The following is a 57,374-nucleotide window of genomic DNA, read 5'->3' as shown; positions in this document are numbered from 1 at the left end:
ATTCTCGAAACGGCGCAGCAACTGCGCCCGCTCCTGCAGCCGCTCCTGACACAGGCGGGCCAAGCCGGGATATCCCTTCAGCCCGAGGCCATTCGCGAACCGCACCACCGTCGCCTCGTTGACGCCGACCGCGCTCGCCAGATCGGACACGGTCATGAACGCCACCGCCTCCGGGTCGGACAGCACGCGCTCGGCCAGCTTCTTGTGCGAGGCCGACAGCGAATCCCATCTGGCGCGGATCTCGGTGACCAGATCGTCGAATGTCGCCGGACCCGTCGCCGACTCCGCACTCGCGCCCACCGCGCCTCCTCCACCACTTCGCCCACCACGGATTCTTTCCCAATCTATCCGACCGAGCCGAGCGGCCCCCCGGGGTCGGCCCCCGATCCGGGGCGCAGGAAATCGGTCCCGCTGGAGCGCACATCCCGTCCCCACCGCCCGGCTCGCACCGGATTTCGCGGCATTGTCGCGTTCGCCGTCTGATGCACACCACGAACACGACTTCATTGGTGATGCCAATCAAAGGTAGGTATAGTTGGCACCGCCAATGTTAGTGGCGCCAACGAAAGGGGCTCTCATGTCCACGAATACCCTGATCGCCGATCGGATCGAGATCGCCGATCTGTTCGCGCGCCTGGCGCGCCTGCTCGACGAGAAGCGATGGGAGGACGCGGCCACCGTCTTCGCCGACGATGTGGCGATCCACTCGCCCCGCAACGGCGACCTCCAGGGCATCGACAACCTGGTCGGCCTCATGCGACAAGCCGAGGTCGCGGAGGAGCACACCCAGCACGTGACCACCGACCTGTTGGTGGACGTCCACGGCGACCAGGCTGCCGCCTCGGCGAACTCGCTCGTGTACTTCTTCCGTGAAGGCCGAGCACCCCATCGAACGAGCGGCCTGCGCATGGCCTGCACCGTCGTACGGACGCAGGCGGGCTGGCGACTCAGGGAGTCGCGGACCACACTTGCCTGGATGCACGAGGAGTGATCTCTCCCCACCCCGCCGGCTCGGCCCGGCGGGCTCCGGATCGTTACCGCGTAACCGGATCAGGACGCGGTCAGCTCGGCGGCGAAGAGCTCGCGCACCCGCTGCCAGGAATCCTCGGCGGCTTGCTTGTCATACACCTCACGGCCGGGGAAGAAGAAGGCGTGCCGAGCCTCGGGATACACCACCACGTCGTGCCGGACACCCGCCGCCGACAACGCCGCACCGATCCGCTCCCGCTGATCGGCATCGATGATGTGATCCTGCCCGCCGAAGAACAGCGCCAGCCGAGCGGTGATACCAGGCGTCGCCGCCGACAGCGGATCCGGAACGCTCAACGCCATACCCGAGTCGGGCACCCATCCCGGGTAGTAGATGGCGGCGGCGCGCAGCGGCAGCCGGGTCGCCGCGAAATAGGTGACGTGGCCACCGAGGCTGAAGCCCAGCATGCCGACCCGGTCACCGGCCCCGGCATGCTCGCGGGCATGGTCGGCGGCGGCGCGCAGGTCCGCCTCGACACCGTCGCGGGTCAATCGGCCCAGCAGTTCGAACGCGCGGGCCCGGTTGGCATCGCTCTCCTCGAACCCGGCAGAGGTCTCGGGACCGCTGCGGTGGTACAGATTCGGCGCGATCGCCACATATCCCAGGGCGGCGACATCGCGCACGACGGCCCGGACCTCATCGGTCAACCCCCACAACTCGGCTCCGACCAGGACGAGCGGGTAGTCGCCCGCCCCCTCCGGCCGGGCGAGATAAGCCGCCATGGGTGTCGCGTCATCCTGGGGGATTTCGATCTGCTCGGCCGTGATCTCGTATGTCACGAGGCCACTCTAACCGCTTCGGATCTCCACCGCGCCAGAGGAAATCGCGCACCGGCTCTCCGGAATCACGGGCACTGCGCCAGGACGCCCAGCGGACCGCACCCGGGCGGCGGATCCGGCCCGACGTCCTCGGCTGCGCCGGGATCGTCGGCGACCGCCTATCCGATGTGTAGCGGCTCCCGCCCCGGACCGCGAGGGCCCCCGACCCGAGCGGCGAGGGTTCGCACCGCACACCGTCACAGGTGGCAAGTCGTCCGGTTGCGGCGAGGTCGCTGCTGCGCCTGTAATGAGCGCGAGCACCCGCTGAGGCGGGGTGATACCCAGGTGGACGGCGTGGCGGTCCGCCGACCGCGAGGAGTGCACGATGACAACCGGATACGTGTGGAACACCCTCTACGGGTGGGCCGACACCGGCAGCGGCAGTTTGTTCCCGTCCGACGTCACGGTCGGTCTCCAGCCGATCGGCCACCACCTCGCGCATCCCGACACCAAACGACGCTTCCACGAATTGGTCTCGGTGTCCGGACTGCTGGACGAGTTGCACTCGATCAAGGCGGAACCGGCCGACGAGGCCGACATCTTGCGGGTGCACACCACGCAACATCTGGAGCGCATCAAGACCGAGAGTCTGCAGCCGAAGGGCGGGGATGCCGGCGACGGCGTCTCGTCCTTCGGCAAGGGCGGATACGAGATCGCCGCGCTTTCGGCGGGCGGTGCGATCGCACTCGTGAAACATGTGCTGGCCGGGACGGTCGACCATGGTTACGCGCTGGTCAATCCGCCTGGGCACCACGCTACCCGCGCTACCGGCATGGGCTTCTGCGTCTTCAACAACATCTCCATCGCCGCCGCCTACGCGAAAGACGTACTCGGCGTGCGACGCGTCGCCGTCGTCGACTGGGACGTCCACCACGGCAACGGCACGCAGGACATCTGGTATGAGGATCCGTCGGTCCTGACCATCTCGATCCACCAGCATCTGTGTTTCCCACCGGATTCCGGCTACCGGGAGGAGCGCGGCACGAGCGACGGACACGGCTACGCGATCAACGTGCCGCTCCCGCCGGGTAGTGGAGACGCCGCGTATCTCCATGCGATCGACCGAGTCGTCGAACCCGCGCTGCACGCCTTCGCGCCCGAGCTGATCATCGTCGCGTCCGGCTTCGACGCGAGCATCCTCGATCCGCTGGCTCGGCAGATGGTCACCAGCGGCGGCTTCCGGAACCTGACCCGCCGGATGCTGGACATCGCCGCCGCGACCTCCGCGGGCCGGATCGCCTTCGTGCAAGAAGGCGGCTACAGCCCGCACTATGTTCCGTTCTGCGGGCTGGCGGTGCTCCGCGAACTGCTGGGCGAACCGTTCGTGGACGACCCGTACACACCGATCGTCACAACGCAAGGCGGCGACGTCCTCCTCGACCACGAGGCGGCCGCGATCGAAGCGGCCGCCGCCTTGGTCGCCGATCTCTGACCCCAGTCGCCGCACCGACTACCTCGAGCCGAGCATGGCGCAGCGGAAAGGAATCCGGACGGCGGGTCACCGCGGCAACCTCGTGCCCGGCATCGAGCGCCTGGCCGGTGAGCAGACGGCCGGTGGGACCATTGGCTCCGAACACCGTGATACGCATGGCAACTGTTCCTTCCCGAGCACGACACGCACTGACAATCGGTTCGGAGGGCCGTGCACAGCCGAGTGACGCCTATCGCCCGTGCCCGAAAGGGCTTCGGTCACGGCCACGGCGACGATCTCGACCGTCACGACCAACCGAGCGACCACAAGACGCCGGTGACGGCGCCCGCGAGGGCGACACCGGTTGGACCAGGTCCAGCGCCTGGCGCATCGGTCGGTCTCGGCTCGGAGTCACCTATGCCGAGGAGGCGAGGACGCCCGGGTTCACACCGTGCCGGCGTGCGCCAGGTGCGGCACCGAATTCGCAGGCCGAGCGGCGGCTCCGACGCCATACGCGCTCAACAACTCTGTCGCAGTACGGTCTTCGATCCGTGTGAAGCCGAAGGACAGCAACGCATCGCGGATCTCCTCCGCGGTGAAGAAGCTGAGCCACGGCTCACCGACCGCGGCGACGCGATCCGCGCGTGCCTGCCTGTCGTCGGCCGCGACGTCATGCGGCGCCGAGGAGGGCGGGTACAGATAGTCGAAGACCACCTCCGCGGCGGCGCCGTGACCGGCGATGTAGCGCAGTGTGTCATCGATCGATGCCCTGGTCAGGTACATGACAACACCCAGCCAGACGAACAACGCGTCGCTGCTGCGGTCCAGACCGGCCGCGGCCAATCCGGCGGCGAGCGTGGACTCCTCGAAGTCGATCGGGGCGAAAGTCAGCGATGGCGGGACGGCGATTTCGGCCTCGGCAAGCCTGCGCCGCTTCCATTGCTGGGTGTCGGGATGATCGACCTCGAAGAATCGCACGTTCTCGTGGGTATTGCGGTAAGCGCTGGTGTCCAGCCCCGCACCGAGGACGACTACTTGGTTCGTCCCCCGGGCCACCGCGGCCGCCACCACGTCATCGGCGAAGCGGCTGCGCGCCGCGATGAACAAGCGCCGTCGACGAGCCAGATCCTGGTCGATCCCTCGCTCGAATTCGCTGGCGCCTATGGCTGCTTCACCGACGATCCGCACAGCCAGCGGATCCGTGAACACCCGCGGCTCGTCGGCGATTTGATGGTGGGCCCTCGCTCGCGCTACGGCCATGGCGGTTCTACTCGGTTCCCCGACCTGCATTCCGCCACCCTACCGATCGGACCGGATCACCCACACACCAGACGGTGACCGTCGCCGTTTGACGCATCACCACCTGAATGAGAGCATTGCTCTCAAGAAAGAGCGGTTATCACTGGAGGTAGTTGTGCTCGGCGCGGTCAAAGCGGCCAATCTCGGCCTGATGTTCTTGTTGGAGTTGAGCGTGCTGGGGAGCGCCGGATATTGGGGTTTCACCGTGAATGCGCAGTGGCCGATCAAGATCGTGGCGGGCATCGGCGCACCCCTGCTGCTCGCGGTGCTGTGGGGACTGTTCGCCGCAGGCGGCGGAACCAATGCCACGTACCCTTTACACGGTTTCGCTCGAATGCTGTTCGAATTGGCCTGGTTCGGCACCGGCGCATTGGCGCTGTACGGCGCCGCGTCACTCACCCCGGCCGCGATCCTGTTCGCCTGCTACCTCGTCAACGGCGTGCTGCGCGTGGCATGGAACCAGGGGTGACGCGGCACCGACGCAGCTCCACGCCGAGAAGCCCGCCGAAGACCAGTTCCCCGCGGAGAACGGCGATTCGAATCCCGAGCGCGAGCCGGTCGTCCCATTCCGTGCTCCCGGTCGCGCGGCCCGCAGTCGGGCGCGCTGTCCACGATGGTTCACCGATCCCGGCCGCCGCTGGTGAGTAATGCCGCGCCGCAACTCTATTCGATGAGAGGATCCTCGACGACGGTGTCCAGGTGCGTCGACAGGTCGTCGACCAAGCGACCGAGCAGGCGAACGAGGTCGCGCTGATCGGACTCCGACCATCCGGACAGGGCCTGGTCGAACCATCCGTCGATGACTCGCAGATAACGGCCGATCAGCTTCTCCCCGGCCGGAGTGAGGGTAATCAATCGGGCGCGTTGGTCGTCCGGGTCCGGGACACGCTGCACCAAGCGGCGCCGTTCGAGACCGTTGAGCTGGCGCGTGACGTGCGGCCCGGCCACCTGCATCCGGGCCGCTATCTCCCCTACCCGCAACGGTCGCCCCGCGGATTCCAGGATCACGAGTATTGTGACCGCGGGCCGCTCCAGGGTGATTCCGGCTGCCGCCGTGGCTGTTTCGAACAACTGCCCACGACCCAGCGTGTTGCTCAGCTGCGTCATGCGCGGCAGCAGCCCCTTCAGCGCGTCGTTGTCGCCGCTCATTTCCCACCTTGTTCAGATACCTAAGTTAGGTATATAGTACTCGGCATCCCACCCCTCGACAGCGACGACGTGCGGTCGAAAAATAGATACCTAAGGTAGGTAGATGAAAATGCAGACATCAACGGACATCCTGATCGTCGGCGCGGGCCCGACCGGTCTGGCCCTCGCGATCGACCTGGCCCGCCGAGGCGTCGGTTACCGCATCGTCGACCGCGCCGCCGGACCCAGCACGGCGTCGCGCGCCAAGACGATCCAGCCCCGGGCCTTGGAGGTCGCCGACGACCTCGGCGTGATCGATCGAGTGTTGGAGCTGGGGCGGGTGCATGTGCCGACCCGGCACTACGACCGTGACCGCGTGATCTCCGAGGCCGTGGAGGCCGCGCTGGGCGTACGCGATCCAGGGGTGCCGTACCCGCCGGTGTGGTTGTCACAGCCGCTGTTCGAGCAGATCTTGCGCGATCGGCTCGCCGAACTCGGCGGCCGGGTCGAGTGGGGAGCCGAGGTGACGGCCGTCGCGCAGACAGCTGACGCCGTGGAGGTGACCGTGTCCACGACCACCGGTGATCGGCGAATGCGCGCCCTCTACGTCGTCGGTTGCGACGGTGGGCGCAGCGTGGTCCGGGAGCGGATCGGCGCCACACTCGCCGGGGTGTCCTATGGCGACCACCGCTGGTGGCTCGGCGATGTGCGGATCGAGGGCTTGGACAATCGCTGCCAGCACGTGTGGATGAGCCCCGAGCACGGGATCCTCTCGCTGTTCCCGCTGCCCAGCACCGATGTCTGGCAATTCCAGGCGTCCATTCCCGCCGATGACCCCGATCCTGCCGCGCCGACGCTCGACCTGTTCCGGCGCCTGTTCGCCGAGCATTCCGGACTGGGAGAGGTCCGCATCGAGGATGCCGGTTGGTTGTCGCTCTACCGGATCAATGTCTGCCTGGCCGACCGTTACCGGGTCGGGCGGGTCTTCCTCGCCGGGGATGCCGCGCATATCCACTCCCCCGCCGGTGGGCAGGGCATGAACACCGGCATCCAGGACGCCTACAACCTCGGCTGGAAACTCGCCGCCGTTCTCGACGGGGACGATGAAAGCCTGTTGGACACTTATGAACTCGAACGCCGCGCGGTCGCGCGGGCCGTCCTCGACGACAGCACCGACCGTATGCACGCACTCATGCGCTCCGCGGGCAACGGCGACGGAGCGTCGGCCGTCCGCAGGCTCACCGACGATTTCACCACCGGGCTCACCGTCGCCTACCCCGACAGTCCGCTCACCGGCCCCGGCCCGAGGACCGGCCGCGTTCGCGCCGGTGACCGCGCTCCCGACGCCGTCGGTATCGAGGCCTCGTCCGGTCGCGAAGTCCGGGTGTTCGATCTGCTGCGCGGTCCCCATTGGACCCTGCTCACCTTCGACCAGGGCAACGCTCCCGACCGGACCGACGCCCGCGGCACCGCAGCGACGCGAACGATCCGGATCACCACCGACACAGCCGCTACCGGGGCCGACACTCTGATCGATGGAGACGGCAGTGTCCACCGCAACTACGAGATCACCGGTGACACCGCGGTACTCATTCGTCCCGACGGCTACATCGCAGCCGTGTTCCGCGACGAACCCACGGTCGCGGGACGGCGGCACCGCTCGGCCGACATCGGAGAGGACGTGCGGCCGGGCGTGGAGAACCAGGACTCGACGCGATCGGCATATGGGGGATGACAGAGCAAACCCGTCCTGAGCGGCCCGCTCCCATCGCGGGTCGAGGCGGTTAGCCTGAGCGGGTGGGACCGATCGGGCTCGAGCATGACACCGGGTGGGATTTTCGCCGTTCGGCCGGTGACGCGCCGGTGGGCGGCACGGCGATGATCGGGTATCGCGCTCATGGGGCCGGCGGGTTGGACCTCCGGGTCACCGCGCTACCGGCGGTCACGGTGCTGATCGAGTTCGGGGAGAACGAACTGATCGTCGACAGCACGGCGGGCCGGCAGGCACTCAGCGGCTTCGTCTCCGGGTTTCCGCACGGGACGATGCGGGTGCGCACCGAGCGGGCCGAATGCATCGAGGCGCGCTTGTCGCCGCCGCAGTTCTATTCGTTGTCGACTATCGATCCGGTCGATCTGGGCCGCACGGTCGTCGGCTTGGACGATCTGTGGGGTCGCGGGGCGCTGTTGCTGCGTGAGCGGCTCGCCGGTGCCGCGACATGGGAGGAGCGTTTCGCGCTGACGAATTCGTTTCTGCGGCAGTGTGCCGACCCGACCCGGACCCCGGACCCGGAAGTCGTCGCCAGTTGGCGGCGCATCGTCGCGAGCCGAGGGCAGGTCTCGGTCGGCGAACTCGCCGGATCCTGCGGATGGAGCCGCAAACGGCTGTGGTCCAGGTTCGAAGCCCAGATCGGACTGACCCCGAAGCGGGCCGCGATGCTGGTCCGGTTCCGGCACGCGGTCGAAGGCCTGCTGACGGGCCTTCCTGCCGCCGACGTCGCGGCGACCTGCGGCTACACCGACCAGTCCCACCTCTGCCGGGACGTGTCGAGCTTCGCGGAGATCACGCCGGGTGCGCTGACGGCGGAGCCGCTCACCGCCATCTCGAAACACCGCTACCGAGTGTGGGGAACATTCTTCCGGTGAACGGCTTCAGCTCTCGCTACCCTGTCGCCACGCACCAGGGGCAGGGCTCCGAGAGCTGAAGACGCGCCCCGTCAAGCGACCAGCATCTCGCTCGACACCTGCCACAGCCGGGCCGCGGCATCGGGGTCGAGCGCGTACTCGGCGACTCCGTTGCGTGCGCTGAGAACGCCGATCTCGGCTTCGTTGCAGTCCTCGAAGTAACGCCCCCCGACACCGGCGAGCAAGGGCGACGCCGCGACCAGAACCGAGGTGGCCGCACCCTGCTGCGGCGTCTTCCACATCATCCGCGCCCCACCCGCGGCCGCGCGGAGCCGTTCGAGTTCCTCGTCGGACACGTGGCGTTGCAGGTTGGTGCGGATCCCGCCGGGCATCAGCGCGTTGACCGTGATGCCGTCCGCGGCCCACTGCCGGGTCGCTTCCACGGCGAACAGCACGTTGGCCGTCTTGGACTGGCCGTAGGCCGACCACGGATCGTAGGGCCTGCGTTCGAAGTGGATGTCGTCGAACACGACCGGTGAACGGTGATGCGCGCTCGAACTCACCGAAACGACGCGCGCGGCGCCCGCCGCGGCCAGCGCTGGACGCAGGCCGGTGGCCAGCGCGAAGTGACCGAGGTGGTTGGTCGCGAACTGCATTTCCCAGCCCTGCGGCGTGCGCGTCAGCGGCGAGGCCATCACGCCCGCGTTGTTGATCAGCATGTGCAGCGGCCCTTCCCAACCGGCCACGAACGCCGCGACGGACGCTTGATCGGCGAGATCGAGCGCGGCGACGCGCACCCGGTCGTTACCGGTGGTGCCGAGGATGTCGGCCGCCGTGCGCTCGCCGGCCGCGAGATCGCGGACGGCGAGGGTCACCTCGGCCCCGGCGCCGGCCAGTGCCCGTGCGGTCTCGACACCGATCCCGGAGGCGCCGCCGGTGACGATGGCGCGCCGCCCGGCGAGGTCGATGCCTGCTAGCACCTCCGCCGCGGTCGATTCGGCGGTGAACGGGGTGGTGATGCGATCGGTCATGACGTGTCCCATCTCGGTAGACTCGAACCGGAGGAGGCTCCGGTACTCACAATAACCGGAGGACCCTCCACTTTGTTCCCGGGAGGATTGATGACGAACGCACGCCCGCTGCGCGCCGACGCGCAACGCAACCGAGACCGGCTGCTCGAGGTCGCCACGCGCGCGTTCTCCCACGACGGACCGGACGTCACGCTCGAAGCCATCGCCAAGGAAGCGGGCGTCGGCATCGGCACGCTCTACCGTCACTTCCCCACCCGCGAGGCCCTCGTCGACGCCGCCTACCGCAGCGAACTCGCCCGGCTGTGCGACTCGGCCGACGACCTGTCGGCCGCACTTCCACCGGACCGGGCGTTGCGCACCTGGATGGACCGCTTCGTCGACTACACGACCACCAAGCGTGGGATGGGCGACGCCCTGCGCGCCGTCATCGCCTCCGGCGGCAATCCGTTCTCCGAAAGCCGCGACCGTCTGACCGCCGCAGTCGCCACCCTGCTGCGAGCCGGAGCGTCGGCCGGAACGCTCCGGGCGGACGTCGAACCCGAAGACATACTCGTCGGCCTCAGCGGCATATCGCTCGCCACCGAGAGCCCGGAACGCCGGGAACAGGCCGGGCGGCTGCTCGACCTGTTCGTCGACGGATTACGTTCCAGCACTTGAGTTCCCGGCATTTCACCGACCTCGCACCGTGCGCAGATCCCGGGCCGCGACGGTGTGTGCGGTACCTCAGCACCGTCTCGCCGAGCATCGCGACGGCCGCGCCAGCGGCAACGAGCTCTCGATACTGGTGAGCGTCACGATCAACGCGCCGACCCACAGCACCGCGGCGACGACCGCGAGCGGGCGGATCCGGTCGGCGAAATGCCCGGAATCCGGTGCACCGGCGACAGCGCCGAAAATCGCACCCCGCGCGGCGTGGTCACGGTGGCCGCGAGCGCTGCACCGCGTGCTCGGTGTGGATTTCCGCTGAACGAGCCGGTGGGCCCGACTCCGGCGCGCGTCGTCGACATCATCTGGCCGCCAACCCGTCCATGTCCGGGCGCTCGCCGAGCCCTCGCCGATGCGGCGGGGCGCGATTCGATCCGAGCGGGCCCTTCGCGCCGGCGGGTGCCGACAGACCTATTGGGGCAGGCGGAGGGCCGATTCCGCGCATTCGACGCCCGATCACTCCCGACGGGAACGATCGCGTCGCCCATTTCGATCCGGCTGACTGTAATGCTGGCCGCACCGGGGTGGGCGTGGTTTCCTCTGACCCGATCATCCGGTTCGAGCGAAAGGCCCTGGTATGTCCGCCGATCACACAGCCGGCATCGCATCCGCTCCGCAGGTGGTCGGGTCAGGCGGTCACGTCGGCGCGCCGAGCACCGTGATGGCGGGCAATGCCGGGCTCCACTCGACGGTCGACCCCGTCGCACAGGCGGCATAACCCGTTCTCGTGACCAGAGGACTCGTGCCCACAGAACTCCTGTCCGGCAAAGAATCGGTTACGGTCGAAAAGGAGCGCGAATTCGGTCGTGCGGCGATTCGCTTTCCGCGCGCCGCCGGAAATCGAACCCGCAGTGTCCACGACTTTTCGCCGGCTCGCGCGGCTGTACACGGACAGGTACCGACCGGTCTTCGGCTGACGATGGGAATCCCGTGAATTTATGGAGCTATATCCGGGGGCGGGGCGAAGTCCTGGCGTTCCTGACCTATCAACACGCCTCCCTGGCGTTCCAAACCGTGCTGGTCGGAACCGTGGTCGCCGTCCTCATCGCGGTGGCGGTCTATCGGCTGCCGCTGCTGTCCGCGCTCTCGCTGACCACCAGCCGGGTCGCGCTGACGATTCCTTCGCTGGCACTGCTGGCGATCCTGCTGGTCCCGTTCGGGCTGGGGGTGGTCCCGTCGTTCGTGATGCTGGCGTTCTTCGCGGCGTTGCCGGTGGTCGGCAACGCGATCGTGGGGTTGCGGTCGGTGCCGGCCTCGGTCGTCGAATCCGCCCGTGGGATCGGCTTCTCGCGCCGGCGCATTCTGCTGACCGTCGAATTGCCGATCGCCTGGCCGGTGATTCTCACCGGTATCAGGGTGTCCACCCAGATGATCGTCGGGGTCGCCGCCATCGTGGCCTACGTCCTCGGACCTGGCCTCGGATCGCTGATCTTCAACGGACTCTCCCGCCTCGGCGGCGCGAACTCCCTGGAGATGGCGCTCACCGGAACCATCCTCATCGTCATCATCGCGCTGGTGTTCGACGCACTCCTCGTCCTGCTCGGACGCCTCACGATCGCAAAGGGACTGTCATGACCGACGATGTGACCACCGGGCCCGCTCCCGCGCCGGCGCAACGCGCGGTGACCGGCGCGTCCATCACACTGGACTCGGTCGTCAAGCGCTACAAAGGCCAGGACAAGCCTGCGGTGCGGCGCCTCGACCTCGAGATCGAGGCGGGAGACATCGTCGCGTTCGTCGGCCCGTCCGGGTGCGGCAAGACGACCACTTTGAAGATGATCAACCGCTTGATCGAGCCGACCGAGGGCCGCATCTTCATCGGCGGCCGCGATGTCACCAGGGAGGACCCGGACAAGCTCCGGCAATCGATCGGATACGTCATCCAGTCCGGTGGCCTATTCCCGCACTGGACCGTCGCCAGGAACGTCGGCGCCATCCCCCGGGTGCTCGGGTGGGACAAGAAGCGGATCGCCGAACGCACCGAGTACCTGCTCGATCTGGTCGGTCTGGATCCCGCCACCTTCGCCGACCGGCTGCCGAAGGACATGTCCGGCGGACAGCAGCAGCGGGTCGGCGTAGCGCGTGCGCTCGCCGCCGATCCGCCGGTGCTGCTCATGGACGAGCCGTTCGGCGCGGTCGATCCGATCACCCGGGTTCGCCTGCAGGACAGCTTGATCGCGATCCAGCAGGAACTCGGCAAGACCATCGTGATCGTCACCCACGACTTCGAAGAGGCCACCAAGCTCGGCGACAAGGTGCTCATCCTGTCCGAAGGCGGCCAGGTCGAGCAGTACGCGAGCCCGGAGGAGATCCTCACCGATCCGGCCACACCGTTCGTGGAGGAGTTCGTCGGGTCCGGCGCGAAGCTGGCCTATCTGACCGTGTCGCGGGTGCGCGACGTCGCCTACGACGACGTGATCACCGCGCGGATCGGCGAGTCGGCGCAGGGCGTGATCGACCGCGCCGAGGCCGCCGGACAGACCTGGGTCGTCGTCGTCGACGAGGCCGGGCGGCCCCGGTCGTGGCCTTCGCTCACCGAACTGGCGACCAAACCGGAGGTCTCCGACTACCTGGATCGGCGGTTGCCCGTGGTCGCACGATCCTCGACGCTCAACGACGCGCTCGACGCCATGCTCGCCACCAGCCAAGGCGCCGCCCTGGTCACCGACGGCCGCGGCGCGGTCCTCGGCTCGCTCAGCATCGACACGGTCACCGACGTGATCCGGACCAAACTCGCCGAAGGCCGCGCCGACGCGGAGGACCTCTCCTACGTCACCTACGTCGACGGAACCGATCCGGCGCCCACGCCGGTGGTCGCCGCCGACGAGGAACCCGGATCGGACGAGCCGTCATGAGCCGTCTGCGCCGCCTGCCGATCGACGTGTGGTTCGAACCGATCGTCATCCTCGTCATCGCTGTCGGATATGTCCTCTGGTACCGGTCGACGACATTCACCGCGACCGAGCAGGCGTCCCTCGGCTGGGACAACCTGCAGACCACGATCGTCCAGCACATCGAGCTGACCGTAGTGGCCACGGTGATCGTGGTGGTCGTCGCGATTCCGCTCGGCATCGCGCTGACCCGCCCGGCGCTGCGGCGGCTCGAGCCCATCGCGGTCAATATCGCCAATATCGGCCAGGCCGCGCCCGCGGTCGGGCTGCTCGTGCTGTTCACCTTCTGGCTGGGCACGGGATTCCGCACGGCGATCGTCGGTCTCGTCGTGTACGCGGTGCTGCCCATCCTGCAGAACACGATCGTCGGGCTCCGGCAAGTCGATCAGCGCACCATCGAGGCGTCCCGCGGCATCGGCTATTCCGCCGCGCGCACGCTGTTGCAGGTCGAACTGCCGCTCGCGGTCCCGGTGATTCTGAACGGGGTGCGCACGGCGTTGGTGATCCTCGTGGGCACCGCGACGTTGAGCACGTTCATCGGCGCGACCAGCCTCGGCACGCTGATCACCACCGGCGTCACCCTCTTCCTGCCCAAACTGCTGGTCTCCGGCGCGATTCTGGTCGGACTCCTGGCGTTGATCATCGACTGGCTCGGCCGACTGGTGGAACTGGCCGCGACCCCACGAGGTATCTCATGAGGTCGCCACGAGCCCGGCTGGTCGCCCTGCTCTGCGCACTCGTCGTATCGGCGGCGGCGCTCGCCGGGTGCGGTCTGGTGAGCTCCTCGGGAACCTTCCACGACGCGCGCCTGCCCGGCGGTGACCGGCCGCTGGACGGCGCCGAGCTGGTCGTCACCTCCAAGAGCTTCACCGAGGGCGTGCTGCTTGGCAAGATCACCGCGACCTACCTGGCCGCGGCGGGCGCGAAGGTCACCGACCTGACCGGGGCGCCGGGCTCGGCCTCGTCCCGGCAGGCTCAGCTGGGCGGCGACGCCGATGTGCTCTGGGAGTACACCGGCACCGGCTGGGTCAACTACCACAACCGGACCGAGACGATCTCCGACCCGACCGAACTCTGGCAGCGCGTGCACGACATCGAGAAGCGCGACCACGATCTGGAGTGGCTGCCGCCGGCGAACTTCAACGACACGTACGCCTTCGGCGCGTCGACCCCGACCGCCGAACGCCTGCGCGTGAAGTCGCTGTCCGACGTGGCCGTGCTCCCCGTGCCCGACCGTACGTTCTGCGTCGACGACGAATTCTTCAGCCGCTCCGACGGTTTCATTCCGATGCTGCAGAAATACGGTATTCCCTACAACGATCCGAACGGTGTCCCCTCCGGCAACGTCACGCGGATGGACGCCGGTGTCGTCTACACGGCCACGGCCAAGAGCGCCCCGTGCAATTTCGGCATGATCTACACCACCGACGGCCGGGTCAAGAACCTGAACCTGGTGGTCCTCGATGACGACCGGAAGTTCTTCCTGCCCTACAGCGGCACCGCAGTCGTGCGCGGCGCGATCATCGATCGGTACCCGCAATTGCGCGCGCTGCTCGCAACCATCTCCGAGCACCTCACCGACGAGCTGATGCAGGATCTCAACGGCCGGGTCGACATCGACGGCGAAGACCCCGCCGACGTCGCCTACGACTGGCTGAAGAGCGCGAGGCTGGTCGAGTAGGGCCGGCACGATTTCGGCCGCCGCGACATGCCCGGAATGGACCTCGCCCTTCGGACAGTTGCCATGCACATGACCGAGTTCGACAAGGACAGACTGGCTTCCGACACCGACGCGCTGGACGGCTTCAACCGCGGCATCGTGGAAGAGTTCCGCGCCAACGGCGGCGAGGTCGGCGGCTTACCGGGCGGCAGACTACTGCTGCTCCACACGACGGGCGCGAAGTCGGGCGCGCCCCGGCTGTCACCGCTGGCGTATGTGACCGTCGACGGGCGGATGCTGGTCGTCGGTTCCTACCTCGGCTCGCCCAAGGATCCGGCGTGGGTGCACAACCTGCGTGCCGACGCGCGTGCCCGAGTCGAGGTCGGCACCGATGCCTACGCCGTGATCGCTCGTGAGTTGCCGCGCGACGAACGCGACCGGTATTTCGAGCGAGTCGTCGAGCTGGCACCCGTTCTCGCGGAGTACCAGGCGAAGACCGAACGCGTCATTCCGCTGTTCGAACTCACCCGCCTCTGACCCCCTCCACCTACAACCTATAGCGCACCCGGGGGCTTGCGGCAAGACCCGGGTGGTGCCGCAGAATCGCTGGCTGCGGCGTTACTGCTCGATGTGATCAGGCGAGCAGCGGCGTCCGCGCGGGATCGTCGAGCCACGAAACGGAGGGGCCTGTGTCAACTGAGGGGTACGAGGACGAATTGCGGTCCGAGCGGAGCTACGTGGCCGGGCTCTACACGCGGCTCGACGCCGAGCGCGCGCGAGCGAGGCGCGGATACACCGCGGCTCTGCGCGGGAACGGCGGAACGCCGATGGAACGGGATGTCGAGGTGCGCACGCTGGCCAGGGAGGTGAAGCGGCTGGACGTAGCGGACAACGGGCTGTGTTTCGGGCGATTGGACGCCTTGTCGGGCGAACGTTCCTACATCGGCCGGATCGGCCTGTTCGACGCGCAGAACGAGTACGAACCGCTGTTGCTCGACTGGCGGGCCCCCGCGGCGCGCGCGTTCTACGTCGCCACCGCCGCCAGCCCGGAGAACATGCGCAGGCGCAGGCAGTTCCACACCCGCGGGCGCCGAGTGGTCGATTTCACCGACGAGGTCCTCGGCCGCCCCGGCGGCGCCGAGCGCGGCGACGCGGCGCTGCTCGCGGCGGTCGACGCGCCGCGCGGCGAGGGGATGCGCGACATCGTGGCGACGATCCAGGCCGAACAGGACGAGATCATCCGGCTCGACCACCCGGGCGTGCTGGTGATCGAGGGTGGCCCCGGCACCGGCAAGACCGTCGTGGCGCTGCACCGCGTCGCGTATCTGCTCTACACCCAGCGGGAGCGGATGGAACGCCACGGCGTGCTCGTGGTCGGCCCCAATCCGGCGTTCCTGAACCACATCGGCCGCGTTCTGCCGTCGCTGGGCGAGACGAACGTCGTGTTCACGACCACCGGCGACCTGGTGCCCGGCCTGCACGTCACCGCGGAGGACGACCCGGACGCCGCCCGGCACAAAGGGTCGCTGCGGATCCTGGACGTGCTCGCGGCGGCCGTAGCCGATCGGCAGCGGGTGCCGGAGCATCCGCTGTCGATCGAGTTGTCCGACGTCACCGTGCGAATCGACGCCGAAACCGCGGAGTGGGGCCGGGAGGAGGCGCGGGCGAGCGGGCTACCGCACAACGAAGCTCGCGCCGTGTTCACCGAGATCGTCACCTGGGTGCTCACCGAGCGGGCGATCGCCCGCATCGGCCGGGGCTGGCTGACCCGCGACGACCGCGAAGCATGGGAGAACCTGCGGTCGGACCTGCGCGCGGAACTCGCGGACAACGACCGGTTCACCGCCGCGCTCGACGAACTCTGGCCGATCCTGGCGCCGGAGACGCTGTTGGCGGAGCTGTACGAATCCCCGGAACGGCTGGCAGCGGCGGGCGCCGACCCGGCCCTCTTGCGCCGCAGAGGCGATGCCTGGACGGTGTCGGACGTGCCGCTGCTCGATGAATTGGTCGATCTACTCGGCCGTGTGAAGCGGGACGACGACGCCGAGCGGGAACAGCAGGCCCAGGCCGAGTACGCGGCGGGTGTGCTGGATATTCTGGTCAGCCGCGAGGACATGATGGACGACGAGGACCACTTGTTCGCCCAGGACCTGCTCTACGCGGAGGATTTGGCGGATCGCTTCCTCGAGCGCGACAGCCGGGAACTCGCCGAACGCGCGGCGGCGGACCGGGACTGGACCTACCGGCACGTCGTGGTGGACGAAGCCCAGGAACTGTCCGAAATGGATTGGCGGGTGCTGATGCGGCGCTGCCCCGGGCGGTCTTTCACGATCGTCGGCGATCTCGCCCAACGCCGGGCGGCCGCCGGAGCGACCTCGTGGGGCGCGATGCTGGATCGGTACGTACCGGGCCGGTGGGTCTACCGATCGCTGACGGTGAACTACCGCACCCCGGCGGAGATCATGACCGTCGCCGCCGAGCTGCTCGCCACGTTCGCACCCGGCGTCCAGCCACCGGAGTCGGTTCGCGCATGCGGCGTACGGCCGTGGTCCAGGCAGGTCGCCGCCGACGAAATGGGTTCCGCCATAGACGAATTCGTCCGCGACGAAGCCTCCCGCGAAGGCACAAGCGTCGTGATCGGGCCACCGGACGCGCCGGGCGCGGTGGCGGCGGCGGAGACCAAGGGTTTGGAATACGACGCCGTCCTGGTCGTGGAGCCGGAACGAATTCTGGCCGACGGCCCGCGCGGCGCGGCCGAACTCTACGTCGCCCTCACCCGCGCCACCCAACGTCTCGGCGTGCTGCACCAGGGGCCACTGCCGCAGGCGCTGACCGGCCTCGCCGAAACCTCGACGCCCGTCGGGGCCGGAGACCGCCGGCGCGATCAGCCTTCCGGGTAGAAGACGAACAGCGTGCAGCCGGTAGCAGTCCCTGGCACGTGCCACGATCCGGCCGGGGCGTGCAGGAACGTCCCGGCCGGGTAGTCGCGCGCGCCGTCGTTGAAGGTGCCCGCGACCACGTAGACCTCCTCGGGGCCGGGCTCGTGGACGTCGCGGCGCGGCCACGACGTACCCGCGTCCATCTCCAGCACGTTGGCGCTCGCACCGGACGGCCCGGTCCAGAGGTGCCGTACCCGGATTCCGGGAAACAGCTCCCGAGCCGGAGATTCCGCGACGGACACAGCGGTGTAGCCCTCCTGGGCGAGGATTTCGGAATGCATGGCTTTCACGGTGCCGCGCGGAAGCAGGCCGAGAAAGTGTCCAGTCGGACACCACCGGGTACATTCTTGCCATGCATCGCGTGGTGGCCCTGGTGCGGCCGGTGCAGTCGACATTCGAGCTGGGCTGCGCCGCGGAGGTATTCGGCACACAGCGGGCCGGGGTGCCGCACTACTACGAGTTCGAGGTGTGCGCGGAGACGCCAGGACCGGTACCGACATCGGCCGGGTACACGCTGGAGGTGTCGCAGGGCCTTTCGGCGCTCGCTTCCGCGGACACCGTGCTCATCCCGGGCTGGGCGCCGGTGGAGGCGCCACTCTCGGCCCCCGTGCGCCACGCGCTGCTGCGGGCGCACGCCCGTGGGGCGCGGCTCGTGACGATCTGCTCCGGAGTGTTCGCGCTCGCCCGCACGGGCTTGCTGGACGGACGCTCGGCGACCACGCACTGGGCGCGCGCCGCACAGTTGGCGCGGGAGTTCCCGGAAGTTCGGGTGGAACCGGACGTGCTCTATGTGGACCACGGCGATGTCGCCACGAGCGCCGGAGCGGGCGCGGGCATCGACCTGTGCCTGCACCTCGTCCGGAAGGACCACGGGGCCGCGCATGCCACCCTCGTCGCGCGGCACATGGTGATGTCGCCGCACCGCGAGGGCGGCCAAGCACAGTACGCCCCGCCCGCACCACCCACGGACGCGCTCGACGGCCTGCTCGAGTGGGCAGGCGCGCGGCTCGGGACAGCGCTGTCGGTAGGCGATCTGGCCGCGTACCTCAGCGTCTCGCCGCGCACGCTGGCCCGGCGTTTCGCCGATCAGCTCGGCACGAGCCCGGGGGCATGGCTGCTGTCGCGCCGGGTGGCCGAGGCGCGCACCCTCCTGGAGGAGACGAACCTGCCGGTGGAGGCGATCGCGGCACGGGTCGGCCTGACCTCCGCGGTCAACCTGCGCCGCCGCTTCCGCGCCCAGGTCGGCACGACCCCGGGGGCCTACCGGCGAGCGTTCCGCGGCTCGGGAATACGGATGTGACAGGGAAAGTCACCGAGGCGACCGCTCATCCGCGGGTAGTCGGCAACCCACGGTCGCGGTGATCGTCATCGACCGGGCATCGGCGAACACCGACAGCTCGGTGTTGCTGTCCCACTCGGCCCCATCCGGGCCTTCGAACGTGACGTACCGGTCCGGCGACGATGCTGCGCTCGGCAGCATGTCCGTCGCACCCACGGACGCGGCCAGCGCTCGGGCCGTTTCCTGGAACCCGGGCCAGGCTCCTGCGGGCAGGGAACCGTCGGCGCGATAGCGCGGCAGGACGACACGCCTGCCGCCGGTGTGCGCATAGGGCCCATAGCAAGGTCCCACGGCGCGGTCCTCGCTTCGGATCCACCGCAGCGCCGGTTCGATCGCCGAGGCGGCGTTCGCGATCTCCTCGACGACCGACGCCATCCGCTGCTCGGCCACCTCCGAAGCCGGTAGTCCGGCCAATTCCGCTGCGGCGGCAGCGATCTCCTCGGCCGAAGGCGGCGGGGCGGGCTCACCGAGCAAGGTCGCGCATCCGCCCGTCCAAGCCGCGATCGCGAGCACGGCGGACCAGCGCAGCGCTACGGTCGGCCATCGCGGTCCGGTCATCGTCTCCCACGTTTCCCGCGGCCGCACGGATCGCGAGTCCGCCTCCCGCGCAATTCTATTCGTGGCGGGTGATACGGGAGCGACAACATGGCGCGGCGACGAACGCGACCGGTGCCGCAGCCACACTCGTCGAATCATTGACTCAATGACACAATCTTTGTATGTTTGTATCATGAGCGAGGGTTCCGACGACGTCGGCGAACGGATCATGGACGCCGCGCTCGAACGCATCCTGCAGGTCGGGATCCGCCGGGCCAGCCTGGAGGACATCGCCCGCATGGCCGAGCTCAGCCGGATCACCATCCACCGCCGGTTCGCGGGCAAGGACAACCTGATCCAAGCGGTACTGGCCCGCGAGACCCGGCGCATGCTCGCGGAGGTGACCGCGATCGCCGCCACCGCCACCGGCGTGGACGCCCAGATCGAGGACACCATGCTGTACGTCCTCTTGCAGACCCGCATCCACCGGCTGGTCACCCAGCTGCTGCGGGTCGCGCCGGACGAAGCGTTGCGCTTCTCCACCGTGCAGGGCGAACGCCTGGTGTCTATCGGCATCGAGTACATCGTCGGCATGCTCACTCATGCCCAGTCCGCGGGCCTCGTCGACGAGTACGACCCGCGCCCGGTGGCCGAACTCGTCGCCCGCCTGGCCCACTCGCTGATGCTCACCCCCGGCGGCGGCAGCGTCGACTTCACCGACGACGACCGCGCCCGCGCCTTTGTCCGCACCACCATCGTGCCTTTGATGAAACACGGCATCACCCGCCCCGACGAGGAGCCCACCCATGACGACGTCCGCGACAATTCCGGCCCGGCATCCCGATCGGCCTCGTAAGGCGCCCGGCCTGGGCCCGTTCGCCGCGCTGCTGCGCATCGGGAAACCCTCCCCGCAGCGCTGGCAGCTGCTCGGCGCCTCGTTGCTCGTCGGCGACGAGCCGATGGACAGCCTCGTCGAGTGGATGTACACCGAAGGCATGGCCGTCACGCGGCCGTTGTTCGAGCAGGCACTCCGGTCGGGCATCGACAGCATCCCCGGCGCGCCCGCGCCGCTGCGCGAGTTCTTCACCGCCGTCGAGGACACCCCCGCCTGGGTCGACCCGAAGTTGTTGCGCGACGGCGAGCGTGTGTTCCGTTCCGGCGGCAACGACGGGCTGTATTTCGCCCGTGACGTCTCCTTCATCGGCGGCTATCTGGCCTCCGGTTTCAACAAGACCCTGCTGCGCACCGGCGCCCTGGAGAAAGGCCCCGCCCGCCGGTTCGCCGAGACCCTGCAATGGGCGATGGACGTGTCCACCGAGAACGGCATGGACCGTTACGGTGTCGGCTACCGCTCCACCCTGCACGTGCGCCTCATCCACTCGCTGGTCCGCAGGCACGTCGCCGCCATGCCCGACTGGCGCACCGAGCAATGGGGTCTGCCGATCAACCAGACCGACATGGCCGCCACCCTCGTCGGCGCCCTGCTCGCACCCGTCGTCGGCGGCATGGCGCTCGGCGTCATCCTCTCCCCCCGTGAGCTGGCCGCCGCCGCCCACCTCACCCGCTACGTCGGCTGGCTGATCGGCGTCGAAGAGCAATGGCTGCCCACCAGCTTCCGCGACGGCATCGCCATCCTCGACCACTGCCTGACCGCCATCACCAATCCCGACGAGACCAGCCGCCAGCTCGCCCTACCTATGGCCGATGATCCACTGAACTGGTCCTATCCCAACCTGCCCGCGCTGCGCGGCCGGCTCGCCCGCGCCCAGCACCTGTCCGTCAGCAGCGCCTTCCTCGGACCCAAGGCGATGCGTATCCTCGGCTTGCCCGCCTATGTCCCGCCCTGGTACCCCGCGCTGCGCATCCCCGTCAACCTCGTGCGCACCGCCTACACCCACCTGACTCCGGGCGGCCTCGACCGCGCCGCCATCCACGGACGCGAGCAGCAGGAAGCCTTCCTGCGGCGCCTCATCGGCGAAACCAGCGCCACGATAGGGCATTCCGCGCCGCGGCTGGATCGCACCGCCTGACCGCCGATCCGGCAGCGCGACCCCGCAGGCGCTGCCGGACAACCCACATCGGCGGCGCGTCGGAGAATCTCGACGAGGAACTCGACTTCCCCGAAGACGGGAAACATCCTGGGACGGATTGCGCGACAACGGAATCGGGACCATCGACACCGATGCCGCAGCGGTCGCCGCCTCCGCCGTCGACGGGTATTACGCAACCGGGCTCCTGCGGACCGAGCTTTCCGGCTGACGCCGCCCGGGAAAGGCCGCCGCCGCTGGGTTCACGCTTGTCAACACGTCCTGATGCCGACGCCGCCCGCGCGGGTCCGAGCACACACGGCGGGGAGCAGGCCCGCCGCAGCGCCGACCTGGACGAACAACCCGCAGCAGTCGGTGAGACGGTGAACCGAGCGCGGTAGCGGAGGCCGTGGGTTCGGACATGCGACGCGGACGAGTATGCGCTGTTGTCGACAACGTCACCGGTCGATCTATCTACACTGACAACGCTGAGCACCACCGGATCGACGCCTTGTCCGAAACCACACTTCGACGGAGAAGTTCTATGTGCGGCCGCCGGAACCCCAAGCGCAACAACAACTCACGTCGTCCGGACACCGTACCGGCGATTCGGTATCCGGCCCGATCCGTCATCGACATCCTGCTGCCCGCCATGATCACGCGCCGCAGCGGTGCGCCCACCACCGACACCGGCCTCGTCCACATCTGGGGTTTCACCGGCACCGGCGAGGACGACAGCGCGAGCGCGGCGGGCTTCGCGGAATTCTCGCCCAACGACACCCCCACCGTGGCGGGCTCTCCCATCCTGGACATCGCCGGGCGGATGATGGCGGGTATGAACGGCCGCCTGTGGGGATTCGGGCTGGCCCACCAGGCCGCCGCGGACGCCGTCGTGCACGGGATCGACAACCAGCCCGACACGATCACCTCATCGCCGGACGGGCCGGAAGAATCCTCCACCACCGAGGAAGTGTGGGCCGCCAGCATCTTCGACGCCCGCGGAAGGGAGATCACCCAGCTGCGCTACGTGCATCTGCCGGAGCTCGAACCGATCACCTTCGACAGCGACACCCTCGATCGGCGCAGCACCATTCACGACTGGATCGACCGAGTCCAGACCGGAGTCATCTCGGCGCACGTCTGGGCGGCAGCCCTTGCTCTGGACGCGCAACGCAACCGAGCCGTCCTCGCGCAACTGGAACAGCGACTGCTGAGCTGACCGCGGCGCCCGCCGCACCGACCCGGCGATGTCACCCACGGCATCACCGGGTGGGCGCGGTCCGCGCGGATATCAGGTGTGCGCGCGAGCACCGAACCAACGGGCCAGCGATTCCTCGAGGCCGTCCAGGTCGCCGCCGTCGGCAGCCCACGCCACACAGCCGTCGGGACGGACCAGAATCGCCGAAAGCTCGCGCGGCTGAGCGGCTTTCGCGGTGACGACCCGCACCCGCCCGGACCATCCCGCGGCGCGGGATCGCAAGTCGCCGGAATCGACGAGGTCGAGCAGAATGCCCTCCGCGCCGGTGAAATACTCACCGAGGCGAGTGCCGTCGGCCAATTCGATGTCGGGAGCGACCGATCCGACGAGCGAGTGCCCCCCGCCGATGTCGTAGCGATGCCGAACACCGGAGATGTTCTTGAACACGCCGGTCGCGCCGTCGCGCGAGGCGAGCAGTTCGGCGGCGACGGCGCGCAGGGCACGGCTGCGGATATCGGTGCGCATCAAAGCGACCTGCGCGCGCGTCCAATCCAGCACCCACGCGCCGATGGGATGGCGTTCGGCGGTGTAGGTGTCGAGCAGACCGCCGGGCGCCCATCCGCGCACTTCGGCGGCCAGTTTCCAGCCGAGATTCACCGCGTCGCCGATACCGAGGTTCAGGCCCTGACCTCCGAAAGGTGAGTGCACATGCGCGGCGTCACCGGCGAGCAGCACCCGACCCTTGCGGTAATCGGGGACCTGGCGGGTGTTGTCGGTGAAACGGGTGGCCGAATGCACGGCGGTGACGACCACCGGGACTCCGCTCACGGCACGGATGCTCTGCTGCAATTCGGCCGCCGTCACCGGGGTCTCCCGGTCGGCGGGCGGGCCGTCCAGTTCGACGGTGAGCACGCGGCCGGGCATCGGTCCATAGGCGTAGATACCGGTCTCGGTGGCATTCCAGCTCATTCGAAGGTTCTCGGCTCCGGTCATGTCCACGATCGCCTGATGGCCGGTGATCTCCGGGTCGAGGCCGGGGAACTCGAACCCGGCGAGCTTGCGGACCGTGCTGCGCCCGCCGTCACAGCCGACCAGCCAGCCGGTGCGCACCCTGCGGTCACCGCAATCGACGGTGACACCCGCGCCGTCGTCGGACAGCCCGATGACCTCCACCCCGCGCCGGACCTCAACGCCGAGTTCGGCAGCGCGGCCACCCAGGATCGCCTCGACGGACTGCTGGGCCACCAGGAAGACCTCGGCGGCCGGACCGACCTCGGCGAATTCCGGATCGTCGAAGTCGACGGCGTCCGAATTCAGCATGATGCCCGCGAAGTGACCCACCGCAGGCCGCCGCCCCCGGTCGATCGGCGGCATGCCGCCATCGCGACGGAACTGCGCGAACCGGGCGAATGCGGCGTCCTGCTCGGCGCGCAGCTGCGGCAGCAGCCCGCGCCGGTACATGGCCTGAGCGGTGGGCACATTGATCGCCCCCGCTTTGATCGTGCGGTCCGGCTCGGCGAGACGCTCCACCACGAGCACATCCACCCCCGCGAGCCGCAGCTCACAAGCCAGCATGAGCCCGACCGGCCCGGCGCCGACCACCACCACTTCACGTGTCTCGTTCATACGAAACACGCTGCGGCGAAAGCATTGCCCGGCACTTGCACCGGCTTGCACGCCGCTTGCGCGGAGTCGTCACCGCCGGAGTCGACAGACACTCGAAGCGCCCGCTGGATATTCCCGCCTTGTCACAGCTGGGGAGAGAATGGCGGACGTTTGCGCTGGTCATGCGAGAATCGTGGACATGGGCTCCCCCTACGACCCGTTGCAGGCGGATCCCTGGGGGCGGGCACGATACGGTCTGCTCGCACTACCGGCCAAGGTACTCGGGGCGGATCCGACCCCGCAGGCGTCTTCGGCGGTCGCCGATACCCGCAAACAGATCGAGAGTCTGATCGCCCCACCACAAGCCTCCGCCACGCTGCGGAAAGTCATCGAATTCACCCGAAACGCTTTCGATCTCATGGTCGACCAACTCGGTAACGGACACCCCGAGGACATTCCGGACCTGATCGTCCTGCTCGATAAGGCCGACTTGTACGACGTAGCCAACGAGTCCATCGTCACCACGCATTACAACGAGAAGTCCGGAAAGCTGGCCCGCCTCGCCGACGATCTGAAAGCCCAAGCCACAGGGATATCCGGCAAGGTGGGCGACGTGGCGAAGGACATCATCGCGTTGATCGGAACGATCAGAGACGAGGCGGCACGTCTCGCACCGGTGCTGCAAGCTGCCACGGTGGCGGTCTCGGCACGCTCGAAGAAATTGTCGCCGACCGAGGAGAAGTCACTCCTGACCGAAGTCGTCGCGACACTCGTGCGGGTGGAGACGAAATTCGCCGCGGTCGCCGGGCACAATGCCGACCGGGCCGGGACAACGGGCCCGCTGACCCTGGAACAACTGGAGCGGATCTTCCCCGGCACATCCCGCGCGAAATTGCAGGAGTACCTGCCCTACCTCGACCAGGCGATGCGCGACTTCGGGATCGACACGCCGAAGCGGGAAGCCGCTTTCCTAGCCCAGATCGGGGTGGAAACCGACGACCTGAAAACGCTCGAGGAATACGGTGACGACGAATACTTCAACCGCCTCTACGGGCCCGGCTCCGGCGTCGGCCGAAACTTGGGCAACAACAAGCCCGGCGACGGCGCCCGCTTCCACGGCCGTGGCGCGTTGCAGTTGACCGGTCGCAACAACTACCAGGAGGCGGGCGAGGCCCTCGGTGTCGATCTCGTCGGCGATCACAAGCTGGCCGCGGATCCGAAGTACGCCTTCGCAACCGCCGGGTGGTTCTGGGACGCCAAGAATTTGAACGACCGGGCCGACGAATCGGATGTCGGCGCGATCACCAGATCGATCAACGGAGGTTCAAATGGCGCTTCGGAGCGCAAGGAGAACTACGACCGTGCCCGCAAGGTACTCGACGCGGAATGAACCCGAATTGTTCGCCACGCATCCGCGGCCCCGGTGAGCTCGGCGATGGATCTCCGTTCGGCGGTCAGAGCGCTCCACGAGTCTGTGCGCGGTCCCGTGCGTCTTCTGACCGTCCCCGGCGCCTACGATCCGGTCATGGCGGAGATCAGGAGTGAGCGGCGGGACAAGGTCGCGGTCATCACCGTGCACGACCCGGATCGGCGGAACGCGTTGACACCGGCGCTGTCCGAACAACTGGCCGCCGCGGTGGCCGAGGCCGAGCGCGATACCGGCGTGCACGCGGTGCTCGTCACCGGAACCCCGCCCGCATTCTGCGCCGGAGCCGATCTGAGCGCGCTCGGTGCGGCACGCGAGGAGGGGCTGCGGGTGATCTACGACGGATTCCTCGCGGTCGCGCGCTGCGCACTGCCCACCATCGCGGTGGTCGGCGGCGCCGCCGTCGGCGCGGGACTCAATCTGGCGCTGGCCGCGGATGTCAGGGTCGCCGGTCCTCGCGCGCGGTTCGACGCGCGATTCCTGCGACTGGGCCTTCATCCCGGCGGCGGGATGACCTGGATGCTGCAACGCGCCGTCGGACCGCAACGGGCCGCCGCGATGACGCTGTTCGGGGAGATCCTCGACGCCCAGGCGGCGCTGAGCGCAGGATTGGCGCACCGGGTGATCGACGGCGATCACGACGCGCTGCTCGCCGGAGCGATCGACTTCGCCGCCGGCGCGGCCGAAGCGCCGCGCGATCTGCTCATCACCACCAAACGCACCATGCGCCACACCGCGAATCTCGACGCCCACGCCGATGCCGTCGACGCCGAGATCGTGCCGCAGGTCGCCTCCCTCGACTCCCCGGAATTCGCCGCGCGCCTGGCGGCGAAGCAGGCCGAGATCGGCGGATCGAGATGAACGGCGGCGGCGCGGTGTGGGCGGAGGTCGTCGAAGCGGGACGGAAACGGTTTGGCGTTTCCGGCGGCGGGTAGCCGCTCCGAGACCGCATAGGAAGCGCACGACTCTGCGGCCGATGGTTCGTATCCGGATCGCAGGGGCCTTTCGTGTGTGCCGGGTGTCTTGCGACCACGGAGAGCGAGAGGAGGGCCCTATGCACTACATCGATGACACCAAACACCTGCTCAGCGATCTCGTGGGACGGGTGATCGAGTCGGCGACCAGCTACTCGGGCAGTCAGACCGTGACCATCGCCCGGCCACGAGCCGAGGTCGAGCAGTTCTGGCGCGACCCGACGAGCCTGTCGGAGGTACTGGGCGACGTCGCCGAGGTCAGATCTCCGGCTCCGTCGACCTACGAGTGGAGGTTGTACGCGGGCGCCGACGGACACACGACCTGGAAGACCACACTGCGCGAGGAGGACGGACACTTCCGGTTCGTCGGCTCCGCCGACCAGGACGCAGGCCAGGGTCTCGAAATCGAGCTCACCTTCCGGGAAGCACCGCGGAATCTCGGGACCGAAGTGACGATGCGAGCCCGGACCCCGCTGCCCGACCTGCTGACCGGCGCGGGCATGTTCACCGCGCTCTACCGAGCCCGAGCCCGGCTGCAGACCGGCGAAATGCCCACCCTGGCCCACAATCCGAGCGCCCGCTCTTCCGCTCGGTGAACAGGAGGAGACATGCACGCGCTCTGCTGGAACGGCGTCAACGAACTCGCCGTGGAAACCGTCCCCGATCCGGTTCTGGTCAATCCGCACGATGTCATCGTCCAGGTCCGCCTGACCACCACCTGCGGGTCCGATCTGCACTTCATCGACGGATATCTGCCGGGAATGCGGGAAGGCGACGTCTTCGGACACGAGTTCATGGGCGAGGTCGTAGAAACCGGAGCCGAAGTCACCTCGATCGCCGTGGGTGACCGTGTCGTGGTCCCGTCCTTCATCGGATGCGCATCGTGCTGGTATTGCGACCACGAACTGTATTCCCTTTGCGATACCACCAATCCGAACAGCGCTCTGCAACAACCGCTTTTCGGCTACCCGACGGGCGGAATCTACGGTTACACCCATCCCTTCGGGGGTTATCAGGGTTCCCATGCGCAATATGTCCGTGTTCCCTTCGGCGACACCAACTGTTTCCGGATACCGGAGGGCATCACCGACGAACAAGCATTGTTCCTGTCCGATGCCGTGCCGACGGGACTGATGGGCGCCGAATTCTGCGACATCCACCCCGGCGACACCGTCGCGGTATGGGGCAGCGGCGGCGTCGGATTGATGGCCGGGCACACGGCACGCCTGCTCGACGCCGAGCGGATCTTCGTCATCGACCGCCTTCCCGAGCGGTTGCGCGTGGCGGAAGAGCAGTTCGGCGCGGAAACCATCGACTACACCGCCGTCGACAGCGTCCACGAGATCCTGCGCGAAAGTACCGGTGGCCGCGGGCCCGACGCCTGCATCGAGGCCGTCGGGATGGAAGGACACGGCACCGGACTCCAGCAACTCTACGATCGGGCCAAACAGTTGCTCCGGCTGGAATCGGATCGGGCGACACCGCTGCGGGAAGCGATTCTCGCGTGCCGGAAAGGCGGCATCGTCTCGGTGCTCGGCGTATACGGTCTCACCGACAAATTCCCCATGGGCGTCGTGACGAACAAGGGTCTCACCATCCGCACGGCACAGCAATACGGCCAGCGGTTCGTACCCCGCATGTTCGATTACATCCAACAGGGCGATCTCGACCCCTCCTACCTGATCACCCACGACATGCCGCTCGACGACGCGGTATACGGCTACGACATCTTCAAGCACAAAAAGGAAGGCTGCATCCGCTCCGTTTTCCGGCCCTGAGCGGGCCCATGGGGCCGCAGCGCCGAGATAGCTCGCTGGTTGCCCATCCGATCCGGTAGCCGGATCATCCGCGCCTCGTCGGCTCGATCGAATCGCCGCAAACGCCCACGTGCTCTGCGCGGCAGTGGGTACGCTGCCCGACGAGCCCTCCGGGGCGGCCTCCGCGCGGCACGTACCGCGCAACTTCCGAACAAACTCTTGACTCGTTCCAGAAAACGGACGAGACTTCCGAGCATGCCAACGGCCTCGGAGTTCCAGCAGATGCTGCGAGGAGTTTCGCTACGTGTGACCCGCCCGCGGGTCGCGGTGCTCAGCGCGGTCCACGACCACCCGCACGCCGACACGGAGTCGATCATCCGCGCTGTTCGATCCGCGCTGCCCGAGGTGTCCCACCAAACGGTCTACGACTCATTGAACGCACTCACCGCCACCGGCCTGGTCCGGCGTATCCAGCCGTCCGGGTCCGTCGCCCGCTACGAATCGCGGGTCGGCGACAACCACCATCACGTCGTATGCCGAGGATGCGGGGTGATCGCCGATGTCGACTGCGCCATCGGCGAGGCCCCGTGTCTGACCGCGTCCGATGACAGCGGGTTCTCGATCGATGAAGCCGAGGTCATCTACTGGGGCCTGTGCCCCGATTGTGTGGAATCACAGGCTTCCCGATCACATTCGTGATCGCAGCCCACATCACTCATTCAGGAAGGAATGCTGTGTCATCCGATAGCCGCCCGCCCAATCCTGACACCAAGACCCACAGCGCGAGCGAGAGCGAGAACCCGGCGATCCCGTCGCCCACCGCGAAGACGGACCACCGCCCCCGCAGCAACAAGGACTGGTGGCCGGAGCAGATCGACGTCTCGGTGCTGCACGCCCATACGTCCAAGTCCAACCCGCTCGGAGAGGACTTCAACTACCCAGAAGAATTCAAGAAGCTCGACGTCGACGCCCTCAAGGCCGACGTCGCGGCGGTCCTGACCAATTCGCAGGACTGGTGGCCCGCCGACTACGGCCACTACGGCGGCCTGTTCATCCGGATGAGCTGGCACGCCGCGGGCACCTACCGCATCTCCGACGGCCGCGGCGGCGGCGGTCAGGGCGCGCAGCGTTTCGCGCCGCTGAACAGCTGGCCGGACAACGCCAACCTGGACAAGGCGCGCCGGCTGCTGTGGCCGGTCAAGCAGAAGTACGGCAGCAAGATCTCGTGGGCCGACCTGCTGGTGTTCGCGGGCAACGTGGCCCTCGAGTCGATGGGGTTCAAGACCTTCGGCTTCGGCTTCGGCCGTCCGGACATCTGGGAGGCGGAGGAGGTCTTCTGGGGTCCGGAGGACACCTGGCTCGGCGACGAGCGCTACAGCGGTGACCGCGAGCTGGCCAACCCGCTCGGCGCCGTCCAGATGGGCCTGATCTATGTGAATCCCGAAGGGCCCAACGGTCAGCCGGATCCCGTGGCCGCCGCGCGCGACATCCGCGAGACATTCGGCCGCATGGCGATGAACGACGAGGAGACCGCCGCGCTGATCGTCGGCGGCCACAGCTTCGGCAAGACCCACGGCGCGGGCGATGCCGGCCTGGTCGGCGCCGAACCGGAAGGCGCTCCCCTCGAACAGCAGGGCCTGGGCTGGAAGAGCGCCTACGGCACCGGCAAGGGCAAGGACGCCATCACCAGCGGCCTGGAGGTCGTCTGGACCGCCACCCCGACCAAGTGGGGCAACGGCTTCCTGCAGAACCTGTACGGCTACGAATGGGAGCTGACCAAGAGCCCCGCCGGGGCCTGGCAGTGGAAGCCGAAGGACGGTGCGGGCGAGGGCGCGATCCCGGATCCGTTCGGCGGGCCCGCGCGTACGCCGACCATGCTGACCACGGACCTGTCGCTGCGCGAAGACCCGATCTATCGGGAGATCACCCGGCGCTGGCTCGATCACCCCGAGGAGCTGGCCGAGGCGTTCGCCAAGGCGTGGTACAAGCTCCTGCACCGCGACATGGGCCCGATCAGCCGCTACCTCGGCCCCTGGGTTCCCGAGCCGCAGCTGTGGCAGGATCCCGTTCCCGCCGTCGATCACGAGTTGATCGACGAGCAGGACATCGCGGAGCTGAAGAGCAAGGTGCTCGAGTCCGGCCTGTCGGTCGCGCAGCTGGTCAAGACCGCCTGGGCCTCGGCAGCCAGCTACCGCAGCACCGACAAGCGCGGTGGCGCCAACGGTGCCCGGATCCGGCTCGAGCCGCAGAAGAACTGGGAAGTCAACGAGCCGGACGAGCTGGCCAAGGTGCTGCCGGTGCTCGAGCAGATCCAGCAGAACTTCAACGGTTCGGCCTCCGGCGGCAAGAAGGTCTCGCTCGCCGACCTGATCATCCTGGCCGGGTCCGCGGCGATCGAGAAGGCCGCCAAGGACGCGGGCCACGATGTCACGGTGCCGTTCGCACCCGGACGGACGGACGCCACCCAGGAGAACACCGACGTCGAGTCGTTCGCGGTGCTCGAACCGCGGGCCGACGGGTTCCGCAACTACACGCGGACCGGCGAGAAGGCTCCGCTGGAGCGCCTGCTGCTCGACCGGGCGTACATGCTGGACGTGACCGCTCCGGAGCTGACGGTGCTCATCGGTGGTCTGCGCGCTCTGGGCGCCAACTACGGCGGCACCGACCACGGTGTATTCACCGACCGGCCGGGCGTGCTGACGAACGACTTCTTCGTCAACCTGCTCGACCAGAACACCGAGTGGAAGGCGTCGGAGTCGGCGGAGAACGTCTACGAAGGCTTCGACCGCGCCTCCGGTGCGGCGAAGTGGACGGCGACGGCCAACGACCTCATCTTCGGATCGCACTCCGTGCTGCGGGCGGTGGCCGAGGTGTACGCGCAGGACGACGCGAAGGCGAAGTTCGTCGACGACTTCGTCGCGGCGTGGGTCAAGGTGGTCGAAAACGACCGGTTCGATCTCGCCTGATCGATATTCGACGATCCGGGCCGGTTCTTCGGGGCCGGCCTGGATCGTCTCGTCACCCGCCGTCCGATGGACCGTCGAGCGCAACGAATTCCGTTCCGCGCACCCACGATTCGCGGTCCTATAGCGATTGCGCGACCTCGTCGTCCTGGCGGCGCCCGGTGGTCATGTACAGGGTGCGGCGGCCCACCTCGACGGCGTGGTCGCCGAAGCGTTCGTAATAGCGGCCGAGCAGAGTGACGTCGACCGCGGCCGCGGTGCCGTTGTCCCATCCTTCGGCCAGGATCGCCGCCAGCAGCGCGCGGTGTAGATCGTCCATGGTGTCGTCGCGAGCGTCGATGTCCGCGGCGTCGCCGGGGTCGGCGGTGGTCAGCACACCGACCGCGGCGTCGGCGAGGTCGACGGCCGCCGCACCCATATGGGTCACCAGATCTCGCACCGGTTCGGGGACCACGTCGGCGGGATGCCTGCGTCTGGCGGCGTCGGCGATGTGCTCGGTCAGCGCGCTCATCCGGGTGAGGTCATCGACCAATTGCAGCGCCGTCACCACCTGCCGCAGTTCTCCCGCGACGGGAGCTTCGAGGGCGAGAAGGGTGACCGCGGCGTGCTCGGCGTCCTCGCGCATCGCGGCGGTTTCGGCGCAGTAGTCGATGGTGCGTTCGGCCAGCTCCAGATCCGCGCCGAGAAGGGCGTCGGTGGCCATCGCGATGGCCTCCCGATTGCGCACGCACATCGCTCGCAAGTGGTCGGCGAGCTGCTCGAGGTGATCGTGGAAGCGGGTGCGCACCCCTCCATCATCGCGCGCATCCCGCCGGCGCGCTGCGGGTCCGCGATCGCGCACCGGTCGACTGCCGGAACCTGAGTTAACATCGTGGTTTGCCTGAGAAAGCTGTTCGTCGGCCGCGCCGCTGCCGGTCGGGCTGGAAGGGGCCGGTGTGGATCTGCCATCAGCGGGGCCGTTGACGGCGCGGACAGGTACCGCCGGGACGTGGTGGTCGTGTTGCGCCGCCGGGATGTCGATGCCGTGGCGCACGCTGCAGCCGCGACGTCGCGACACGGAGTTGCTCGACACGCTCACCGACGCGGGATTGCCCCCGGCGCGAGCCAGGGTCCGGCTGACCGCGCTCATCCATGGTGTGCGGCCCGCTCCGGCCTACGGGGTGATCGAAGGAGCGTTGCGGCCGCCCGCGGTAGCGATCGCTATGACCAGTTTTCTGGTCGAACACCCACAGGCTCGTTTCGTGGTCGATCCGGCGATGTGCGCCGACGTACACGCCCGGGTCCTGCCGCAGCTGCGCCGCCCGTATCGCGATCTCGTCGCTCCACGTAAATCGCTTGTCGGCCTAGCTGATTCGCTCGCGATGTCCGCTGTCCCCGTGGCCGCACTCGACTTCGCGATCGCGACGCACATCCACTGGGACCACGTGGCCGGACTGCTCGACCTGCCGGCATCCCTCGCGTTGCGGGTGACCACGGCCGAATTGGAATGGGCGACGAACCCCGAGACGGCCCCCATGGGCGTCGCGGAGTCGCTCGGCTCACGACCGACGCCGTCCTTCGACCTCGACGGGCCTCCCGTACTCACCTTTTCCCGCAGCCACGACCTCTTCGGCGACGGCTCGGTGCTGGCGGTGGACCTCTCCGGGCACACCCCTGGCAGCATCGGGCTCGTTCTCGCGGTAGCGGACGGGGGCACCGTGCTGTTGGCGGGCGACGCCGTCTGGCGGCGGGAGCAGATCCCGCTGCTGCGCGAGAAACCCCCGCTGCCAGGGCTTCTCGTCGACCACGACCGATCCGCCGCCTTCGCAGCGATCCACCGCCTGCACTGCCTGCCCGCGGACGTCGAGGTCGTTCCCACCCACGACCACACCGCGGCGAAAAGATGGGCGCATCGATAACCGCGCGGCCGTCCGCTGCCCCGGCGGGCTCGATCGGCGCCGCGCCGGTCACCGTGCGGTGTACCTCGGTCATCTCCTGACGCGATCGATGAGGGCGGCCGGCAGCGAGCTCATGATCGAGGCTCATATCCCGGCCCAGGAAACTCCACCAGTATTTCTTCGCCCAGTCGAGCAGCCAGCTCACGCCGGTTGCTGATCCGCGGTCTCCGAACCCGCCCGATCACACGCCGAGGACGGGGCCAAGGTCCCTCGACAAGTGTCGGTTCGACTCTGTGCACGGTCTTTCCCGCCGCATAGCGTCCGTGGTACCCGCGTTCGGCAAGGCGCGGTGCGGAGGAGCCAGCCATGCGCGCACGAGTCGTCTACGAATCGATGTTCGGCAACACCGCGGCGGTCGCGGAAGCCATCGCGGAAGGGCTGCGCGAGCACGCCGACGTCGAAGTCGTGCCGGTGGCCGCGGCCGCCGAAGTGCCCGCTCCGAAGGTGCATCTGCTCGTGGTCGGCGGACCGACCCGCACCTTCCGGCTCAGCTGTCGGCGTACCCGCCGCGACGCCGCCAAGCGAACCGATGCGCTGATCGCCGACATCGGTGTCCGGGAGTGGCTCGAAGCGGCACTGCCCGTTCCGCGGGGGCACACTGCCATCGCCTTCGCCACCAAGCCGGTCGGTCAGTCGTGGCTACCCGGATCGACCGCACGCGGCATCGGAAAACGACTACGGCGTTTGGGCTATTCCCTCGCCGACGACCCGATGGATTTCCTCCTCGAAGACTCGACCGGCCCGCCCGGGCCAGGAGAGCTGGAACGCGCCCGTGCCTGGGCCGCGCGCATCGCCCACACCGAACTGGACCGGATCTCGCACCCGGATTGCCGGCACCGGAACGACGCACGAGATCAACGACTCGACCAATGGGCACCTCCGGCTGACGACCGCGGGCGAGCGGTGCCGCCGCACGGGCGGAAGAGCCGGTGATCATCACTCGCTCACCGAGTTCATCGGCAGCCGGACCGTCGCTCCCGCCTCGAGCCGCGCGGTCTGGTCCCGGCAGGTGACCTCGATCGGCGGCGACGCGCCGGGATCCGAGCCGATCTCGACGCCATCGCCGCTGACGCGCACGGTCAGCCGATGGCCGCGGTAGATCATCGGAAACGACAAGGCGCCCAAGGACTCCGGCCAAAACGGGCAGAACACCAGGCGGTCGCGGCGCAGTTCCATACCGGTGAAACACCGTTGCAGCAGATCGACGCTGCCCGCCATCGCGGCGAGATGAATCCCCTCCGCGGTGGTTCCGCCCTGGATATCGGCGACGTCGGAGCCGAGCACCAGATCGAAGAACTCCACGACGCGCTCCCGGTTGGCCCGCGCCAGCACCCACGAATGCACCAGCGCGCTGAGCGTCGAGCCGTGCGACGTGCGCGACAGGTAGTAGTCGATGGTCCGCGGAATCATCTCGCCGGGCAGTTCGTATCCGAGATGTCCCAGCAGTTCCCGGAGTTCGTCGGCCGACAGTAGATAGAACAGCATCAGGACATCGGCTTGTTTGGCGGCCCGATAGCGGTTCACATCGTCGCCCTCGGCCTCGAGTAGCCGGTCCAGCCGCTGGATGTTGCCGTATCGACGACGGTAGTGATCCCAATCGAGTTCGGCCAGTCGCTCGTATCCCTCGAACTGGCTGATGACTCCGTCGTGGAACGGGACGTACATTCGCCGAGCGACAACGGACCAGTGCTCCGATTCCGACGGTCGCACCGACAGCTTCTCCAGCAGCTCCGATCGTTCGCGCGGTGCCAGCAGGGCGAGCGCGTCGATCGCCCGCAGGATCACCCAGGCCGCCATCACATTGGTATAGGCGTTGTTGTCGATACCGGCCTCCGGCGCGTCCGGATAGCCGGAATGGAACTCGTCCGGGCCGATCACGCCACGGATGGTGTAGCGGTCGCGCTCGGCGTCGTAGCGCGCCAGGCTCGACCAGAAACGAGCGATCTCCACCAGCAACTCCGCGCCGCATTCGACGAGGAACTCCAGGTCGCCGGTGGCCTGGTAGTACTGCCAGACGTTGTAGGCGATCGCGATCCCGATGTGGTGCGCACGGCGGCTCGGATCCGGATTCCAGCGTCTCGACAGTGGATTCAGATGCATCCGCTGGCTTTCTTCACGGCCGTCACTGCCGGACTGCCACGGGAACATCGCCCCGGCGAGTCCCGCTTCCGCAGCCGCTCGCCTGGCCTCGGTCAGACGGCGATAGCGGTACCGCAGCAGAGAACGGGTCAGCTCGGGAAACCGCGGATTCAGCACGGGAAAGACGAACAGCTCGTCCCAGAACACATGACCGCGATAGGCCTCACCGTGCAGGCCGCGCGCGGGCACGCCCACATCCATGCTCGTGGTGTTCGGTGACAAGGTCTGCATCAGGTGCAACAGGTGCAGGCGCACGATGCGCGTCGCGTCCTGGGCACGGTCCAGGTCGATCCGCAGCCGCGCCCACAGATGCTCCCACGCCACCGCGTGTCCCTCGAACAGATCCGCGTAGCTGTCGACGGCGTCGACCCAGCGCGCGGCTTCCTCGTCGGGTCCCGCCGTGGCCGGGTCACGTCCGGTGAACACGGCGACGACCTTCTCCACGGTCACCGCGTCCCCGCTGGTGACCGGCAGCGTGAAATCGTGCCCGATCAGGCCGTCCTCGTGGATCGCTTCGCATGCCGGGTCGATGGGCTCCCCGCCGCGTCGCAGACCGCTGCGCGTCGCGACGGCCACCGGCGTTCTCGAGGCGCGGGTCCGCGCCGAGAGCAGCACCGATCTCGCGGACAGGTGTACGGCGTGTTCGGTCACCAGATGGGTGTCGGACAGGTCCCAATACCGCTGCACCAACTGATTGCGAACGGATCCATCGATCGCCGAGCGGATGGTCAGTTCGCCCGACCAGTTCTCGGCGGTGATCGTCGTCGCCATCGCGCCCGAGTGCGGACGATGCATGGCGGCGAACCGGCGTTGCGTCACCGCGGTGATCCGACCCGACGGATCGCGAAAACGGAACCGCCGCACGAGTTCGGCGCGGCGCAGATCCAGCTGCTGCCGGTAATCCAGCAAATCCGCGGTATCGATGTCGAACCAGGGGCCGCGTTCGATCCGGAAGGTCAGCGGGAGCCAATTCGGCAGATTGACCAGACTTTCGTTGTCGACCACGTGGCCGGTTATCGTGTCGGAGAGCCGGTTGTACACCCCGCCCACATACGTACCCGGGTAGTGGACCGCTCCCGCCCCGCATTCCGGCGCCGCACCGCGGGTGGCGAAATAACCGTTGCCGACCGTGCACAGTGACTCCCGAAGCTTCTCTCGGGCCGGGTCGTATCCATCGAAGTCGAGTGTCCACGACTCCGGCGCGGCCGCGACGGTATCGGGTCGCAGCCTGCGGGCCAGCCGATCGAGGAAGTCGCGGACCCGATGCGGCCCGTCGATCGCGTACCGGGCGGCGGTGTGCCTGTCGCCGGTCTCCCCGTGGCGCACCACGATGGCGAGCCCATCCGCTTCGACGGCATCGAACGCGTCCTCGTCGGTCAGATCGTCGCCGAGATAGACCGGCAGCACCGGGACGGTGAGATGGTCGAGAATCCACCGCACCGCGGCGCCCTTGTCCCAGTCCACATCCGGGCGCAGCTCGGCGACACGCCTGCCGTGGGTGACGCGCAAACCCGCCGTGTGCCCTGCCTCGTGCACCGCGGCGACCACTCCCCCGACGTGTTCCGCCGTGACGTTGCGGTAGTGAACGGCGACCGCGAACCGCTTGTGCTCCACCAGGATTCCGGGAACATCCCGCAGGCGACGCCGAAGTTCACCGGCCGCCGCGGCGAGCGCATCCTCGGCGCCGGGTGCGGCATCGTGCACGTGCCCGGCGCCGTCCGGGGCCACCAGATCGAAGCCGTGACTGCCCGCGTACCAGATTCCGCCGACGCCGACGCGGGCACGCAAATCGGCGAGATCGCGTCCGCTGACGACCGCGACGGGGCATTCCGCTGCCAGCTTCCGCAATGCGGCCGCCACGCCCGCGACCGGTTCGGCGGCATTCGGATCGGGGACGATATCCGCGACGGTGCCGTCGAAGTCGAGCAGCACCGCAACTTTCGCGGTGCTCAGACGGTCGGCTATCCGCGGCCAGCCCTCCTCGACGTCCGGCAGCTCCGACATCCGCCGGAAGCCCCCGCGCAACCGCACCCGAGCGACGTCATCGACGACGACGTCGGCTCCCCGGGCCAGCAGCCCATCCGCGTTCGCCCGCCGATCGACACCGATGACCAGCGCGAAGCCCCCACTGCGACCGGCGGCGACGCCCGCCTCGGCATCCTCGACCACAACCGTCCGGTCCGGTCCGGCCCCGAGTCGGCGCGCGGCCTCGAGCAACATCGCCGGATCGGGCTTCCCCGCCAGGCCCAATTCCTCGGCATCGTTCCCGTCCACCCGCACCGTGAACAGGTCCGCGACACCGGCGGCCGTGAGCACCTGCGCGCAATGCCGGCTGGCGGAGAAGATGCCCGTGCCGATGCCCGCGGCCGTCAGACGACGAACGAGGTCGACGGTCGACGGGAACACCCGGACACCGTCACGTGCGACGCGCTCGCGGAACAGGTGATCCTTGCGGTTTCCGAGCCCACATACGGTTTCGGCCGTCTCCGGATCGGCGGCGGTGCCCCAGGGCAACGCGATACCTCGCGCCGCGAGGAAGTCCGCCACGCCGCGATAGCGTGGCTTGCCGTCGACGAAGCGGAGGTAGTCGGTTTCGGTGAACGGCGACCGGTCCTGTCCGGCACCGGCGGGACGCCGGGTGAGGAAGTCGTCGAACAATTCCGTCCACGCCGCGGCGTGCATCGACGCGCTGTCGGTCACCACCCCGTCCATGTCGAAGATCACCGCGTCGTGGCGGCGCGAATCGATCCGCGGCGTCGCCCGCACACCGTTGCCCACGACTTCCAGCCTGACCGAGTCGCCGGTGTCCCGTCCAGGGACGAAAGTCCGCAACAACCGCCTGACGTGGGGGCCACCAGCGACGAGATCCGGGACCAACGACTGTTTTCCCATCGGCGTGGGAGACCTACCGTCGGCCATATGAACGAGCTACCCACCGGAGAAACCATCGAGAAGGCCGTCCTCCTCGCCGGCCGGGCGCCGTCGCTGCACAACAGCCAGCCCTGGCACTGGACGTTCGACGGCCAAGCGCTGCGGCTGTTCGCGGTACCCGAACGCCGCCTCCCGGCGACCGACACCGCCGGTCGTCAGATGCTGATCAGCTGCGGTGTCGCGCTGGGCCATCTCCGCGCGGCCATGTCCGCTGCCGGTTGGCGCACCCTCGTCGCCCATTTCCCCAACCCGAATCGTCGCAATCATCTCGCCACCATCACGTTTCATCGGGCGCATTTCGTGACCGACGCCGACCGCGCCCGCGCCGACGCCATCCTGCGCAGGCACACCGACCGGCTGCCGTTCGCGGCGCCGCCCGGATGGCCCGATTTCGAAACCGTGCTGCGCAGCACGTTCGATCCCGCCGACGCCACGCTGAACGTCCTGCACGACGACAGCCGCCCCACGTTGGCCCGCGCCTCGGAGATGACCGCGTCGCTGCGCCGCTACGACCCGGATTACCACGCCGAATTGCAATGGTGGACGGGGCACGTCGTCGCCGACGCCGGTGTCCCCAAGGAGTCGCTGATCTCCGAGCAGGAACGGCAGCGGGTGAGCGTGGGCCGCAAGTTCCCCACCGTCTCCGGTGACCGGCGCGGTGAGGTCGCCGACGACCATTCGGTGATCCTGGTCCTCTCCACCGACAGCGACACCCCCGACGACGTGGTGCACTGCGGTGAGGTGCTGTCCACGGTGCTGCTGGAGTGCACCCTCGCGGGGTACGCGACCTGTCCGCTGACCCACCTGACCGAAGTCCCGCAGAGCCGCGCGCTGGTCCGCACGCTGACCGGCGGTTTCGGCTTGCCGCAGGTGCTGGTCCGGGTCGGCTCGGCACCCGAATCCGCGCAGGACGCTCCACTGACGCCGCGCCGTCCACTCTCGGAGATCCTCGAGATGTCCGGTCCACAGGGCGAGGTGGACTGAGGCCACATCGATATCCGGGACGTTAGCCCCCGCTCTACGGGCAGCAGTACCCTCCCCTCGCACCCGCCCCCCGAGCAGGCTGTGTGCTATGTCACCCCGTCGTATACCTCCACGTCCATCCGACGGAACTCCGGACCCGGACTCGGTGCCGCTGGCGGTTCCCGCGGTGGTGCTCGCTTCGATCATGCTGATCGGGATGCTCGTGGCGCTCGTCCTGTTGCTGCCCAATTGGGCGCGCGACTACGGCGCGGACCTGGTGTATCTGGCGGTGTTGATCTACGCCGGTCTCGCGCTGCGGCTGTTGTGGTGGGGCGTGACGGTCCTGCGTGCCGGTGTGGCGGACATCGAGAAGTAGAACGCCGCGCGGAAGGTCACGGCGGCCTCGCACCGGCCCGGCGGGCGACGGTGACCAAGGACCCTGCGTCGCGGGCGGAACGCCCGTATCCGGTCCGGACGATCCCGCGAAGACTCGAACCATGACCGCGAACGACGAAGCACCCGCCATTTCGGTACCCGAGCATCGGGTGATGCTGGCTGCGTTGCGGCTGGCCACCCGGGCGCCGTCGGTGCACAACACCCAGCCGTGGCGGTGGGTGTTCGACGGAACCCGCCTGCACCTCTACACCGACGCCGACCGGCTGCTGCCCTCGACCGACCCGCACGGCCGCCAGCTTGTGATCAGCTGCGGAGCCGTCCTGCATCACGCGCGAACCGCCTTCGCCGACCAAGGCTGGCACACCGACACGGTGCGCGTGCCGGATCGGCAGCGACCCGACCATCTCGCCGTGATCGAATTCCGGCCGTGGACCGACCCGCCGGAGGGGATCCACACCCGAGCACGCGTCATCGACCGGCGCCGCACCGACCGGCTGCCGATGCTCGAACCGCAGGGCTTCGCAGGCCTGCTGCCCCGGCTGCGGATGCTCACCTCCCCGCACGAGGTGGAACTCGACGTCTTGGACGACAGCGCCCGGCCTCGGCTCGCCGCCGCTTCGGAACAGATCGGTGCGCTGCGCCGCCAGGACTTGCTGTATCAGACCGAATTGGAATGGTGGGCCGGGCATTCGGAGACGCTCGAAGGCGTGCCGGCCTCCGCGCTGGTGTCCGACGCGGAATTCGCCCGGGTCGGTGTCGGGCGCGCGTTCCCCCCGGCGCCGCGTTCGATGCGACGGGCCCGGCTCGACGATCGCGCGCGGCTGGTTCTGCTCGGCACCGACGGGGATTCGGTGACACGCTGGTTGCGCACCGGCGAGGCGCTGTCGGCCGTGCTGCTGGAATGCACCGCCGCGGGTCTGGCGACCTGCGCGCTCACCCATGTCACCGAACTGCCGACGACCCGGGGACTGCTCGCCGGCCTGGTTCCCCGTCCGGCGACGCCTCAGGTGCTGCTCCGTGTCGGCACCGCGCCCGACGACGCCGACATGGTCCCGCCGACTCCCCGGCGCCCGGTCACCGACGTCTTCACCGTCACCGGTTCCCGCTGAGCCCACCGACACCCGAAGGGCGGCCCGCGCCCACGGCACGACGAATCGAGGAGGACGCGGTGGAATACCGGATCGCCCTGGTCGAGTCCGCACCGGAAACGGTGCTGCGGATGGCACGCAGGCTTCGTCCCGACCCAGGTTTGCTCGGCGAGGACATCGCGGAGGGAATGCGGGAAGTGACCCGCGTCGTGCGGCAGGCCGGTTTGGTCGCCAGCGGCGCGCCGACGATCACCTTCCGCGACGACACACTCGAAGGCGAAGCGGCCGCGGTGGAATTCGGCGTCGCGGTGGAGCCCGCACCCAACCTCGGGCCCAGCTCCGGCGCGCAAGTGGTCGTCCTGCCGGGAACTCTCGTCGCTCGCACCTGCCACCGCGGCAGCTACCGCGACCTCGCCGCCGCGTATCAGGCGCTCCAGGAATGGCTGCGCGACAGCGGCTACCGGCCGATCGGTCCCCCCACCGAGGCCTACCTCATCGGCCCGGACGAGGTCACCGACGCCCGGCGTCTGCTCACCGAGATCCGGTTGCCGGTTGCCCCCGCCGCCACCGTGGCGGTGCACCTCGACGCCCCCTTCGAGGAGGCGGTGCGCAGAACCAGGGATGCCTTGCGCGGTGCGGAACTGGCGGTGATCGCCGAAGTCGACCTACAGGCCACGCTGCGCGAGACGATCGGCGAACAGATCGAGAACTATCTGCTGCTGGGCGTCTGCGACCCCCAGCTGACCTACCGGGCGCTGTCGGCCGACCGCCACGCCGGGGCGATGTTCTCGTGCGGTCTCGTGGTGCGCTCGACCGACACCGGCACACAGGTCGAGGTCGCCGATCCGGAACTGCTGGTCTGCGTCACCGCGCAGCCGGGGCTGCGGTCCGTCGCGGGCGAGCTGCGGCGGCGGCTCGCCGCCGCATTGGCGATCCTCCGCGATTCGTCGCCCGCGCGGACGTGATCGCGTCGCGTCCACGGCGATCCGGCATCGGGGGTGACCATGGTCCCGTCAGTGCGGGTAGGAGTCCTCTCACCGGTCCCGGCTCGGACGAGCAGTCTCGTGGATATCGCACCTCGACGACCACGATTTCATCCGTGAAAGGCACACGTCATGAGCTACCACCGCGACCCCCTCGCACCCGCGGTGCACACCGCGCACGAGTGGCTGCGCACTCTGACCGACGAACTCGCCACCGAAGACCGGGCATTCGCGCACCGCGCACTGCGCGCCTGGCTGCACACGGTGCGTGACCGCATCGGTGTCAACGCGGCCGCGCACCTGAGCGCCCAGTTGCCCGAACTGCTGCGCGGGATCTTCTACGAGGGCTGGGTGCCCGCACACGTTCCTTTCCCGCACGACGTGCCCTCTTTCCTCGATCAGTTCGCATTGGAAGCAGGCGTCTCCCGAGACGAGGCCTACGCTCTCGCGGGTGCGGTGACCGACGCGCTGGCCGATCTGTTCTCGCCCGGCCAGCTCGATCACGTGTTCGCGCTGTTGCCCGAAGATCTGCGGGCCGTCCTGCGCGGAGCCGACCTCGCGGGCACCTTGCAGCAGGACGCCACTCCGGTCACGCGACCGGAATCGTCTCGTCTCGACGAGTTGGACGGCCGGCTACGCGCACTCACCGACGCGGTGGCGGTGCTCGCCCGCAGCCTGGAAAGTCTTTCCGGCGGCGAACCGCCCGACAGCGCGCAGGTCTCCGCCGCGCAGCAAGCCCACCGGATCCTGATCGCCGAAGGCCTCACCCGCTCGGAGGCGCCGACCTGATCGCTGCCGGGCAGCTCCGCGACCGGCCCTACCGAATACTTCCCAGCGGGGTGCGTCGCACCGCGGGAGTCCCGTCGCCACGCAGGAAGGGACTTTGGCCCGTACCGAGCGGCCTGCCCGATGCGTAGTGTCGACCCCACCCCCGCTCCCGGATTGGACACTCGATGATCACGGTATTTCTGGTCGACGACCATGAGATCGTCCGCCGCGGCCTCGCCGACCTGCTTTCCGACGACCCGGAACTCACCGTGATCGGCGAAGCAGGCGACGTCGCCCAGGCCCTAGCCCGCATTCCCGCACTCCGGCCGGACGTCGCCGTTCTCGACGTGCGCCTGCCCGATGGCAACGGGATCGAGCTCTGCCGTGACCTGCTGTCCAAGCTCGACGATCTGCGCTGCTTGATCCTGACCTCGTTCACCGACGAACAGGCGATGCTGGACGCGATCCTGGCCGGAGCCAGCGGCTACGTCGTCAAGGACATCAAGGGCATGGAGCTGGCCAAAGCCATCAAGGAAGTCGGCGCGGGGCGCTCCCTGCTCGACAATCGCGCCGCCGCCGCCTTGATGCAACGACTACGCGCCAACACCCACCACGACGGCCCCCTGGCCGGACTCACCGATCAGGAACGCAAACTGCTCGACCTCCTCGGTGAAGGACTGACCAACCGCCAGATCGCTCAGCGCATGTTCCTCGCCGAGAAGACGGTGAAGAACTACGTATCCCGCCTGCTCGCCAAACTCGGCCTGGAACGGCGCACCCAGGCCGCGGTCTACGCCTCCAAACTCCGGTCCCGGCCGTCCGGCTCCACCATCGACTCCTGACCGGTGGCGTGTCCATATCCACTCGGCGGTGGCGTTCATTTCCGGAACCGGGTGAAATATTCTTGAGCCATGGCGAGAAGCCGCGCTGACGGCGTTTCAGGGACGCATACGACTGATTACGCGTCGGCCGACCCCTACTCCGTGCGGGATACGCTTTCCCAACTGCGGCTGCGCGAACTGCTCGGCGAGGTAAAGGATCGCATCGAGCAGATCATCGATGCCCGTGACCGCATGGACGGCTTGGTCGAGGCCATGCTCACCGTCACCTCCGGCCTCGACCTCAATCGCACCTTGCGCACCATCGTGCACACCGCCATCTCGCTGGTCGATGCCCGCTACGGCGCGCTCGGCGTCCGCGGCCACGACCAGCAACTCACCCAATTCATCTACGAGGGCATCGACGAACCGACCCGCGAGTTGATCGGCGACCTCCCCCAAGGCCACGGCGTGCTCGGACTACTGTTCAGCCAGCCCAAACCGATCCGGCTCGACAACCTGGCCGACCACCCCTCCTCGGTAGGATTCCCCGCCCATCACCCGCCGATGCGCACCTTCCTCGGCGTGCCCGTCCGCATCCGCGACGAAGTATTCGGCAACCTCTATCTCACGGAGAAAGCAGGCGGCCAACCCTTCACCGAAGACGACGAAGTCATCGTACGAGCCCTGGCCGCCGCGGCCGGAATCGCCATCGACAACGCCCACCTCTACGAATCCGCCCGCACCCGCCAAGCCTGGATCGAAGCCACCCGCGACATCACCACCGAATTCCTCGCAGGCACCGCCCCCGGCCAGGTCCTCACCCATCTCGTCGAAGCCACGCACCGGCTCACCGGCTCCGAACGGACCTATCTCGCGGTCGTCCCGGACTCCGAGGGGCCACCCGAAGAGATCACCGAACTTCTGATCACACATACCGCCGGCGCCACGCACGACCAGCGGCTGATCAAGCTGCCGTTGGGAGACACCACCATCGGTCAGGCCTTCCGACAGCGTTCTCCCCAGCGGGTGGACGACGCTCGCCGCGCGGATCTCGGCAAGATCTTCCCCGACGCCGGGCCCGCACTCGTGCTGCCCATGCAGACCTCCGATTCCACGGTGGGCGTGCTGGTCGCGCTGCGGGCGGTGGAATCGGCCCCCTACAACAACGAGATCCTCGAACTGACCTCCGCCTTCACCGACCAGGCCGCGCTGGCGATGCAACTGGCCGACGCGCAACGGCGCATGCGGGAACTGGACATCCTTTCCGATCGCGACCGCATCGCCCGCGACCTGCACGACCACGTCATCCAGCGGCTGTTCGCCGTCGGACTGAGCCTGCAGGGCACCGTCCCCCGAACCCGCGTGCCCGAAGTGCGCGAGCGGATCACCGAGGCCATCAACGACCTGCAAGACGTCGTCCAAGAAATCCGCACCTCGATCTTCGACCTGCACGGCGGCGACAGCGGGCGGGTGCGCCAACGCATCGAGGAAGCCATCCGCCAGCAGACCGCGCCCAGCGGCATCCGCACCTCCGTGCGTATCAGCGGGCCACTCTCGGTCATCGATCCCGAACTGGCCGATCACGCCGAAGCCGTTGTGCGCGAAGCGGTCAGCAACGCCGTACGGCACTCCGGAGCCGACACCGTCTCGGTCGAGATCACCGTGGCCGACGACCTGATCATCGTCGTCGAGGACGACGGCTGCGGGGTGCCCACCGACGTCGCCCCGAGCGGTCTGACGAATCTGGCCCGGCGCGCCGAGGAATCGGCCGGGACCTTCACGATCACGGCCGGTACCGAACCGGACGGGCGTACCGCGGGCACGCGATTGTGCTGGCAGGTGCCGCTGCGCTGACCGCCGGAGCCATGTGATCGGCGACCCGGAGCCGACGAGCGAGGAGGGTTATGGCCGAGGAGCCGATCGAATGGGGCGGGGCGCTGTGGGCCGCCGCCGACCTGGTGACGCCGATGGCCATCCGCGTGGCCGCGACGCTGCGGCTGGCCGACCACGTCGCCGCGGGCAGGCGGACGAGCGAGGCGCTGGCCGCCGCGGTGGACGCGGACCGGGACGCGCTGGGGCGTCTGCTGGACCACCTGGTGACCGCCGGTGTGCTGTCTCGTGGAAGTACCGGCGGCTATGGGCTGACGTCGTTGGGTGAGCGCCTGCGGGACGATCATCCGGAAGGGGTGCGGCGCTGGATCGATCTGGAGGGCGCCGTCGGGCGCGCCGATCTGTGCTTCGTCCAGCTGTTGCACACCGTTCGCACCGGTGAGCCCGCCTTTCCACGTCAGTTCGGCCGGACGTTCTGGGAAGATCTGTCCGCCGATCCCGCGCTGGGAGCGTCGTTCGACGCTCTGATGGGCGCCCGGTTGACGGCGGATGCCCCGGCGGTGGCCGACGCCTACTCATGGGGCGCGCTCGGTCACCTCGTCGATGTGGGTGGAGGCGACGCCAGCTTGCTCGTCGCCCTTCTTCGCGCCCATGGCAACCTGCGCGGGACGGTGCTCGACTTGGCAGGCCCGGTCGCTCGTGCACAGCAGGCCATTCGCTCGGCAGGCCTCGACCACCGGGCCGACGCGCAGGTCGGCAGCTTTTTCGATCCCCTTCCCGCCGGAGCGGGCGGCTATCTGCTCTCGGGTGTCCTGCACGACTGGGACGACGAGGCCGCCGTTCGCATCTTGCGACGCTGCGCCGACGCGGTTCCGGAGCACGGGAAGGTGCTCGTGCTCGACCACATCGGCGATGCCGACGGTGGCGCACCCGATACCGAAGGCGACCTGCGGATGCTGTGCTACGTCCGCGGCCGGGAACGCCCCGTCGGCAGGCTGCGTGAGATCGCCGAGTCGGCCGGTCTACGGGTCGGCTCGGTCATTCCGGCCGGTTCCCGCTCGATCATCGAGTTACACCTCGCCGATCCGCGTTCACCCAGCTGCCCGGCGGTGGCGCCGGGGTAAGCGGTCCCCAGGCTTCGCGAATTCGGGCATCTTCCGGGTGAGCGCGTCCGTCGCGCCGATGAGTGTGCGCGCAGGGATACGAGCCAACTCGTCGACGGTGGCCCGCGCCCAGTTCCGCGGCGATCGTCGCGGACACCGCGGCGGCGAGCCTTGCAAAAGACGTTGCGCGAAATGCTTGTCGCGGTGGGAGATTCGGATGTGCCTCAGGACTCGAAGAGCAGGTAGAGACCGGTGAAGGTGAAACCGACCATGGTCAGCATCAAAGCCAGTTGACCCGTCACCCGATGGGCCCGCGGCAGCAGTCGCAGGCAGCGGTCGTGCGCGGCGGCGACGCCGAGAATATGGCCGATCACCACGGCCAGCACCTTGACCGTCCCCAGCACCGCGGGATGGGTGGACAAGAGGTAGGCGACGTCGCGGTCGGCCAGTCCGGCCAGGTTCCATCCTCGTCCGAACGGATCCGCGAACAAGAGCACCGTCGCCTGGCCCTTCTCGACCAAGAAGGTGAGGTAGTGGGCGACGAGATAACCCGCGACGATCGGGGACAGACTGTACGCGAGGCGAGCCGGGAGCAGTTTCCGCTCGGCTTCGGACAGGCCTCCGGTCGCCCTCGCGGCGGTACAGAACAGGCCGCCGACGACCACGATGAAACCCAGCAGCCCCACCGTCTTCAGCACGGTCGGCAGGAACTCGTATCCGCCGCCACCGGCGTCGGCCAGCAGACCACGCCAGGAAGGGAAGGTGCTGAAGCTGTCGAACGCCGTCGAGCCGAGCAGGGTGGCGGCCACGGCCACCGCGGCCACCCGGACCGGAGTTCCCGCCAGATTGTTCAACGGCGATCGCAGCACGAGTTCACCGGTATCGCGACGCCCCAACGGGCTCAGCCTGCCCAGCAGACTGCTGTACACCTCCAGCGGATCGGCACGCTCGGCCCAGACGGTGCCGCACATGATCAGTCCGGCCGTGTTCACGACGAGATACGCCACGAGCCAGGTGGTCACGGCGGCCACCGAACCCGGTTCCGGGTAGGCCAGTTCCATCCACACGAAGGAGAACAGGCCCAGCACCGCGGGCCACTGCCCCCAAGAACCGGGATAACGCATCAATCCCTGGGCGGGTGGACGGCGCCGCATCAGGCACAGGGCGCGGTGCACGGCGCGCACCGGCGACAAGATCTTCCACACGGGTCCGGCGACCAGTGAGGCGACCATGACACCGACCCAGAGGTAGATGTAGACGACACCGGGCACGGGATTGCGCGCCGGATCCGAACTTCCGAAGACACCGATCGCGACGACCACGAGAGTGACGGCCACGCTCGCTCCCGAAATCACGACCCGGACCGCCCTGGAGTCCAGGATCGCACCGACCACCGAGGGAAGCGCGATTCCCGGTGATCGCGGGTCCAGCCGCGGTTCGCGCCAGGCGAGCACCAGCACCGCGAACGAGAACGTCAAGGCCCAGGCCGCTCCGACAAGCGCGTACGACAGTGGGATCGGCAGATCCGTGGCGCCGCCGATGCCGTGCGCGAGAACCGTCATCCGCGAACGAGCAATGTCGCCACCGTTCGCCGCGCGTGATGCAGTTCGATCTCCACCCGGCCCGGCACATCCACGGTGAAGCGGAACCGCTGTCCAGCCCTCGGGGTGATCGCGAACGTGTGCTGCGGCGTGCCGTGTACGTGCAGTTCGTCGTCGGCGTCGCTGTCGACCACCACCTCGATCGGTCGTCCCACCCGGGTCTCGAGGCGGACATCGGCCGGGCTCACCGACCCCGCCGCGATCCGGACCGCGACGACGAGACTCTCCGAGTCTCCAGCCGTCCCGCTCGCCGACGAGGCGGTGTCGGGATCGGAGGAGGCACAGCCGCTCACTACCAGACCGCTCAGCAGCACGAGCGCGCCCCACCGCCACACAGATGCCATCACCGCTCCTTCTCCGCGCCGTGCTCGGACGGCGAACCAGATGTGCGATCACGCGCCTCGGCGCGGCGGTCTCGCACGGCGACGAACACGACGACGGCGACCACGGCCAGGGCGGGCAGGAAGGCCGGTATCGCGAGCAGCAGCGAGTGATGGGCCAACACGTCCACGCCGTCGGCGCCCCCGGTCATCGCGAGACCGCCGGTTCCGCCACGGCCGTCCGGCTCGTGTGCGGATACCGGTCGTTGATCCGCGCCGCGCCCCAGGACAGCGCGCCGACGAGGACGAGGCTGCACACCAGGACGACCAGCGATGCCGCGCCGAACAACCAGGACGGGTAATCGAACGAGCGCTCCCGCTGCAGCACCGTGATCTCGGCGATGAACGGGCGGTTGAACGACGCGAGCGCGGGAACCTCGTCGACGCCGATGCCGGGGTCGGCGGCCATGAAGATCGGCGCGGCGGTCAGGACGCGCCCGTCCTGCAGCCGCAGAACTGTTTTCCACGACCCATGAGCCGGGACGGGTTCGGTGGAGACGTAGTGCCCTGGCCCCACTCGTCGCAGGTGGTCGACGACCAGGCCACGGCCGGGACTGTCACTGCCGATGCCACCTTGCCAGGACAGGATCTGCATCCATTCGGGGTCGGAGCCGACCAGATCGGCGGGCGTGACGCGGACGTCCGCCAGCACCATCCTGCCGCCTGAACCTGATTCGACGTCACGCAGCGCGACCGTGGCGGTGGCCTGCTCCGGCACGTCGATGAGCAGCCCATTGGCGGTGGCAGCCGCCACGATCACGACCGCGGCGACCATCAATCCGCGCCGCACCGGCGGGCGTGGCAGCGGTTCGCCGCGCAGCGTCATCGCCAGCAGTGCGCCGACGACACCACCCGCGATACCGGTGGGCACGGCCATCGCCAGCAGTTCCGGCCACATGGCGGCAGGCCACGGATTGACGTACACCGCCCGAACCCAGAGGGATTCGAGCCACAGGCCGACTGTCGCGATCCCGAGTCCGCACAGCGGGCCCCACCAGATCGGCCGCCGGATGAGCGGTAGCAGCGCGAGCAGTTCCACCACGACCGCGCAGCCGAGATACAGCGGGAAGACATTGCGCGGGGCATCCATGATCGGTCCGCCCACCAGCACGGCCACCACGGTGCGGACCAGGGCGGCGAAGCCGACTACCACCAGTGTGCTGAACGGCCCCAGGCTCGCACGGGCGGCGACGAGGGACACCGCGGCCGCGGCGGCGATGAGCATCGGCTGCAGAACGAGCCGGAATTGCTGCACCCCGAAGTCGAATTCCACCTGGAATACCGACAATCCGATGAGCAAGCCACCGAAGGCGAAGGACCGCAGCAGCCACATCAGCCTGCCGTCGGCGCGGTCGGGCTCCGGTTTGCTGTGCCTGCCTTCGAACTCGAGCAGCAACACACCGATCAGTGACAACCCGGCGCCGCCGATGAGCATCAGATGCGTCGGCCCCCAGAGCGTGACATCTTGCCCGAAGATCCGATGCCAGATGTCGTCGAGGGGAAAGCCGATCAAGGCGTAGAGACCGGCGCCCGCGATGAGGATGCCGCCGACGGGCGCGTACCAGGTGCGGGTGATCCGCACCGCTGCGGCACCGGGCTTCTCGTCCAGGGGCAGCACGATCGCCGACATCCCGGCGGTGAACAGGAAGAACAATCCCGCCAGGATGAAATAGTGCGCCGGATTCGCCAGTGGCCCGTTGTCCCGGCCGTTGCCGACGTGCAGGCTGACATCCCAGATGAAGCCCAGCAACGCGGTGAGGATCGTCGCGAGGAACATCGCCAGCGGAAGGGCGACCCATCCGGGGCGGTTGAGCAGCCGCCCGAGACGGTCGGCGACGCGTTGTAACCAGGTGATCCGGCGGGTTCGGTGGAGATACCCGATCCACAGCAGAACGACCGCGACCAGTCCGGCGGCGCCGGTCATGATCGCCACCTGGTCCAGCGCCGCTCCCCCGCCCTCGGTGCCGGGAGCGGCGAACCATTCGATCCGTGCATGCGCGGCGTCGCGCATGGTGACCTCCATCACACGAGCGAGTATATGTTACTAACGGTATCATGAAAGCGGCGGACAGCGGCCGTAATCGCGCCGCCGTTTCGGGTCAGCCGACGATCGGCAGGTCGCGCTCTTCGTCCAGCCTGGTCAGCGCCCCTTGCATGATTCCGGTGACGTGCCGGTAGGCCTCGTCCAGATTCAGTTCGGGCCCCAGCACGTCGCGAAGAACGATCGGGTCGAGGAACTCGACGGTGATCTTGCTGGGCAACGGCAGATGCCCAGCGAGATCACCGAGGTCGAGTCCCCACGGCAGCGCGATCGAGATCGGGAACACCTTCAGCCGCAGCATCCGATCCAGCCGCAGCAGGCGCGCGATCCGATCACCGCGGGTGAGCACCAACTGAGTCTGCTGCGCACCGATGTTCACCACCGGCACGATCGGAACCCGCTCGTTCCAGGCGAGGCGGAGAAATCCGGTGCGACCGGCGAAGTCGATCCGGTCCTCCTCCCACGTCGGACGGTGCACCTCCCAGTCACCGCCGGGGTAGACCAGCACCGCCGCGCCGTCGCGCAGCACTCGCTCGGCATTACCCGGGTCGGCGTTGACCGTTCCGAAGCGGCGCAGCAACGAGCCGATCACCGGGTAGGCCATCACCATGTCGTGGGCGAGCTGGAAGAAGGGCCGCTGCGGTCCGAAACGCCGGACGAAGGCGAGCGTGGTCACCAAGACTTCCGGCGATACGTTCCCGCCGGAATGGTTGCCGACCAGTAAGACCGGCCCCTCTTCCGGAACCCGCTCCAAGCCGCGCACCTCCGCCCGGAAGTAGAGGCGCACGAGAAGCCAGCCCAGATCGACGGTGTCGGCGATGAACTCCGGGTCGCGATCGGCGGGGTCGGCGGTGGGCACTCGCGCCTTCACCTGCCGGGCGACCCAGTCCGTCGCCCGGTCGACCGTCCCGCCGGCCAATCGGAAGACCTTCATGACCAACGGCTTCCGGCTAGCCGCCGATCGAGAGCAACTGGTCGAAGAACGCCCGGTACCCACGCAACGCCTGCCGCAGCCCCTCGGTGTCGGACGTGTCGCCGAGCCGCTCGTCCAGTTCGCGTTTGCGCTGGTCATAGGTGGTGGTCAGCTGGTGGATGGTATCGCCGAGCAGCTCGTCCGCGCGAGCGACCGCGTCTTTGGGGTTGTCGACGAAGGTAACCTGCACTTCCCGCCACTGGGTGCGCAGGCGATCGAGATCGGCATCGGGCAACAGCGGCGCAGGCCCGCCCGCCGCGGTTTCGGCCGTCGGCGCACCGTGGGCGGCGGTTTGCCGAGTCGTGCCGGTGTCGCTCCACTCGCTGTCGATCACATCCCGTCGCGAGGCATCCGCGCGGGCCGGCTCCGATCCGTGGGCCGCGGGCGTGTTCGATTCGGGCGCCGTACCGGTGGTCTGCGCGGACTCGGCCTCGCCGATCCCGCGGGACGCCTCGGTCTGCCCGGGATCGCGCCGCACCGCTGCCGTTTCGCCTGCCGGTCCGGCCTGCCGACCACGGTCCGCCTGCCCGCTTCCTTCGTACTGCGACTCGACCCGCCGCTCACCTACTGTCGGCGAATTCTCCTCCGCCCCATCGTGATAGGGGCGACGCTCGGATTCGGTGCTCATGCTTTCACGTCCTTCTTGCCTTCGCCGCCAACGCCGATCAGATCTTCGAACACTTCCCGGTAGTGCACGATGGCTGTGCGCCGGTCCTCAGTGGATACCGCCGTGCCTGCGGGGCGGGTCGCGATGTCGTGCGCGGCGCGATAGTGGCCCAGCGGCTCGGCATGCTCCACGGAAAGATCAGCCACCTGCTGCTCGTAGTTCTCCGTGGGGTAGCCGCGCTCGGACATGATCGTGGTGACGAGGCGGTCGGCTTCGGTCAACGCCCCGGCGGGGTCGTCGATGAATCGCTCCTGCACCTCTACCCAGCGGGTGGAATAGACCCGCTTCTCGTCGTCCGACAGGTCGCGTAGCCGCAGTTGCGCGTGCCTGCGCTCGCGCTCTGCGAGTTCCCGCTCCGCGGTCTTGCGATCCTCGTGCTCCTGTACCGTCCGGTCGTATTCCGGGCCGAATCTGCGGCGTAGTCGCTGTCTGCGCAGCATCGGCCACACCAGGAGCGCGACAACGGCCGCGACGACGACAATGGCGATGACGACGATGATTACCCATACTCCAGCCGACATCTGAACCTCCTTGTCGAGCTTGTCCGCTGGGGTAATGCCTCCTGACCGTGGTCCCAAACATATGTTCGCCACGAGGCTTCGACGTGGTGAAGTCAGCGAACCAGAACTCGTTCGCGGCGGCGACCTGTTCCTCGCCGAGCTCGGCGCCGAGACCGGGGCGCCACAGCAAGGTGCGCAGCTTCAGGAAGAAGTGTTCGGGCCCGGCGGCGCGTGGACGGGGCCATCACGCGGGACCGAGACCCGTTCCGCGCGTATACGAAGCCGCGCGGCCGCCGCTGAGGGCGAAACGAGCGGCTTTCAGCGACAGCGATGGTGAGCAGGTCCAGGCGGTGCATTCACCGAGGTAACCGGCTCACGCCCAAGCCCGTTGCCTGGTCACCACGGGCAGTGGCGGGATGAGTTTGTCCCAGAATTCGCGGCGCACCGCGTCCCAGAGCCGCGTCAGCTCCGGAAGAAGTTCTCGTGCCTGCGCGAGGTCAGGGTAGTTGCCGGGGCCGAACGCGACCAACGGAGAAGCATCCGATGCCTTGTCCACGGCGACGATCGCGATCAGGTGGTGGTGAACGAAACGCCACGTCACGCATACACCGTCGACTTCGGTATGGCGTATGTCACTCATCGTCGGAACCCCGGCGTCGTCCGCTCGGCTCGCACTTGCGCCGATCCGCACCGCCGGCCGTATTCCCCTCCGCGCCGCCTGCCGGGCCGCCGACTCGGCACGGTCGCGGCGAAGCGACCGTAGTGCACGCTATGGCTGTTCTGGTTCGTTTCGAACATGGGAAATCCTGTTTCGATCGTGACGCCGCCGCGTCCCGGTGCCCAGAAAGGCAGTTCCACGCGTCTGAACATAAGACATTAGATTTCATAGTTCAACGCGTGGCAGGTAATGATTGCGTTAAGTTCACTGCCAGGCCGGTATGCGACCGAGACCTCCGGGGCGAAGTCGGAGCCCATAGCGTCAGGCGCGACCGCGATCGGCAGCGGACCGGGGGCAGGATCGCTCGGTCGCAGCGTGTACCTCTAACTCTAGAGTTCATAGTTCAAGTGTTCGTTGGCTAGGATCGAGTTACATCCCCCACCGAGGAGTCGCGTTGTCCAAGCAGGAGAGCGCCGGATTGACCGCTCTCGGCGCCGTGCTGGCCCCCCTCGAGGGCGGCGGCCCGAAGACCGAGGCCGTGGTGCAGCGACTCTGTGCCGCCATCAGCCTCGGCCTGATGGTCGACGGCCAGCAGTTGCCGAGCGAGACCGATCTCGCCGGTCAGCTCGGGGTGTCGACGATGACCCTGCGCGAGGCACTGGCCGTGCTCCGCCAGCAGGGAATCGTGCAGACCAAGCGCGGACGCGGCGGCGGCAGCTTCATCCGCGGTGCGGCGGAGATCCTCGAGAGCAGCTCACTGGTGCGCTTGCAGGAGATGAGCATCCAAGAATTGCGCGATCTGGGGGACGAACACTTCGCCGTCACCGGAGCCGCCGCCGTGTTCGCCGCACGCCGCGGGTTGCGAGCCGATATCGCGCGGCTGCGATCCCTGGCCGACCGGCTGAAGGACAGCAGCGAGCCCATATCGGCCCGCCGGGCCGACAGCCGCTTCCATATCGAAATGGCGGTGTGCGCGCAATCCACCCGTTTGACCCGCGCCCAGGTCGCGCTACAAGCCGAACTCTCCGCCCTGCTCTGGTTACCCCGACTGAAACTCGACCCCACCGCCGAAGCCACCGTGCATCGCGATTTAGTGGACGCGATCGAAAGAGAAGACGACGCCCGGGCGAGAGAACTGGCAGAATCACAAATCGAATCACGCATCCGCCGCCTCGTCGCCCTACGTTTGGAGCTCAGTTGATCGATGAGGGATACCGATAGTTCTTCCACCCCGGTGACCGTCGAATCGCTCGTCCACGCCGTCACAGAACTGGCCGAGGAGGTCTACGAATCGCTGGGCATCATCGGGGCCGAATTGGCGGCACTGTGGGCGAGATCGACCGAGAAGCTGCAGCGCCCGCCCCGATCGACCGACCTCGCACCGCTGCGCGACACCATCGTCGGCGAGCTCGAGCGGCGTGGAAAACTGCTCGAAAGCGCGGGCGTAGTGATGGCCGACGGCGTTCTCGCGGATCGCCCCCGATTCCTGGAGTGGTGGTTCCTCGACACCGATCGCGGACCGCAACGTCTTGTGCTGGAATTGAATCCGCACAATGAGTACTTCTACGACTACACGGCCATGGACTGGTTCACGATTCCGCGCGACCAGGGTCGGCGCTGGGCGTACGGGCCGACCGTCGATTACGCGTGTACCGATCAGTACGTCTGCACCTTCGCAATTCCGGTGACGATCGATTCGGGAGCCTTCCTCGGAATCGCCGGTGCCGATGTTCCGGTCGCTTCGATCGAGGCAGTCCTGCTTCCGCGACTCCGGGCATTCGGTCAGCAGGTGGTGCTGGTCAACAGCGAGGGGCGCGTCATCATGGGCACCGATCCCGAATTCACCACCGGATCCAAGATCAGCCGCATGGCCCGATCCGCCGCGGCGATGCCGATCGAGGCCACGTCGTGGTCGTTGCAGCCGCTGGACTCACACTGACGCGACGCGACGCGACAGCGCTGCGGGGCGCCCGCCACGAGCCGGATGGCACGCGGTGCGCCCCGATGAATGGGGTCGTGCGGCACGGAGGGGTTCGCCGAATACTCGTCCCCATGAAGGCGATCACCGCGGGCCTCCTTGCGCCGGCCACACTCCTCGCACCACTGTCGACCGCGCACGCCACGCCATTCGAGCAGGAGGCGACCATCGCGGAACGGCAACCGTTGTAGACGCAACCTGAACTATCGCCGTGATCGCCTGTCGGGCTTGCCATCTGGGAATTTCGGGCGGAACCTTCGCGGCGGAGCCGCATTAGCCACGGAAGAAGTCGACCGGAATCATCGTCTGGGTCGGTGCCGCATTGGCACACTTGATCAGTGAAAGGTGTGAAACACAGCATAATTCGCCGGCGCCGCCGTATGCCGTGCCGTAAGCGGGTTACCGGCTGTGTACTGTCCCGACGGGGCCGAACAGTCCGGGCCTTCTCGCGAGAGAGCTCCCGGGCTGTCTGCGACACCAGTGCGAGCAAGTAGCGAGGTTGTGGGTTGGATCGTTGGTGTGCGGCCGCGAGTGCCGGCACCACCTGAAGGAGAAAGCACGGAAATGAAGATGGACCGCCGTTCTGCGCGTGGAAACCGCCGTCGCCGTTCCGGCAGTCTGCTCTTCGGGCAACTGCTCACCGCCGCGGTCGAGTCCGCCGCCGACACGGTGGCGATCCGGTTCAGTCCGACAGGCGATCCCGCCGATACCACCCAACTTACCTACCGAGAGCTCGACGAATCCTCGTCGCGGCTGGCGCGGGAGTTGATCGACCGGGGATTGGGGCCCGGCGACGTGGTGGCGATCGGCATTCGGCGCTCGATCGAGTCGGTGCTGTCGGTGTGGGCCATCGCCAAGACAGGCGCCGCGTATGTGCCGATCGATCCCACCTACCCGCCGGAGCGGATCGCCTACATGGTGTCCGATTCCGGAGCGGCGCTGGGCTTGACCACTTCCGCGTACCACGAAGCGCTGGGCACGTCGGTCCCGTGGATCGAACTCGACGACCCGCAAGACCGGGAACGGATCGAACGGCGGCCCGCGCACCCGGTCTCGTACGCCGATCGGGTGCGACCGCTGACCGAACAGCATCCCGCCTACGTCATCTTCACCTCGGGTTCGACCGGTCGGCCCAAGGGAGTCGTGGTCACCCACTCCGGATTGGGCGCGATGGTGGCGTCCGAACGGGAGCGCTACGACGTCACCGAGGGCTCGCGGGTGATGCACATCTGCTCGCCGAACTTCGACGTGTCGGTACTGGAATTGCTGCTCGCCTTCGCCACCGGGTCCACCCTGGTGATCGCGCCGCCGACCGTATTCGGCGGATTCGAACTCGCCGATGTGCTGAGGCGCGAACGCGTCACGCACATGCTGATCACGCCGGGCGCTCTGGAATCGGTCGACCCTGAGGGGCTCGCGGACCTGCGCGTCGTGATGGTCATCGGCGATCGGTTCGGTCCGCACCTGGTCAGCCGGTGGAGCGGGAACGGCCGCGCGATGATCAACGGCTACGGCCCCACCGAAGCCACGGTCATCGCGACCAGCAGTGCGCCGCTGGTTCCCGGCGAGACCATCACCATCGGCGGCGCGATACCGGGCTTCGGTCTGTTCGTGCTCGATTCCCGCTTGCGCCCGGCCCCGGCCGGAGTGATCGGCGAGCTGTATCTGTCCGGCCCCGCGCTCGCGGAGGGCTACCTCAACCGGCGCGGTCTCACCGCGGCGCGCTTCGTGGCCAACCCGTTCGGCGGCGAGGCGGGCAATCCGGGATCGCGCATGTACCGCACCGGCGACTTGGCCCGCCGACTCGGCGGGGGCGGCATCGAGGTACTGGGACGTTCCGATTTCCAAGTGAAGGTCCGTGGTTTCCGCGTCGAACTCGGCGAGATCGATGACGCGCTGAGCCGCCATCCGGATGTCGAGTTCGCGGTGACGTTGGGCAAGCGGCAGCAGAACGGCACGACCATGTTGGTGTCCTACGTGCTTCCCGAGGCGGACGCGGTGGGCATCGGGGCCGAGTTCGACACCACGGCGCTGCTGGACTTCATCTCCGAGTCGTTGCCGGGGTACATGATTCCGGCGTCGATTGTGGTGTTGGACGAGATTCCGTTGACGCCGGTGGGGAAGTTGGATCGGGCGGCGTTGCCGGAGCCGGTGTTCGCGGTGCGGGCGTTTCGTGCGCCGTCGACGCCGGTGGAGGAGATCGTGGCGGGGGTGTTCGCGGCGTTGTTGGTGGCGCAGGAGGACGGCCGCGTCGGTG

Annotated in this window: 54 protein-coding genes (1 of these 54 running past the window's edge); 35 read left to right on the top strand and 19 right to left on the bottom strand. The window is 68.2% G+C overall.

All coding sequences use genetic code 11. The features are described 5' to 3' along the window. Positions 1 to 300 carry the beginning of a MurR/RpiR family transcriptional regulator gene (locus AB0L97_RS28765; RefSeq protein ID WP_364435466.1) on the bottom strand. It extends 600 nt beyond the left edge of the window, so the window shows 300 of its 900 coding nt (coding positions 1-300); the start codon lies at positions 298 to 300; the stop codon falls past the left edge of the window. A 277-nt stretch (positions 301 to 577) separates the two neighbouring features. On the opposite strand from AB0L97_RS28765, the gene AB0L97_RS28760 reads away from it, so the two are divergent. Continuing rightward, positions 578 to 991 carry a nuclear transport factor 2 family protein gene (locus tag AB0L97_RS28760; protein WP_355079339.1) on the top strand — a complete coding sequence of 138 codons (414 nt, stop codon included), beginning with the start codon at positions 578 to 580 and terminating at the stop codon, positions 989 to 991. Positions 992 to 1,050: 59 nt separating this feature from the next. Here the strand turns inward: AB0L97_RS28760 and AB0L97_RS28755 are convergent, their stop codons facing one another. Then, positions 1,051 to 1,809: a dienelactone hydrolase family protein gene (locus tag AB0L97_RS28755; RefSeq protein WP_364435462.1), complete on the bottom strand. Its 759-nt coding sequence runs from the start codon at positions 1,807 to 1,809 to the stop codon at positions 1,051 to 1,053. A gap of 364 nt (positions 1,810 to 2,173) precedes the next feature. Between AB0L97_RS28755 and AB0L97_RS28750 the strand changes: the two genes are divergently transcribed. Continuing rightward, the gene (locus AB0L97_RS28750; protein ID WP_364435459.1) at positions 2,174 to 3,280 is read left to right on the top strand and encodes a class II histone deacetylase; all 1,107 of its coding nucleotides are present in this window, start codon (positions 2,174 to 2,176) and stop codon (positions 3,278 to 3,280) included. Here AB0L97_RS28750 and AB0L97_RS28745 read toward each other — a convergent pair. Both AB0L97_RS28745 and AB0L97_RS28740 read right to left on the bottom strand, forming a co-directional pair. Further along, a complete protein-coding gene (locus tag AB0L97_RS28745) occupies positions 3,198 to 3,437 on the bottom strand; it encodes an NAD(P)H-binding protein (protein WP_364435456.1) in 240 nt (79 codons plus the stop codon). The two genes, AB0L97_RS28750 and AB0L97_RS28745, sit on opposite strands and share 83 nt — an antisense overlap. A 266-nt stretch (positions 3,438 to 3,703) precedes the next feature. After that, complete coding sequence (locus AB0L97_RS28740) at positions 3,704 to 4,519, bottom strand: SAM-dependent methyltransferase (protein ID WP_364435454.1); 816 nt, start codon at positions 4,517 to 4,519, stop codon at positions 3,704 to 3,706. Positions 4,520 to 4,607: 88 nt separating this feature from the next. Here AB0L97_RS28740 and AB0L97_RS28735 point away from each other — a divergent pair, with 88 nt between their 5' ends. Next, positions 4,608 to 5,027, top strand: coding sequence for a YrdB family protein (locus AB0L97_RS28735; RefSeq protein WP_364435451.1), 420 nt, complete (start codon positions 4,608 to 4,610; stop codon positions 5,025 to 5,027). Between the two features lie 194 nt (positions 5,028 to 5,221). Here the strand turns inward: AB0L97_RS28735 and AB0L97_RS28730 are convergent, their stop codons facing one another. Beyond that, positions 5,222 to 5,707, bottom strand: a complete 486-nt coding sequence (locus AB0L97_RS28730; protein WP_364435448.1) for a MarR family transcriptional regulator — start codon at positions 5,705 to 5,707, stop codon at positions 5,222 to 5,224. A 109-nt stretch (positions 5,708 to 5,816) separates the two neighbouring features. Here AB0L97_RS28730 and AB0L97_RS28725 point away from each other — a divergent pair, with 109 nt between their 5' ends. Continuing rightward, entirely contained in the window at positions 5,817 to 7,421 is a 1,605-nt protein-coding gene (locus AB0L97_RS28725) for an FAD-dependent monooxygenase (RefSeq protein WP_364435445.1), read from the top strand. 62 nt (positions 7,422 to 7,483) lie between these two features. Beyond that, positions 7,484 to 8,329 carry a helix-turn-helix domain-containing protein gene (locus AB0L97_RS28720; RefSeq protein WP_364435442.1) on the top strand — a complete coding sequence of 282 codons (846 nt, stop codon included), beginning with the start codon at positions 7,484 to 7,486 and terminating at the stop codon, positions 8,327 to 8,329. A gap of 71 nt (positions 8,330 to 8,400) precedes the next feature. Here AB0L97_RS28720 and AB0L97_RS28715 read toward each other — a convergent pair whose 3' ends face one another. Continuing rightward, positions 8,401 to 9,339 (bottom strand): SDR family NAD(P)-dependent oxidoreductase, encoded by a 939-nt coding sequence (locus AB0L97_RS28715; protein ID WP_364435439.1) that lies wholly within the window; start codon positions 9,337 to 9,339, stop codon positions 8,401 to 8,403. Between the two features lie 90 nt (positions 9,340 to 9,429). Here AB0L97_RS28715 and AB0L97_RS28710 point away from each other — a divergent pair, with 90 nt between their 5' ends. The 7 genes from AB0L97_RS28710 to helR all read left to right on the top strand — a co-directional run bounded on the left by AB0L97_RS28710 (position 9,430) and on the right by helR (position 17,495). Beyond that, positions 9,430 to 9,996: a helix-turn-helix domain-containing protein gene (locus AB0L97_RS28710; protein ID WP_364435437.1), complete on the top strand. Its 567-nt coding sequence runs from the start codon at positions 9,430 to 9,432 to the stop codon at positions 9,994 to 9,996. 978 nt (positions 9,997 to 10,974) lie between these two features. Further along, on the top strand, positions 10,975 to 11,619 hold the full coding sequence (locus AB0L97_RS28705) for an ABC transporter permease (RefSeq protein ID WP_355079357.1): 645 nt from the start codon (positions 10,975 to 10,977) through the stop codon (positions 11,617 to 11,619). Further along, positions 11,616 to 12,899 carry an ATP-binding cassette domain-containing protein gene (locus tag AB0L97_RS28700; RefSeq protein ID WP_364435432.1) on the top strand — a complete coding sequence of 428 codons (1,284 nt, stop codon included), beginning with the start codon at positions 11,616 to 11,618 and terminating at the stop codon, positions 12,897 to 12,899. Before AB0L97_RS28705 ends, AB0L97_RS28700 begins: the two co-directional genes overlap by 4 nt. Continuing rightward, positions 12,896 to 13,633 (top strand): ABC transporter permease, encoded by a 738-nt coding sequence (locus AB0L97_RS28695; protein WP_355079361.1) that lies wholly within the window; start codon positions 12,896 to 12,898, stop codon positions 13,631 to 13,633. Before AB0L97_RS28700 ends, AB0L97_RS28695 begins: the two co-directional genes overlap by 4 nt. Further along, positions 13,630 to 14,616, top strand: coding sequence for a glycine betaine ABC transporter substrate-binding protein (locus AB0L97_RS28690; RefSeq protein ID WP_364435428.1), 987 nt, complete (start codon positions 13,630 to 13,632; stop codon positions 14,614 to 14,616). Before AB0L97_RS28695 ends, AB0L97_RS28690 begins: the two co-directional genes overlap by 4 nt. A gap of 69 nt (positions 14,617 to 14,685) precedes the next feature. Beyond that, positions 14,686 to 15,132: a nitroreductase/quinone reductase family protein gene (locus AB0L97_RS28685; RefSeq protein WP_364435425.1), complete on the top strand. Its 447-nt coding sequence runs from the start codon at positions 14,686 to 14,688 to the stop codon at positions 15,130 to 15,132. A 152-nt stretch (positions 15,133 to 15,284) separates the two neighbouring features. Continuing rightward, the gene (gene helR, locus AB0L97_RS28680; RefSeq protein ID WP_364435422.1) at positions 15,285 to 17,495 is read left to right on the top strand and encodes an RNA polymerase recycling motor ATPase HelR; all 2,211 of its coding nucleotides are present in this window, start codon (positions 15,285 to 15,287) and stop codon (positions 17,493 to 17,495) included. Here the strand turns inward: helR and AB0L97_RS28675 are convergent. Further along, positions 17,480 to 17,815, bottom strand: a complete 336-nt coding sequence (locus tag AB0L97_RS28675) for a cupin domain-containing protein (RefSeq protein WP_355079368.1) — start codon at positions 17,813 to 17,815, stop codon at positions 17,480 to 17,482. The genes helR and AB0L97_RS28675 overlap by 16 nt on opposite strands. Before the next feature lie 71 nt (positions 17,816 to 17,886). On the opposite strand from AB0L97_RS28675, the gene AB0L97_RS28670 reads away from it, so the two are divergent. Then, entirely contained in the window at positions 17,887 to 18,834 is a 948-nt protein-coding gene (locus AB0L97_RS28670; RefSeq protein WP_364435419.1) for a helix-turn-helix domain-containing protein, read from the top strand. A 9-nt stretch (positions 18,835 to 18,843) separates the two neighbouring features. Here the strand turns inward: AB0L97_RS28670 and AB0L97_RS28665 are convergent, their stop codons facing one another. Beyond that, on the bottom strand, positions 18,844 to 19,431 hold the full coding sequence (locus AB0L97_RS28665; protein WP_364435416.1) for an LppA family lipoprotein: 588 nt from the start codon (positions 19,429 to 19,431) through the stop codon (positions 18,844 to 18,846). Positions 19,432 to 19,603: 172 nt separating this feature from the next. On the opposite strand from AB0L97_RS28665, the gene AB0L97_RS28660 reads away from it, so the two are divergent. The 3 genes from AB0L97_RS28660 (at position 19,604) to AB0L97_RS28650 (ending at position 22,656) form a co-directional block, all read left to right on the top strand. Then, positions 19,604 to 20,266 (top strand): TetR/AcrR family transcriptional regulator, encoded by a 663-nt coding sequence (locus AB0L97_RS28660; RefSeq protein WP_364435413.1) that lies wholly within the window; start codon positions 19,604 to 19,606, stop codon positions 20,264 to 20,266. Beyond that, the gene (locus AB0L97_RS28655) at positions 20,217 to 21,440 is read left to right on the top strand and encodes an oxygenase MpaB family protein (protein WP_364435410.1); all 1,224 of its coding nucleotides are present in this window, start codon (positions 20,217 to 20,219) and stop codon (positions 21,438 to 21,440) included. Before AB0L97_RS28660 ends, AB0L97_RS28655 begins: the two co-directional genes overlap by 50 nt. Positions 21,441 to 21,981: 541 nt before the next feature. Then, on the top strand, positions 21,982 to 22,656 hold the full coding sequence (locus AB0L97_RS28650; protein WP_356968478.1) for a hypothetical protein: 675 nt from the start codon (positions 21,982 to 21,984) through the stop codon (positions 22,654 to 22,656). A gap of 72 nt (positions 22,657 to 22,728) precedes the next feature. Here AB0L97_RS28650 and AB0L97_RS28645 read toward each other — a convergent pair whose 3' ends face one another. Further along, on the bottom strand, positions 22,729 to 24,261 hold the full coding sequence (locus AB0L97_RS28645) for an FAD-dependent monooxygenase (protein WP_364435406.1): 1,533 nt from the start codon (positions 24,259 to 24,261) through the stop codon (positions 22,729 to 22,731). Positions 24,262 to 24,439: 178 nt separating this feature from the next. On the opposite strand from AB0L97_RS28645, the gene AB0L97_RS28640 reads away from it, so the two are divergent. From AB0L97_RS28640 to katG, 6 genes are all read left to right on the top strand, one after another. Continuing rightward, a complete protein-coding gene (locus AB0L97_RS28640) occupies positions 24,440 to 25,630 on the top strand; it encodes a glycoside hydrolase family 19 protein (RefSeq protein WP_364435403.1) in 1,191 nt (396 codons plus the stop codon). A gap of 135 nt (positions 25,631 to 25,765) precedes the next feature. Beyond that, positions 25,766 to 26,527 carry an enoyl-CoA hydratase gene (locus tag AB0L97_RS28635; RefSeq protein ID WP_364435400.1) on the top strand — a complete coding sequence of 254 codons (762 nt, stop codon included), beginning with the start codon at positions 25,766 to 25,768 and terminating at the stop codon, positions 26,525 to 26,527. A gap of 193 nt (positions 26,528 to 26,720) precedes the next feature. Next, positions 26,721 to 27,236 carry an SRPBCC family protein gene (locus tag AB0L97_RS28630; protein WP_355079388.1) on the top strand — a complete coding sequence of 172 codons (516 nt, stop codon included), beginning with the start codon at positions 26,721 to 26,723 and terminating at the stop codon, positions 27,234 to 27,236. A 12-nt stretch (positions 27,237 to 27,248) separates the two neighbouring features. Continuing rightward, positions 27,249 to 28,418, top strand: a complete 1,170-nt coding sequence (locus AB0L97_RS28625) for a zinc-dependent alcohol dehydrogenase (RefSeq protein WP_364435396.1) — start codon at positions 27,249 to 27,251, stop codon at positions 28,416 to 28,418. Between the two features lie 234 nt (positions 28,419 to 28,652). Further along, positions 28,653 to 29,096: a Fur family transcriptional regulator gene (locus AB0L97_RS28620; RefSeq protein ID WP_355079392.1), complete on the top strand. Its 444-nt coding sequence runs from the start codon at positions 28,653 to 28,655 to the stop codon at positions 29,094 to 29,096. A 35-nt stretch (positions 29,097 to 29,131) separates the two neighbouring features. Next, a complete protein-coding gene (gene katG / locus AB0L97_RS28615; RefSeq protein ID WP_356968487.1) occupies positions 29,132 to 31,363 on the top strand; it encodes a catalase/peroxidase HPI in 2,232 nt (743 codons plus the stop codon). A gap of 118 nt (positions 31,364 to 31,481) precedes the next feature. Here katG and phoU read toward each other — a convergent pair whose 3' ends face one another. Then, positions 31,482 to 32,147 (bottom strand): phosphate signaling complex protein PhoU, encoded by a 666-nt coding sequence (gene phoU, locus AB0L97_RS28610; protein WP_355079396.1) that lies wholly within the window; start codon positions 32,145 to 32,147, stop codon positions 31,482 to 31,484. 148 nt (positions 32,148 to 32,295) lie between these two features. Here phoU and AB0L97_RS28605 point away from each other — a divergent pair, with 148 nt between their 5' ends. Both AB0L97_RS28605 and AB0L97_RS28600 read left to right on the top strand, forming a co-directional pair. Continuing rightward, complete coding sequence (locus AB0L97_RS28605) at positions 32,296 to 33,258, top strand: MBL fold metallo-hydrolase (RefSeq protein ID WP_364435391.1); 963 nt, start codon at positions 32,296 to 32,298, stop codon at positions 33,256 to 33,258. 345 nt (positions 33,259 to 33,603) lie between these two features. Beyond that, positions 33,604 to 34,230: a flavodoxin family protein gene (locus AB0L97_RS28600; protein WP_364435388.1), complete on the top strand. Its 627-nt coding sequence runs from the start codon at positions 33,604 to 33,606 to the stop codon at positions 34,228 to 34,230. A gap of 3 nt (positions 34,231 to 34,233) precedes the next feature. Here AB0L97_RS28600 and otsB read toward each other — a convergent pair whose 3' ends face one another. Beyond that, positions 34,234 to 38,214, bottom strand: coding sequence for a trehalose-phosphatase (otsB, locus tag AB0L97_RS28595; RefSeq protein WP_364435385.1), 3,981 nt, complete (start codon positions 38,212 to 38,214; stop codon positions 34,234 to 34,236). Between the two features lie 141 nt (positions 38,215 to 38,355). Here otsB and AB0L97_RS28590 point away from each other — a divergent pair, with 141 nt between their 5' ends. The 8 genes from AB0L97_RS28590 (at position 38,356) to AB0L97_RS28555 (ending at position 46,340) form a co-directional block, all read left to right on the top strand. Continuing rightward, entirely contained in the window at positions 38,356 to 39,351 is a 996-nt protein-coding gene (locus tag AB0L97_RS28590; RefSeq protein WP_356968497.1) for an NAD(P)H nitroreductase, read from the top strand. 145 nt (positions 39,352 to 39,496) lie between these two features. Further along, positions 39,497 to 39,706 (top strand): hypothetical protein, encoded by a 210-nt coding sequence (locus AB0L97_RS28585; protein ID WP_364435381.1) that lies wholly within the window; start codon positions 39,497 to 39,499, stop codon positions 39,704 to 39,706. A 121-nt stretch (positions 39,707 to 39,827) separates the two neighbouring features. After that, positions 39,828 to 40,835: a hypothetical protein gene (locus tag AB0L97_RS28580; RefSeq protein ID WP_355079408.1), complete on the top strand. Its 1,008-nt coding sequence runs from the start codon at positions 39,828 to 39,830 to the stop codon at positions 40,833 to 40,835. Positions 40,836 to 40,894: 59 nt separating this feature from the next. Then, complete coding sequence (locus AB0L97_RS28575; protein WP_364435377.1) at positions 40,895 to 41,779, top strand: GyrI-like domain-containing protein; 885 nt, start codon at positions 40,895 to 40,897, stop codon at positions 41,777 to 41,779. Between the two features lie 150 nt (positions 41,780 to 41,929). Continuing rightward, entirely contained in the window at positions 41,930 to 42,586 is a 657-nt protein-coding gene (locus AB0L97_RS28570) for a DUF2267 domain-containing protein (protein ID WP_364435374.1), read from the top strand. 164 nt (positions 42,587 to 42,750) lie between these two features. Next, the gene (locus tag AB0L97_RS28565; RefSeq protein ID WP_355079413.1) at positions 42,751 to 43,407 is read left to right on the top strand and encodes a response regulator transcription factor; all 657 of its coding nucleotides are present in this window, start codon (positions 42,751 to 42,753) and stop codon (positions 43,405 to 43,407) included. A gap of 69 nt (positions 43,408 to 43,476) precedes the next feature. Then, a complete protein-coding gene (locus AB0L97_RS28560) occupies positions 43,477 to 45,240 on the top strand; it encodes a GAF domain-containing sensor histidine kinase (RefSeq protein WP_364435370.1) in 1,764 nt (587 codons plus the stop codon). 50 nt (positions 45,241 to 45,290) lie between these two features. Beyond that, positions 45,291 to 46,340, top strand: a complete 1,050-nt coding sequence (locus AB0L97_RS28555) for a methyltransferase (RefSeq protein ID WP_364435367.1) — start codon at positions 45,291 to 45,293, stop codon at positions 46,338 to 46,340. 203 nt (positions 46,341 to 46,543) lie between these two features. Here the strand turns inward: AB0L97_RS28555 and AB0L97_RS28550 are convergent, their stop codons facing one another. The 8 genes from AB0L97_RS28550 to AB0L97_RS28515 form a co-directional block, all read right to left on the bottom strand. After that, complete coding sequence (locus AB0L97_RS28550) at positions 46,544 to 47,881, bottom strand: hypothetical protein (protein WP_364435364.1); 1,338 nt, start codon at positions 47,879 to 47,881, stop codon at positions 46,544 to 46,546. Further along, entirely contained in the window at positions 47,878 to 48,264 is a 387-nt protein-coding gene (locus tag AB0L97_RS28545) for a hypothetical protein (RefSeq protein WP_364435361.1), read from the bottom strand. Before AB0L97_RS28545 ends, AB0L97_RS28550 begins: the two co-directional genes overlap by 4 nt. Continuing rightward, positions 48,264 to 48,452 (bottom strand): hypothetical protein, encoded by a 189-nt coding sequence (locus tag AB0L97_RS28540; RefSeq protein WP_356968514.1) that lies wholly within the window; start codon positions 48,450 to 48,452, stop codon positions 48,264 to 48,266. The genes AB0L97_RS28545 and AB0L97_RS28540 overlap by 1 nt, the downstream gene beginning before the upstream one ends. After that, on the bottom strand, positions 48,449 to 50,311 hold the full coding sequence (locus tag AB0L97_RS28535) for a hypothetical protein (RefSeq protein WP_364435564.1): 1,863 nt from the start codon (positions 50,309 to 50,311) through the stop codon (positions 48,449 to 48,451). Before AB0L97_RS28535 ends, AB0L97_RS28540 begins: the two co-directional genes overlap by 4 nt. Positions 50,312 to 50,399: 88 nt before the next feature. After that, complete coding sequence (locus tag AB0L97_RS28530; protein ID WP_364435357.1) at positions 50,400 to 51,275, bottom strand: lysophospholipid acyltransferase family protein; 876 nt, start codon at positions 51,273 to 51,275, stop codon at positions 50,400 to 50,402. A gap of 16 nt (positions 51,276 to 51,291) precedes the next feature. Further along, a complete protein-coding gene (locus AB0L97_RS28525; protein ID WP_364435354.1) occupies positions 51,292 to 51,942 on the bottom strand; it encodes a hypothetical protein in 651 nt (216 codons plus the stop codon). After that, a complete protein-coding gene (locus tag AB0L97_RS28520; RefSeq protein WP_355079429.1) occupies positions 51,939 to 52,502 on the bottom strand; it encodes a hypothetical protein in 564 nt (187 codons plus the stop codon). The genes AB0L97_RS28525 and AB0L97_RS28520 overlap by 4 nt, the downstream gene beginning before the upstream one ends. 352 nt (positions 52,503 to 52,854) lie before the next feature. After that, positions 52,855 to 53,121, bottom strand: a complete 267-nt coding sequence (locus tag AB0L97_RS28515; RefSeq protein ID WP_355079431.1) for a hypothetical protein — start codon at positions 53,119 to 53,121, stop codon at positions 52,855 to 52,857. A gap of 514 nt (positions 53,122 to 53,635) precedes the next feature. Here AB0L97_RS28515 and AB0L97_RS28510 point away from each other — a divergent pair. The 3 genes from AB0L97_RS28510 to AB0L97_RS28500 all read left to right on the top strand — a co-directional run. Beyond that, on the top strand, positions 53,636 to 54,340 hold the full coding sequence (locus AB0L97_RS28510) for a GntR family transcriptional regulator (RefSeq protein ID WP_364435561.1): 705 nt from the start codon (positions 53,636 to 53,638) through the stop codon (positions 54,338 to 54,340). 3 nt (positions 54,341 to 54,343) lie between these two features. Then, complete coding sequence (locus tag AB0L97_RS28505) at positions 54,344 to 55,078, top strand: cache domain-containing protein (protein ID WP_364435350.1); 735 nt, start codon at positions 54,344 to 54,346, stop codon at positions 55,076 to 55,078. A 603-nt stretch (positions 55,079 to 55,681) separates the two neighbouring features. After that, positions 55,682 to 57,374: amino acid adenylation domain-containing protein (locus AB0L97_RS28500; RefSeq protein ID WP_364435347.1), on the top strand; the 1,693-nt coding region annotated here is incomplete at its 3' end.

The organism is Nocardia sp. NPDC051911 (assembly GCF_040681035.1).
Classification (GTDB): domain Bacteria; phylum Actinomycetota; class Actinomycetes; order Mycobacteriales; family Mycobacteriaceae; genus Nocardia; species Nocardia sichangensis.
The sequence above is the reverse complement of the archived record's forward strand: the minus strand, read 5'-3'. Positions and strand labels throughout refer to the sequence as shown.

Coding starts and splice junctions, on each gene's coding strand:
- AB0L97_RS28760 (WP_355079339.1), top strand. CDS start 578: ATGTCCACGAATACCCTGATCGCCGATCGGATCGAGATCGCCGATCTG.
- AB0L97_RS28750 (WP_364435459.1), top strand. CDS start 2,174: ATGACAACCGGATACGTGTGGAACACCCTCTACGGGTGGGCCGACACC.
- AB0L97_RS28745 (WP_364435456.1), bottom strand. CDS start 3,437: ATGCGTATCACGGTGTTCGGAGCCAATGGTCCCACCGGCCGTCTGCTC.
- AB0L97_RS28740 (WP_364435454.1), bottom strand. CDS start 4,519: ATGGCCGTAGCGCGAGCGAGGGCCCACCATCAAATCGCCGACGAGCCG.
- AB0L97_RS28730 (WP_364435448.1), bottom strand. CDS start 5,707: ATGAGCGGCGACAACGACGCGCTGAAGGGGCTGCTGCCGCGCATGACG.
- AB0L97_RS28725 (WP_364435445.1), top strand. CDS start 5,817: ATGCAGACATCAACGGACATCCTGATCGTCGGCGCGGGCCCGACCGGT.
- AB0L97_RS28715 (WP_364435439.1), bottom strand. CDS start 9,339: ATGACCGATCGCATCACCACCCCGTTCACCGCCGAATCGACCGCGGCG.
- AB0L97_RS28710 (WP_364435437.1), top strand. CDS start 9,430: ATGACGAACGCACGCCCGCTGCGCGCCGACGCGCAACGCAACCGAGAC.
- AB0L97_RS28700 (WP_364435432.1), top strand. CDS start 11,616: ATGACCGACGATGTGACCACCGGGCCCGCTCCCGCGCCGGCGCAACGC.
- AB0L97_RS28695 (WP_355079361.1), top strand. CDS start 12,896: ATGAGCCGTCTGCGCCGCCTGCCGATCGACGTGTGGTTCGAACCGATC.
- AB0L97_RS28690 (WP_364435428.1), top strand. CDS start 13,630: ATGAGGTCGCCACGAGCCCGGCTGGTCGCCCTGCTCTGCGCACTCGTC.
- AB0L97_RS28685 (WP_364435425.1), top strand. CDS start 14,686: ATGACCGAGTTCGACAAGGACAGACTGGCTTCCGACACCGACGCGCTG.
- AB0L97_RS28675 (WP_355079368.1), bottom strand. CDS start 17,815: ATGCATTCCGAAATCCTCGCCCAGGAGGGCTACACCGCTGTGTCCGTC.
- AB0L97_RS28670 (WP_364435419.1), top strand. CDS start 17,887: ATGCATCGCGTGGTGGCCCTGGTGCGGCCGGTGCAGTCGACATTCGAG.
- AB0L97_RS28665 (WP_364435416.1), bottom strand. CDS start 19,431: ATGACCGGACCGCGATGGCCGACCGTAGCGCTGCGCTGGTCCGCCGTG.
- AB0L97_RS28660 (WP_364435413.1), top strand. CDS start 19,604: ATGAGCGAGGGTTCCGACGACGTCGGCGAACGGATCATGGACGCCGCG.
- AB0L97_RS28655 (WP_364435410.1), top strand. CDS start 20,217: ATGACGACGTCCGCGACAATTCCGGCCCGGCATCCCGATCGGCCTCGT.
- AB0L97_RS28650 (WP_356968478.1), top strand. CDS start 21,982: ATGTGCGGCCGCCGGAACCCCAAGCGCAACAACAACTCACGTCGTCCG.
- AB0L97_RS28645 (WP_364435406.1), bottom strand. CDS start 24,261: ATGAACGAGACACGTGAAGTGGTGGTGGTCGGCGCCGGGCCGGTCGGG.
- AB0L97_RS28640 (WP_364435403.1), top strand. CDS start 24,440: ATGGGCTCCCCCTACGACCCGTTGCAGGCGGATCCCTGGGGGCGGGCA.
- AB0L97_RS28635 (WP_364435400.1), top strand. CDS start 25,766: ATGGCGGAGATCAGGAGTGAGCGGCGGGACAAGGTCGCGGTCATCACC.
- AB0L97_RS28630 (WP_355079388.1), top strand. CDS start 26,721: ATGCACTACATCGATGACACCAAACACCTGCTCAGCGATCTCGTGGGA.
- AB0L97_RS28625 (WP_364435396.1), top strand. CDS start 27,249: ATGCACGCGCTCTGCTGGAACGGCGTCAACGAACTCGCCGTGGAAACC.
- AB0L97_RS28620 (WP_355079392.1), top strand. CDS start 28,653: ATGCCAACGGCCTCGGAGTTCCAGCAGATGCTGCGAGGAGTTTCGCTA.
- AB0L97_RS28600 (WP_364435388.1), top strand. CDS start 33,604: ATGCGCGCACGAGTCGTCTACGAATCGATGTTCGGCAACACCGCGGCG.
- AB0L97_RS28590 (WP_356968497.1), top strand. CDS start 38,356: ATGAACGAGCTACCCACCGGAGAAACCATCGAGAAGGCCGTCCTCCTC.
- AB0L97_RS28580 (WP_355079408.1), top strand. CDS start 39,828: ATGACCGCGAACGACGAAGCACCCGCCATTTCGGTACCCGAGCATCGG.
- AB0L97_RS28570 (WP_364435374.1), top strand. CDS start 41,930: ATGAGCTACCACCGCGACCCCCTCGCACCCGCGGTGCACACCGCGCAC.
- AB0L97_RS28565 (WP_355079413.1), top strand. CDS start 42,751: ATGATCACGGTATTTCTGGTCGACGACCATGAGATCGTCCGCCGCGGC.
- AB0L97_RS28560 (WP_364435370.1), top strand. CDS start 43,477: ATGGCGAGAAGCCGCGCTGACGGCGTTTCAGGGACGCATACGACTGAT.
- AB0L97_RS28555 (WP_364435367.1), top strand. CDS start 45,291: ATGGCCGAGGAGCCGATCGAATGGGGCGGGGCGCTGTGGGCCGCCGCC.
- AB0L97_RS28550 (WP_364435364.1), bottom strand. CDS start 47,881: ATGACGGTTCTCGCGCACGGCATCGGCGGCGCCACGGATCTGCCGATC.
- AB0L97_RS28545 (WP_364435361.1), bottom strand. CDS start 48,264: ATGGCATCTGTGTGGCGGTGGGGCGCGCTCGTGCTGCTGAGCGGTCTG.
- AB0L97_RS28540 (WP_356968514.1), bottom strand. CDS start 48,452: ATGACCGGGGGCGCCGACGGCGTGGACGTGTTGGCCCATCACTCGCTG.
- AB0L97_RS28535 (WP_364435564.1), bottom strand. CDS start 50,311: ATGCGCGACGCCGCGCATGCACGGATCGAATGGTTCGCCGCTCCCGGC.
- AB0L97_RS28530 (WP_364435357.1), bottom strand. CDS start 51,275: ATGAAGGTCTTCCGATTGGCCGGCGGGACGGTCGACCGGGCGACGGAC.
- AB0L97_RS28525 (WP_364435354.1), bottom strand. CDS start 51,942: ATGAGCACCGAATCCGAGCGTCGCCCCTATCACGATGGGGCGGAGGAG.
- AB0L97_RS28520 (WP_355079429.1), bottom strand. CDS start 52,502: ATGTCGGCTGGAGTATGGGTAATCATCGTCGTCATCGCCATTGTCGTC.
- AB0L97_RS28515 (WP_355079431.1), bottom strand. CDS start 53,121: ATGAGTGACATACGCCATACCGAAGTCGACGGTGTATGCGTGACGTGG.
- AB0L97_RS28505 (WP_364435350.1), top strand. CDS start 54,344: ATGAGGGATACCGATAGTTCTTCCACCCCGGTGACCGTCGAATCGCTC.